The 57671-nt window shown below is 33.3% G+C and carries 66 protein-coding genes (2 of these 66 cut by a window edge); 17 read left to right on the plus strand and 49 right to left on the minus strand.

Going from position 1 to position 57671, the window contains the following annotated elements:
• The 36 genes from Q0891_RS14255 to rpsL all read right to left on the minus strand — a co-directional run.
• On the minus strand, positions 1-802 hold the 5' portion of the coding sequence (locus tag Q0891_RS14255) for a dimethylarginine dimethylaminohydrolase family protein (protein ID WP_299102647.1). 110 nt of this gene lie to the left of the window's left edge; the window shows 802 of its 912 coding nt (coding positions 1-802); its start codon is at positions 800-802; its stop codon lies off the left edge, out of view.
• A gap of 62 nt (positions 803-864) precedes the next feature.
• Entirely contained in the window at positions 865-2151 is a 1287-nt protein-coding gene (locus Q0891_RS14260; protein WP_299102648.1) for a citrate synthase, read from the minus strand.
• Between the two features lie 297 nt (positions 2152-2448).
• Positions 2449-3741 (minus strand): phosphopyruvate hydratase, encoded by a 1293-nt coding sequence (gene eno, locus Q0891_RS14265; RefSeq protein ID WP_299102649.1) that lies wholly within the window; start codon positions 3739-3741, stop codon positions 2449-2451.
• 153 nt (positions 3742-3894) lie between these two features.
• Entirely contained in the window at positions 3895-4998 is a 1104-nt protein-coding gene (gene carA / locus Q0891_RS14270) for a glutamine-hydrolyzing carbamoyl-phosphate synthase small subunit (RefSeq protein ID WP_299102650.1), read from the minus strand.
• A 264-nt stretch (positions 4999-5262) separates the two neighbouring features.
• Positions 5263-5736, minus strand: a complete 474-nt coding sequence (gene rplQ, locus Q0891_RS14275; RefSeq protein WP_299102651.1) for a 50S ribosomal protein L17 — start codon at positions 5734-5736, stop codon at positions 5263-5265.
• A 70-nt stretch (positions 5737-5806) separates the two neighbouring features.
• Positions 5807-6799 carry a DNA-directed RNA polymerase subunit alpha gene (locus tag Q0891_RS14280; RefSeq protein WP_299102652.1) on the minus strand — a complete coding sequence of 331 codons (993 nt, stop codon included), beginning with the start codon at positions 6797-6799 and terminating at the stop codon, positions 5807-5809.
• A gap of 94 nt (positions 6800-6893) precedes the next feature.
• A complete protein-coding gene (rpsD, locus tag Q0891_RS14285; protein ID WP_299102653.1) occupies positions 6894-7499 on the minus strand; it encodes a 30S ribosomal protein S4 in 606 nt (201 codons plus the stop codon).
• Positions 7500-7716: 217 nt separating this feature from the next.
• On the minus strand, positions 7717-8100 hold the full coding sequence (rpsK, locus tag Q0891_RS14290; protein ID WP_173281865.1) for a 30S ribosomal protein S11: 384 nt from the start codon (positions 8098-8100) through the stop codon (positions 7717-7719).
• A gap of 102 nt (positions 8101-8202) precedes the next feature.
• Entirely contained in the window at positions 8203-8577 is a 375-nt protein-coding gene (gene rpsM / locus Q0891_RS14295; protein WP_173281864.1) for a 30S ribosomal protein S13, read from the minus strand.
• 2 nt (positions 8578-8579) lie between these two features.
• Positions 8580-8696 carry a type B 50S ribosomal protein L36 gene (gene ykgO / locus Q0891_RS14300; RefSeq protein WP_008269159.1) on the minus strand — a complete coding sequence of 39 codons (117 nt, stop codon included), beginning with the start codon at positions 8694-8696 and terminating at the stop codon, positions 8580-8582.
• Between the two features lie 4 nt (positions 8697-8700).
• Positions 8701-8916 carry a translation initiation factor IF-1 gene (infA, locus tag Q0891_RS14305; RefSeq protein ID WP_007094967.1) on the minus strand — a complete coding sequence of 72 codons (216 nt, stop codon included), beginning with the start codon at positions 8914-8916 and terminating at the stop codon, positions 8701-8703.
• An 11-nt stretch (positions 8917-8927) separates the two neighbouring features.
• Complete coding sequence (secY, locus tag Q0891_RS14310) at positions 8928-10292, minus strand: preprotein translocase subunit SecY (RefSeq protein WP_299102654.1); 1365 nt, start codon at positions 10290-10292, stop codon at positions 8928-8930.
• 9 nt (positions 10293-10301) lie between these two features.
• The gene (gene rplO, locus Q0891_RS14315) at positions 10302-10754 is read right to left on the minus strand and encodes a 50S ribosomal protein L15 (RefSeq protein ID WP_299102655.1); all 453 of its coding nucleotides are present in this window, start codon (positions 10752-10754) and stop codon (positions 10302-10304) included.
• A 15-nt stretch (positions 10755-10769) separates the two neighbouring features.
• Entirely contained in the window at positions 10770-10949 is a 180-nt protein-coding gene (gene rpmD, locus Q0891_RS14320) for a 50S ribosomal protein L30 (protein ID WP_008269164.1), read from the minus strand.
• Between the two features lie 13 nt (positions 10950-10962).
• On the minus strand, positions 10963-11487 hold the full coding sequence (rpsE, locus tag Q0891_RS14325) for a 30S ribosomal protein S5 (RefSeq protein ID WP_173281861.1): 525 nt from the start codon (positions 11485-11487) through the stop codon (positions 10963-10965).
• Positions 11488-11493: 6 nt separating this feature from the next.
• On the minus strand, positions 11494-11850 hold the full coding sequence (gene rplR, locus Q0891_RS14330) for a 50S ribosomal protein L18 (protein ID WP_299102656.1): 357 nt from the start codon (positions 11848-11850) through the stop codon (positions 11494-11496).
• A 10-nt stretch (positions 11851-11860) separates the two neighbouring features.
• Positions 11861-12403, minus strand: coding sequence for a 50S ribosomal protein L6 (gene rplF / locus Q0891_RS14335; protein WP_299102657.1), 543 nt, complete (start codon positions 12401-12403; stop codon positions 11861-11863).
• 12 nt (positions 12404-12415) lie between these two features.
• Positions 12416-12814 (minus strand): 30S ribosomal protein S8, encoded by a 399-nt coding sequence (rpsH, locus tag Q0891_RS14340; RefSeq protein ID WP_299102658.1) that lies wholly within the window; start codon positions 12812-12814, stop codon positions 12416-12418.
• Between the two features lie 62 nt (positions 12815-12876).
• Positions 12877-13146 carry a 30S ribosomal protein S14 gene (gene rpsN / locus Q0891_RS14345; RefSeq protein WP_115818545.1) on the minus strand — a complete coding sequence of 90 codons (270 nt, stop codon included), beginning with the start codon at positions 13144-13146 and terminating at the stop codon, positions 12877-12879.
• 2 nt (positions 13147-13148) lie between these two features.
• Positions 13149-13700, minus strand: coding sequence for a 50S ribosomal protein L5 (rplE, locus tag Q0891_RS14350; RefSeq protein WP_299102659.1), 552 nt, complete (start codon positions 13698-13700; stop codon positions 13149-13151).
• Positions 13701-13702: 2 nt separating this feature from the next.
• Positions 13703-14014 (minus strand): 50S ribosomal protein L24, encoded by a 312-nt coding sequence (gene rplX / locus Q0891_RS14355; protein WP_299102660.1) that lies wholly within the window; start codon positions 14012-14014, stop codon positions 13703-13705.
• A 12-nt stretch (positions 14015-14026) separates the two neighbouring features.
• On the minus strand, positions 14027-14395 hold the full coding sequence (gene rplN / locus Q0891_RS14360) for a 50S ribosomal protein L14 (RefSeq protein ID WP_185790319.1): 369 nt from the start codon (positions 14393-14395) through the stop codon (positions 14027-14029).
• A gap of 2 nt (positions 14396-14397) precedes the next feature.
• Positions 14398-14655: a 30S ribosomal protein S17 gene (gene rpsQ, locus Q0891_RS14365; protein WP_092469501.1), complete on the minus strand. Its 258-nt coding sequence runs from the start codon at positions 14653-14655 to the stop codon at positions 14398-14400.
• A 17-nt stretch (positions 14656-14672) separates the two neighbouring features.
• Complete coding sequence (rpmC, locus tag Q0891_RS14370) at positions 14673-14864, minus strand: 50S ribosomal protein L29 (RefSeq protein ID WP_173281853.1); 192 nt, start codon at positions 14862-14864, stop codon at positions 14673-14675.
• A 12-nt stretch (positions 14865-14876) separates the two neighbouring features.
• Positions 14877-15296, minus strand: a complete 420-nt coding sequence (gene rplP / locus Q0891_RS14375; protein ID WP_008269176.1) for a 50S ribosomal protein L16 — start codon at positions 15294-15296, stop codon at positions 14877-14879.
• A 20-nt stretch (positions 15297-15316) separates the two neighbouring features.
• Positions 15317-16033, minus strand: coding sequence for a 30S ribosomal protein S3 (gene rpsC / locus Q0891_RS14380; protein WP_157364592.1), 717 nt, complete (start codon positions 16031-16033; stop codon positions 15317-15319).
• A 9-nt stretch (positions 16034-16042) separates the two neighbouring features.
• A complete protein-coding gene (gene rplV, locus Q0891_RS14385) occupies positions 16043-16450 on the minus strand; it encodes a 50S ribosomal protein L22 (RefSeq protein ID WP_299102661.1) in 408 nt (135 codons plus the stop codon).
• Between the two features lie 5 nt (positions 16451-16455).
• On the minus strand, positions 16456-16734 hold the full coding sequence (gene rpsS / locus Q0891_RS14390) for a 30S ribosomal protein S19 (protein ID WP_157364594.1): 279 nt from the start codon (positions 16732-16734) through the stop codon (positions 16456-16458).
• A gap of 10 nt (positions 16735-16744) precedes the next feature.
• The gene (rplB, locus tag Q0891_RS14395) at positions 16745-17572 is read right to left on the minus strand and encodes a 50S ribosomal protein L2 (protein ID WP_299102662.1); all 828 of its coding nucleotides are present in this window, start codon (positions 17570-17572) and stop codon (positions 16745-16747) included.
• Between the two features lie 12 nt (positions 17573-17584).
• The gene (gene rplW / locus Q0891_RS14400) at positions 17585-17875 is read right to left on the minus strand and encodes a 50S ribosomal protein L23 (protein WP_299102663.1); all 291 of its coding nucleotides are present in this window, start codon (positions 17873-17875) and stop codon (positions 17585-17587) included.
• A 5-nt stretch (positions 17876-17880) separates the two neighbouring features.
• A complete protein-coding gene (gene rplD / locus Q0891_RS14405) occupies positions 17881-18510 on the minus strand; it encodes a 50S ribosomal protein L4 (RefSeq protein WP_299102664.1) in 630 nt (209 codons plus the stop codon).
• Entirely contained in the window at positions 18510-19127 is a 618-nt protein-coding gene (gene rplC / locus Q0891_RS14410) for a 50S ribosomal protein L3 (protein ID WP_173281844.1), read from the minus strand. Before rplC ends, rplD begins: the two co-directional genes overlap by 1 nt.
• Positions 19128-19253: 126 nt before the next feature.
• Positions 19254-19559 (minus strand): 30S ribosomal protein S10, encoded by a 306-nt coding sequence (rpsJ, locus tag Q0891_RS14415; RefSeq protein ID WP_007650482.1) that lies wholly within the window; start codon positions 19557-19559, stop codon positions 19254-19256.
• 12 nt (positions 19560-19571) lie between these two features.
• Complete coding sequence (gene fusA, locus Q0891_RS14420; RefSeq protein ID WP_299102665.1) at positions 19572-21698, minus strand: elongation factor G; 2127 nt, start codon at positions 21696-21698, stop codon at positions 19572-19574.
• 3 nt (positions 21699-21701) lie between these two features.
• Complete coding sequence (rpsG, locus tag Q0891_RS14425; RefSeq protein WP_299102666.1) at positions 21702-22178, minus strand: 30S ribosomal protein S7; 477 nt, start codon at positions 22176-22178, stop codon at positions 21702-21704.
• Between the two features lie 22 nt (positions 22179-22200).
• Complete coding sequence (rpsL, locus tag Q0891_RS14430) at positions 22201-22575, minus strand: 30S ribosomal protein S12 (RefSeq protein WP_019386263.1); 375 nt, start codon at positions 22573-22575, stop codon at positions 22201-22203.
• Between the two features lie 249 nt (positions 22576-22824).
• On the opposite strand from rpsL, the gene Q0891_RS14435 reads away from it, so the two are divergent.
• The 4 genes from Q0891_RS14435 to Q0891_RS14450 all read left to right on the plus strand — a co-directional run bounded on the left by Q0891_RS14435 (position 22825) and on the right by Q0891_RS14450 (position 30006).
• The gene (locus tag Q0891_RS14435; protein ID WP_299102667.1) at positions 22825-24432 is read left to right on the plus strand and encodes a hypothetical protein; all 1608 of its coding nucleotides are present in this window, start codon (positions 22825-22827) and stop codon (positions 24430-24432) included.
• Positions 24433-24489: 57 nt separating this feature from the next.
• On the plus strand, positions 24490-25224 hold the full coding sequence (gene rlmB, locus Q0891_RS14440) for a 23S rRNA (guanosine(2251)-2'-O)-methyltransferase RlmB (protein ID WP_299102668.1): 735 nt from the start codon (positions 24490-24492) through the stop codon (positions 25222-25224).
• A 202-nt stretch (positions 25225-25426) separates the two neighbouring features.
• Positions 25427-28645: a SusC/RagA family TonB-linked outer membrane protein gene (locus Q0891_RS14445; RefSeq protein WP_299102669.1), complete on the plus strand. Its 3219-nt coding sequence runs from the start codon at positions 25427-25429 to the stop codon at positions 28643-28645.
• 5 nt (positions 28646-28650) lie between these two features.
• Positions 28651-30006 (plus strand): SusD/RagB family nutrient-binding outer membrane lipoprotein, encoded by a 1356-nt coding sequence (locus Q0891_RS14450; protein ID WP_299102671.1) that lies wholly within the window; start codon positions 28651-28653, stop codon positions 30004-30006.
• A 109-nt stretch (positions 30007-30115) separates the two neighbouring features.
• On the opposite strand, the gene Q0891_RS14455 is transcribed toward Q0891_RS14450, so the two are convergent.
• Complete coding sequence (locus Q0891_RS14455) at positions 30116-30874, minus strand: rhomboid family intramembrane serine protease (protein WP_299102673.1); 759 nt, start codon at positions 30872-30874, stop codon at positions 30116-30118.
• A 142-nt stretch (positions 30875-31016) separates the two neighbouring features.
• Here Q0891_RS14455 and Q0891_RS14460 point away from each other — a divergent pair, with 142 nt between their 5' ends.
• On the plus strand, positions 31017-32294 hold the full coding sequence (locus tag Q0891_RS14460) for a replication-associated recombination protein A (RefSeq protein ID WP_299102675.1): 1278 nt from the start codon (positions 31017-31019) through the stop codon (positions 32292-32294).
• A gap of 3 nt (positions 32295-32297) precedes the next feature.
• Here the strand turns inward: Q0891_RS14460 and Q0891_RS14465 are convergent, their stop codons facing one another.
• From Q0891_RS14465 to radC, 4 genes are all read right to left on the minus strand, one after another.
• Positions 32298-33116, minus strand: a complete 819-nt coding sequence (locus Q0891_RS14465; protein WP_299102677.1) for a hypothetical protein — start codon at positions 33114-33116, stop codon at positions 32298-32300.
• 10 nt (positions 33117-33126) lie between these two features.
• The gene (locus Q0891_RS14470; RefSeq protein ID WP_299102679.1) at positions 33127-33813 is read right to left on the minus strand and encodes a YjjG family noncanonical pyrimidine nucleotidase; all 687 of its coding nucleotides are present in this window, start codon (positions 33811-33813) and stop codon (positions 33127-33129) included.
• Positions 33810-35105: a polysaccharide deacetylase family protein gene (locus Q0891_RS14475; protein WP_299102681.1), complete on the minus strand. Its 1296-nt coding sequence runs from the start codon at positions 35103-35105 to the stop codon at positions 33810-33812. The genes Q0891_RS14470 and Q0891_RS14475 overlap by 4 nt, the downstream gene beginning before the upstream one ends.
• Before the next feature lie 97 nt (positions 35106-35202).
• On the minus strand, positions 35203-35901 hold the full coding sequence (gene radC, locus Q0891_RS14480) for a DNA repair protein RadC (RefSeq protein ID WP_299102682.1): 699 nt from the start codon (positions 35899-35901) through the stop codon (positions 35203-35205).
• 109 nt (positions 35902-36010) lie between these two features.
• Between radC and Q0891_RS14485 the strand changes: the two genes are divergently transcribed.
• The 4 genes from Q0891_RS14485 to Q0891_RS14500 are packed head-to-tail and all read left to right on the plus strand — an operon-like array spanning position 36011 to position 38832.
• Positions 36011-36604 (plus strand): FMN-binding negative transcriptional regulator, encoded by a 594-nt coding sequence (locus tag Q0891_RS14485; protein WP_299102684.1) that lies wholly within the window; start codon positions 36011-36013, stop codon positions 36602-36604.
• Entirely contained in the window at positions 36601-37023 is a 423-nt protein-coding gene (locus Q0891_RS14490; RefSeq protein ID WP_299102686.1) for a hypothetical protein, read from the plus strand. The genes Q0891_RS14485 and Q0891_RS14490 overlap by 4 nt, the downstream gene beginning before the upstream one ends.
• Before the next feature lie 43 nt (positions 37024-37066).
• Positions 37067-37954, plus strand: coding sequence for a dienelactone hydrolase family protein (locus Q0891_RS14495; protein ID WP_299102688.1), 888 nt, complete (start codon positions 37067-37069; stop codon positions 37952-37954).
• Positions 37955-37956: 2 nt separating this feature from the next.
• Complete coding sequence (locus Q0891_RS14500; RefSeq protein ID WP_299102690.1) at positions 37957-38832, plus strand: alpha/beta hydrolase; 876 nt, start codon at positions 37957-37959, stop codon at positions 38830-38832.
• Between the two features lie 13 nt (positions 38833-38845).
• Here Q0891_RS14500 and Q0891_RS14505 read toward each other — a convergent pair whose 3' ends face one another.
• Complete coding sequence (locus tag Q0891_RS14505) at positions 38846-39484, minus strand: hypothetical protein (RefSeq protein WP_299102692.1); 639 nt, start codon at positions 39482-39484, stop codon at positions 38846-38848.
• Between the two features lie 177 nt (positions 39485-39661).
• On the opposite strand from Q0891_RS14505, the gene Q0891_RS14510 reads away from it, so the two are divergent.
• From Q0891_RS14510 to Q0891_RS14540, 7 genes are all read left to right on the plus strand, one after another.
• Positions 39662-40606, plus strand: coding sequence for a tRNA-dihydrouridine synthase family protein (locus Q0891_RS14510; RefSeq protein WP_299102694.1), 945 nt, complete (start codon positions 39662-39664; stop codon positions 40604-40606).
• Positions 40607-40690: 84 nt separating this feature from the next.
• Positions 40691-41317, plus strand: coding sequence for a Crp/Fnr family transcriptional regulator (locus Q0891_RS14515; RefSeq protein ID WP_299102696.1), 627 nt, complete (start codon positions 40691-40693; stop codon positions 41315-41317).
• A 91-nt stretch (positions 41318-41408) separates the two neighbouring features.
• On the plus strand, positions 41409-41609 hold the full coding sequence (locus tag Q0891_RS14520; protein ID WP_299102698.1) for a DUF2892 domain-containing protein: 201 nt from the start codon (positions 41409-41411) through the stop codon (positions 41607-41609).
• A 147-nt stretch (positions 41610-41756) separates the two neighbouring features.
• Positions 41757-43958, plus strand: coding sequence for a radical SAM protein (locus Q0891_RS14525; protein WP_299102709.1), 2202 nt, complete (start codon positions 41757-41759; stop codon positions 43956-43958).
• A 96-nt stretch (positions 43959-44054) separates the two neighbouring features.
• Positions 44055-45896 carry a PLP-dependent transferase gene (locus Q0891_RS14530; protein ID WP_299102711.1) on the plus strand — a complete coding sequence of 614 codons (1842 nt, stop codon included), beginning with the start codon at positions 44055-44057 and terminating at the stop codon, positions 45894-45896.
• A gap of 31 nt (positions 45897-45927) precedes the next feature.
• A complete protein-coding gene (locus Q0891_RS14535) occupies positions 45928-46221 on the plus strand; it encodes a YciI family protein (RefSeq protein ID WP_299102712.1) in 294 nt (97 codons plus the stop codon).
• A 23-nt stretch (positions 46222-46244) separates the two neighbouring features.
• Positions 46245-46544 carry an immunity 53 family protein gene (locus Q0891_RS14540; RefSeq protein ID WP_299102714.1) on the plus strand — a complete coding sequence of 100 codons (300 nt, stop codon included), beginning with the start codon at positions 46245-46247 and terminating at the stop codon, positions 46542-46544.
• 9 nt (positions 46545-46553) lie between these two features.
• Here Q0891_RS14540 and Q0891_RS14545 read toward each other — a convergent pair whose 3' ends face one another.
• From Q0891_RS14545 to Q0891_RS14575, 7 genes are all read right to left on the minus strand, one after another.
• Positions 46554-48185, minus strand: a complete 1632-nt coding sequence (locus Q0891_RS14545; RefSeq protein ID WP_299102716.1) for a hypothetical protein — start codon at positions 48183-48185, stop codon at positions 46554-46556.
• A gap of 66 nt (positions 48186-48251) precedes the next feature.
• The gene (murC, locus tag Q0891_RS14550) at positions 48252-49604 is read right to left on the minus strand and encodes a Mur ligase family protein (RefSeq protein WP_299102718.1); all 1353 of its coding nucleotides are present in this window, start codon (positions 49602-49604) and stop codon (positions 48252-48254) included.
• A 30-nt stretch (positions 49605-49634) separates the two neighbouring features.
• Positions 49635-51041, minus strand: coding sequence for a TolC family protein (locus tag Q0891_RS14555; protein WP_299102731.1), 1407 nt, complete (start codon positions 51039-51041; stop codon positions 49635-49637).
• A complete protein-coding gene (locus tag Q0891_RS14560) occupies positions 51041-52390 on the minus strand; it encodes an HlyD family efflux transporter periplasmic adaptor subunit (RefSeq protein ID WP_299102733.1) in 1350 nt (449 codons plus the stop codon). Before Q0891_RS14560 ends, Q0891_RS14555 begins: the two co-directional genes overlap by 1 nt.
• Before the next feature lie 2 nt (positions 52391-52392).
• A complete protein-coding gene (locus Q0891_RS14565; protein WP_299102735.1) occupies positions 52393-54063 on the minus strand; it encodes a peptidase domain-containing ABC transporter in 1671 nt (556 codons plus the stop codon).
• A 5-nt stretch (positions 54064-54068) separates the two neighbouring features.
• A complete protein-coding gene (locus tag Q0891_RS14570) occupies positions 54069-54743 on the minus strand; it encodes a TetR/AcrR family transcriptional regulator (RefSeq protein WP_299102736.1) in 675 nt (224 codons plus the stop codon).
• A 115-nt stretch (positions 54744-54858) separates the two neighbouring features.
• On the minus strand, positions 54859-55812 hold the full coding sequence (locus Q0891_RS14575) for a hypothetical protein (protein ID WP_299102738.1): 954 nt from the start codon (positions 55810-55812) through the stop codon (positions 54859-54861).
• A gap of 150 nt (positions 55813-55962) precedes the next feature.
• Between Q0891_RS14575 and Q0891_RS14580 the strand changes: the two genes are divergently transcribed.
• Positions 55963-57671: the beginning of an MG2 domain-containing protein gene (locus Q0891_RS14580; protein WP_299102740.1), read on the plus strand. 4387 nt of this gene lie beyond the right edge of the window; the window shows 1709 of its 6096 coding nt (coding positions 1-1709); the start codon lies at positions 55963-55965; its stop codon lies beyond the right edge, outside the window.

Below are 57671 nucleotides of genomic sequence, written 5' to 3' on the forward strand. Positions count from 1 at the left end.
TTAATCTTGTAAAGTTCTTTTCAGAAATTATAACATCTTCAGAAATAGAAAACACATTACTATTCATATTATACATTTCTTCTTTTGTTATTTCGAAGACATTGTTTTTTCCAAAGAAATCTAAAAGCCATTCATATTCCTTTTCAACTAAGAAACCATTTTTATGAAGTATAGCTTTATCTGCTCCTATGGGTTGAAAGCAACAGTCTAAATGTAGCGCATTTTCTTTAGGATCTGTATTAGATTTCCTTAGTTCAAACGATTTTACGGTTTTATGCGGAAACAATTCTTGTATCGCTATTACAGCATCCATATTTGTCCTGGCAGTAATATATTCCGGATAATCATCTCCAGAATATGTTCCTATGAAAATATAATCATTCCAAGGCATTACATCACCTCCTTCAACATGACACTCTTCTGGTAATACTATGATATTGTCATCATCAATATGATCTAATACATGCTGAATTGCCTCGTACTCTCGCTCACGATCTGGTAAAATGTTAGCTTTGATTAATTTATCTTCAATAACAAAAGCAATATCTCTAGAAAATATCTGGTTATAATCTTTTATAACTTTTGGTCTGTAAACGTCAACATTATACTTTTTAAACACTTTAGCTACAGCCTCCATTTCCTTTACCATATCACTTTCTAAAGGATAAGTACCAGCTTTTATATGCTGAATAGATTTAGGGTCGTAAGCGTCCTCTATTGATGGAATTGGACCTACACTTTCTGCTGTACCAAGAATAACAGCTCTGAGGCGTGATGTTTCGTTTTGGATGTTCAATATCATAGGTCTAAAAATAAAAAAGCTTCATAATAAATATGAAGCTTTTATGATATATTTTTTATTAATTATCTCTTTTCAATCTCCTTAAACGGTCTAAACGTTTCTCCTATATAAAGTTGTCTAGGACGTCCTATAGGCTCCTTACGCATACGCATTTCTTTCCACTGCGCTATCCAACCTGGTAAACGACCTAAGGCAAACATTACAGTAAACATTTCTACAGGTATTCCCATTGCTCTATAAATAATACCAGAATAGAAATCTACATTTGGATATAATTTTCTATCTACAAAATAAGGATCTTCTAAAGCTTCTTTCTCTAAACCTTTTGCGATATCTAATATTGGATCTTCAACACCTAAATCTGATAATACTTCATCAGCAGCTACCTTAATTATCTTTGCTCTTGGGTCAAAGTTTTTATATACTCTGTGACCAAAGCCCATTAAACGGAAAGGATCACTTTTGTCCTTAGCTTTAGCCATGTATTTTTTAGTATCTCCTCCATCTTCCTTAATGGCTTCAAGCATTTCTAAAACAGCCTGATTTGCTCCACCATGCAATGGTCCCCAAAGTGCAGATATACCAGATGCTAATGACACAAATAATCCTGCATGAGAAGAACCGGTAATTCTTACTGTAGATGTTGAACAATTTTGCTCATGATCTGCATGTAAGATTAAAAGTTTATCTAAAGCATTAACAAGAATTGGATTCTGCTCGTATTCACTGTTTGGACTTTTGAACATCATCTTTAAAATATTCTCAACATAGCCTAAATTGTCATCTCCATACTCTAAAGGTAAACCTTGCTTTTTACGCATAGTCCAAGCTACAATAACCGGAAATTTCCCTAGAATAGTAACGATTGAATTATACATCGCTTGCTCAGAAGCTACGTCTACAGACGTTGGGTAAAATGCCGTTAAAGCACTAGTTAAAGAAGATAAAACACCCATTGGATGAGCAGACTTTGGAAAAGCATCTAAAATCTTTTTAAGGTCGTCATCTACAACAGAGTGAGATTTTATATCACTATGAAATTTGTCAAGTTCATCTTGATTTGGCAGCTCTCCAAATATTAATAAATATACTACCTCAAGAAAATCCGCTTTTTCTGCTAACTCTTCAATTGAGTAACCTCTATATCTTAATATTCCTTTTTCTCCGTCTAAAAATGTGATAGCACTCTCGCAACTACCAGTATTTTTATAACCAGGATCTAAAGTAATAGCTCCACCTGTTGCACTTCTTAAACTTTTAACATCAATAGCAACCTCGTTCTCGGTTCCAACTATTAAAGGGAAATCGTATTTCTCACCATTAATTTCTAATGTAGCTTTATCTGACATATCTTCTTTTCGGATTTTTATATATTATTAGAGTCGTAAATTTACGAAAACTCAAACGATTTCGAAAGTAGAATTAGAACCGTTTTAACATTTCAAAAATGTTTTGCGAATAGTTTAATTTTTTGATTGAAATTGAGAATAAATATTGAATTTTAGTGTTCATTTTTTATTTGAGTCCTCTGCATATGCCTTTAACTGAATTTAGATTGATACTTATATCGTTACCCTCTTAACCAAAAAAAACTGCAAAATAAGATTTGCAGGTTTTTTAAATTTAAAATTGAGTATTAAAAATGCTTACTTCAATTTAAAAGCATTAGCTCCAGGGAAATAAGCAACATCTCCTAATTCTTCTTCAATACGTAATAACTGGTTGTATTTAGCCATACGATCACTACGAGACGCTGAACCTGTTTTAATTTGTCCACAGTTTAATGCAACAGCTAAATCTGCAATTGTATTATCTTCCGTTTCACCTGATCGATGAGACATTACAGAAGTATAACCTGAATTATGTGCCATATTTACTGCAGCTATAGTTTCTGTTAAAGTACCGATTTGGTTAACTTTAATTAATATTGAATTTGCAATTCCATTTTCAATACCACGAGATAAACGCTCTACATTAGTTACATATAAATCATCACCTACTAATTGAACTTTATCTCCAATTTGTTCGGTAAGATCTTTCCAACCATCCCAATCATTCTCATCCATACCATCTTCTATAGAAATAATAGGATATTTAGCTGCTAAGTCTGCTAAATACTTAGCTTGCTCTTTACTTGTTCGAACTTCACCTTTATCACCTTCAAAAAGTGTGTAATCATATTTACCATCTTTATAAAATTCTGCTGCAGCACAATCTAAAGCGATCATTATATCTTCTCCAAATTTATAACCTGCTTTTTCAACAGCATTTTTAATAGTATCTAGAGCATCTTCTGTACCACCTGGTAAGTTTGGTGCAAAACCACCCTCATCACCTACCGCAGTACTTAAATCTCTATCGTGTAATACTTTTTTAAGATTATGGAAAATCTCAGTTCCCATTTGCATTGCATGTGTAAAGTTCTTAGCTTTTACAGGCATCACCATAAATTCTTGAAACGCAATAGGTGCATCACTATGAGAACCACCATTAATAATATTCATCATTGGTAATGGCAACGTATTTGCAGAAACACCTCCAACATATCTGTACAATGGCATTCCTAATTCGTTAGCTGCTGCCTTAGCAACTGCTAAAGAAACACCTAAAATTGCATTAGCTCCCAATTTAGATTTGTTAGGTGTACCGTCTAAATCTATCATCATTTGATCAATTGCATTTTGTTCAAATACGGAAACACCTAATAACTCTTGAGCAATTGTAGCGTTAACATTTTCTACAGCCTTTAAAACGCCTTTTCCCATGTAAGTGTCTCCACCATCTCTTAACTCAACCGCTTCATGCTCTCCTGTAGATGCTCCAGAAGGAACTGCTGCCCTTCCCATTACTCCATTTTCTGTAGTTACATCAACTTCTACAGTTGGATTACCTCTAGAGTCTAATATTTGTCTTGCGTGTACATTGATTATAATGCTCATTTTTCTATTATTTTTAATGTTGATTTCTTATCAAATTTACGAAATAATATAGCTTAAAACATAACAAAAATCATATTTCCATTTAATGTTTACTATAATGTTTTCGAAACTAAAAAAACGCAAAAAAAAATGGTTTTTTTTGCGTTTTTAATACTAGTTGTTCTTAATATTCTCAATAAATTGATCAAAGAGATACAATGAATCGTTAGGTCCAGGACTCGCCTCTGGATGATATTGTACCGAAAAACAGTTTTTGTCTTTAACTTTAATACCAGCAACAGTATTATCATTTAAATGAACATGAGTTATTTCTACGTTATCATTAGCTTCTGTTTCGTCTCTATTAATAGCAAAACCATGATTTTGAGATGTTATCTCTCCTTTACCCGTCATTAAGTTCTTCACAGGGTGATTAATACCTCTATGACCGTTATGCATCTTGTAAGTAGATATTCCGTTAGCCAAGGCTATGACTTGGTGCCCTAAACAAATGCCAAATAAAGGTTTGTTTTTTGCTATTATTTCTTTAGCCACTTCTTGAGCAGCCACTAATGGTTCTGGATCTCCAGGTCCATTAGATAAAAAATAACCATCCGGATTAAAAGCTTCTAACTCTTCAAACGTTGCGTTGTACGGAAATACCTTTACATAAGCGTCTCTACTCGTTAAATTTCTAAGAATGTTTTTCTTAATTCCTATATCTAAAGCAGCAATTTTATATTTAGCATTTTCATCTCCTACAAAGTAAGGTTCTTTAGTTGATACCTTAGATGCTAACTCTAAACCTTTCATAGAAGGTAAATCCGCTAGCTGTTTTTTTAAACCTTCTATGTTATCAACTTCAGTTGTAATAACGGCATTCATTGCACCATTATCTCTAATGTAACTCACCAACGCTCTCGTGTCAACATCTGCAATTGCTAAGGTATTATGTTTTTCAAAAAAATCTTGCAAAGATGCATCAGCTGCTGGTCTAGAATAATTGAAACTGAAATTTTTACAAATTAAACCTGCTATTTTAATATCTTCAGATTCTACTTCATCTGCTTTTGTACCATAGTTTCCTATATGAGCATTAGTGGTTACCATAAGCTGACCGTAATATGAAGGGTCTGTGAAAATTTCTTGATAACCAGTTGTACCAGTGTTAAAACACACTTCACCAAAAGCAGAACCTTCTTTACCAATAGATTTACCATGAAAAATTGTTCCGTCTGCTAAAAGAATAAGGGCTTTTTTTCTTTGTTTATATTTCATTGTTGTTGTGTTGAATCGTTTATTGCTATTAACTCAAAATTATATTTTATTCCTATTGGCTGACTGGCAACCTTCTTTTGCGTTAGCGATTGAACGGTTTGTTTGAGCTCCTCGCAGAGAGCGAGTAGTGAAAGCGCGACCGAATAAGTTTTCTTTTAAACTTGTTGGGTAACGCCCAAATCGTGACAATGCTTTGCAAAAATCCAAAAAAAAAGGATAAACTGAAACAGTCTATCCTTTATATTTATTAATGCTTATTAACATTTATTCTTCTTCGTTTGAAGCGTTAGTCTCCACTGGTGGAGTTGTAGTAGCTTTGCTACCACCTCTTCTACTTCTACGAGTCGTTTTCTTAGGTGCTTTACCAGCATTATAGATTTCGTTGTAATCAACTAATTCTATCATTGCCATATCAGCGTTATCACCTAATCTGTTTCCTAATTTAATGATACGTGTATATCCACCTGGACGATCACCAATTTTTGCTGCTACATCTCTGAATAATTCAGAAACTGCCTCTTTTTGTCTAAGTTTTGACATTACAATACGTCTGTTGTGTGTAGTATCTGTCTTAGATTTTGTTATCATTGGCTCTACAAACTGCTTTAAAGCTTTTGCTTTAGCTACCGTTGTATTAATACGCTTGTGCTCAATTAATGAACAAGCCATATTAGCTAACATTGCTTTTCTGTGTGCTGTTTGTCTACCTAAGTGGTTGAATTTTTTTCCGTGTCTCATGACCTTTGTTTTATCATCTTGCTACTATACTCTTTAGCGAGGAGCAAAATATGATTAGTATTAATTAATATTAGTCTTTGTCTAATTTATATTTGGTTAAATCCATTCCGAAATTTAATCCTTTTACATTTACTAGTTCTTCTAGCTCTGTTAAAGACTTCTTACCGAAGTTTCTGAATTTCATTAAATCATTTTTATTGAATGACACTAAGTCTCCTAAAGTATCAACTTCTGCTGCTTTTAAACAGTTAAGTGCACGTACAGAAAGATCCATATCAACTAATTTAGTTTTCAATAGTTGTCTCATGTGAAGTGACTCTTCATCATAAGTTTCGGTCTGTGCGATTTCATCAGCCTCTAAAGTGATACGCTCATCAGAGAATAACATGAAGTGGTGAATTAATATCTTAGCTGCTTCTGTTAAAGCATCTTTTGGGTTAATTGAACCGTCAGTTTGAATTTCGAAAACTAATTTTTCGTAATCCGTTTTTTGCTCTACACGGTAATTTTCAATTGCATACTTTACATTCTTAATTGGTGTGAAGATTGAATCTGTAAAGATAGTTCCGATTGGTGCTGAAGCTTTCTTATTTTCTTCTGCGGGTACGTAACCTCTTCCTTTTTCAATAGTCAATTCCATATTAATGTTTACTTTAGGATCTAAGTTACAGATTACTAAATCTGTATTTAATACTTGGAAACCTGAAATAAACTTCTGGAAATCACCAGCTGTAATTTGATTTTGTCCTGAGATAGAAATAGTAACTGTTTCGTTATCTATTTCATCGATTTGACGCTTAAAGTTAACTTGCTTTAAGTTCAAAATCATTTCAGTTACATCTTCAACTACACCAGAAATTGTAGAAAATTCATGATCTACACCTTCTATTCTTACTGAAGTGATTGCAAAACCTTCTAAAGAAGATAATAATACTCTTCTAAGAGCATTACCTACTGTTAATCCGTATCCTGGTTCTAATGGTCTGAATTCGAATTTACCTTCGAAGTCAGTAGAATCAATCATGATTACTTTGTCTGGTTTTTGAAAATTTAATATTGCCATAGTTTTCTTCGTTTTAATTGTGACTTGGTTGCGCGATTTATAAGTTTGAAGAAGTCAAATAAATCCTTTGGCCAAATACCAATATGATTAATTATTATTTAGAGTAAAGTTCAACGATAAATTGTTCGTTGATTTGTTCTGGGATTTGGATTCTCGCTGGTACAGTAACATATGTTCCTTCCATTGATCCTGTATTCCAAGTAATCCACTCAAAAACATTGCTAGAATTAGCTAATGAATTTTGAATAGCTTCTAAAGATTTTGATTTTTCTCTAACACCTACTACATCTCCAGCCTTTAGTTGGTAAGAAGGAATGTTTACCTTTTCACCGTTTACTGTGATATGTCTGTGCGAAACTAATTGTCTTGCACCACTTCTTGTTGGAGAAATACCCATTCTGTAAACAACATTATCTAAACGAGACTCACATAATTGAAGTAAAACTTCACCAGTAATACCTTTAGATGCAGTTGCTCTTTTGAACATGTTTCTGAATTGCTTTTCTAATATACCGTAAGTATATTTAGCTTTTTGCTTCTCCATTAATTGGATTGCATATTCAGATTTCTTTCCACGACGACGGTTATTTCCGTGTTGCCCTGGAGGGTAATTTCTTTTTTCGAAGGCTTTGTCATCTCCGAAGATCGCTTGTCCGAATTTACGGGCGATTTTAGTTTTAGGACCAGTATATCTTGCCATTTTAAATTTGTTTTGAGAGTGATTTTAGAATTAAGGTCTTAATCTTATCCTTCCATAACCGTTAACCTCTCGATTGATACTTGTATTAATTTTTTCAGTTTGCAAATTTATGCAAAATAAACTAATATCAATACATTTTCATGAATGATATTAGTTTACATATATTTTTTGAGAATAATTCTAACCCAAAAAGGTTAGAAACTGAAATTAATTCAGATTAAACTCTACGTCTTTTTGGAGGACGACAACCGTTATGTGGCATTGGAGTAACATCAATAATTTCTGATACTTCAATTCCTGCATTGTGTATAGATCTAATAGCAGATTCTCTACCATTTCCAGGACCTTTAACATATGCCTTTACTTTCTTTAATCCAGCTTCTTTAGCTACACCTGCAGCATCTTCTGCAGCTAATTGTGCAGCGTAAGGCGTGTTCTTTTTAGAACCTCTAAACCCCATTTTACCTGCTGATGACCAAGAAATAACGTCACCTTTTTTATTTGTTAAAGAAATAATGATGTTATTAAATGAAGCTGTTATGTGTGCTTCACCAATTGCATCAACTATAACTTTACGTTTTTTAGTACTTGCCTTTGCCATGTTTACTTTTAGTTTTTAGTATTAGTTTATAGTCGCTAGAATCCTAAACCGTTAAATTTCAAACAGATTCTTTCCAACGTCTAATAGACTAAAGACCATTTATTATTTAGTTACTTTCTTTTTGTTAGCAACCGTTTTTCTTCTACCTTTTCTTGTACGAGAGTTATTCTTAGTACGTTGTCCTCTTAAAGGAAGACCAACTCTATGACGAATACCTCTGTAACATCCAATATCCATTAATCGCTTAATGTTCATTTGAGTTTCAGAACGTAATTCACCTTCGATTTTAAAAGTTCCAACTGCGTCACGGATTGCTCCTATTTCGTCGTCAGACCAATCTTGTACTTTTGTGCTTTCGTCAACTTTAGCAGCAGCTAAAATTTCCTTTGCTCTACTTCTACCTACTCCGTAGATATAAGTTAAAGAGATCACTCCTCTTTTCTGTTTTGGTATGTCTACACCTGCAATTCTTGCCATAATTACCCTTGTCTTTGTTTGAATCTAGGATTCTTTTTGTTAATGACGTAAAGTCTACCTTTTCTGCGCACTAATTTACAGTCTGCGCTTCTTTTCTTTACTGATGCTCTAACTTTCATCGTATTAGTATCTATAAGTTATACGAGCCTTCGTTAAATCGTAAGGACTCATTTCTAATTTCACTTTATCACCTGGTAATAACTTAATATAATGCATACGCATTTTACCAGAGATATGTGCAGTCACTATATGACCATTTTCTAATTCTACACGAAACATAGCATTAGATAATGCTTCTATAATTGTTCCGTCTTGTTCTATTGCCGCTTGTTTTGCCATAATATTATATCTTATTGCGCAACCGCTTTTCTATTCTTACCCGTTTTCATTAAACCATCATAATGCTTATTTAATAAATAAGAATTAATCTGTTGCATGGTATCTATTGCTACACCAACCATAATTAATAATGATGTACCACCGAAAAACAATGCCCAACCTGCCTGAACTTTCAATAAATTCATTACAAATGCAGGGAAAATAGCTACCAAAGCTAAAAATATAGAACCTGGTAACGTAATCTGAGACATAATTTTATCTAAATACTCAGATGTTTCTGATCCTGGACGAATACCTGGTATAAAACCTCCGCTTCGTTTTAAATCATCAGCCATTTTATTTGTTGGTACCGTAATAGCGGTATAAAAGTATGTAAAAATGATTATTAAAATAGCAAACATTAGGTTATACCAAAACCCGAACATATCAGCAAAATTAGTTTGCATCCATAAACCAGCTGAAGTATCTTTTAACCAAGATGAGCTACCTATTAATCCTGGCACAAACATAATTGCTTGAGCAAATATAATCGGCATTACACCAGAAGCATTTAACTTCAATGGTAAAAACTGACGCGATCCAAATGCATTCTTTTCGTATCCACCAGATGCTGTTCTTCTTGCATATTGAACTGCAATTTTTCTAACCGCCATAACTAAGAATACTGAAGCTAATATGATTAAGAACCAAATTACCATTTCTATTAATATCATCATAAATCCTCCATTTCCACCTTCTAATCTAGAAGCTGCATTTTGAATAAATGACGCTGGTAATGTTGCTATAATACCTACCATAATTAATAATGAAATACCATTTCCTATTCCTTTATCAGTAATTTTTTCACCTAACCACATTGCGAATACACAACCTGTAACCAAAATAATAACTGAAGAAACATAAAATATACTTTCACTAAACCCTGGTACAAGCATAGCTCCCATTGAAGAAGAACCAGATAAGCCAGGAATACTAGCTAAATAACCTGGAGCCTGAACTAAACAGATTACTATTGTTAACCAACGTGTAATTTGTGTAATTTTCTTCTGGCCACTTGCCCCTTCTTTCTGAAGTTTTTGTAGATAAGGAATCGCAATACCCATTAACTGAACTACAATAGATGCAGAAATATAAGGCATAATACCTAAAGCAAATACAGATGCATTAGCAAATGCTCCACCTGTAAACGCATTTAGTAATCCTAAAAGACCACCTGTTGTTCCATCTTGTAAACCACCTAGCTCATCTATATTGATACCAGGTAATACAACCTGAGCACCAAAACGATATACCAACAACAAACCTAAGGTTAGGATAATCCTATCCTTAAGTTCTGTGATTTTCCAAACGTTTTTTAATGTTTCTATTATTTTCATCCTATAATCTTATAAAGTTACAGCTTCACCACCAGCAGCTTCAATAGCAGCTTTTGCCGTAGCAGTAAATTTATGAGCAGTTACCTTTAATTTTGTCTTCAATTCTCCTCTACCTAAGATTTTTACTAGCTCATTTTTACCAGCTAATCCCATAGATACTAAAGATTCAAAATCAACACTATCTTTAACTTTCTTTTCGTCTACTAACTTTTGTAATGTATCTAAATTTACACCTTGATATTCTACTCTGTTAATATTTGTAAAACCAAATTTAGGCACACGTCTTTGTAATGGCATTTGACCACCTTCAAATCCTAATTTCTTAGAATAACCTGAACGAGACTTTGCTCCTTTGTGACCACGTGTTGCAGTACCACCTTTACCAGAACCTTGTCCACGTCCAATACGCTTCCCTTGATTTTTTACTGAACCTTCTGCAGGTTTTAAATTACTTAAATCCATTGTTAAGTTATATTATTAAGCTTCCTCTACAGAAACTAAGTGTTCAACTTTCTTCACCATACCAAGGATGTTTGGTGTGGCATCGTGCTCTACTACTTGTCCAATCTTTTTTAAACCTAAAGCTAACAATGTCAACTTTTGTCTTTTAGTACGATTGATTGCACTTTTTACTTTCTTTACTTTAATCTTTGCCATCTTATCCTATCGATTATCCGTTAAATACTTTTTCAAGTGAAATTCCGCGTTCTTTAGCTACAGACTTTGCATCTCTTAATTGTAATAAAGCGTCAAAAGTAGCTTTTACAACATTATGAGGATTTGAAGATCCTTGAGACTTAGATAATACGTCATGTACACCAACTGCTTCAAGAACAACTCTTACCGCACCACCTGCAATTACACCTGTACCAGGAGCAGCAGGAATGATGTTAACTCTTGCACCACCAAATTTACCTTTTTGCTCGTGTGGTAATGTACCTTTGATGATAGGAATTCTTACTAAGTTTTTCTTAGCATCTTCAACTGCCTTTGCAATTGCTGTTGCCACATCCTTAGATTTACCTAATCCATGTCCTACAACATTTGTTTCGTCACCTACAACAACAATTGCAGAAAAACCAAATGCTCTACCACCTTTTGTTACTTTAGTTACACGTTGTACACCTACTAAGCGGTCTTTTAATTCTAATCCGCCTGGTTTTACAAGCTCTGCGTTTTTATATTTTTGATACATAATGTCTTAAAATTTAAGTCCTGCTTCTCTAGCACCTTCTGCTAATGATTTTACTCTTCCATGATATAAATAACCACCTCTATCAAAAGAAATAGTTTCAACACCAGCCTTCATAGCTTTTTCTGCGACAGACTTTCCTACTAAAGTAGCAATTTCTGATTTGTTTCCTTTAGACTTAGCTATATCTTTATCTCTTGAAGATGCAGCAGCTAAAGTGTTACCAGATACATCATCTACGACTTGAGCATAAATCTCTTTATTACTTCTAAAAACAGCTAATCTTGGTTTTGTTTCAGTACCAGATACTACCTTACGGATTCTGTTTTTAATTCTTAATCTTCTTTCGTTCTTTGTCAATGCCATAACTTAATTATTACGCTGATTTACCTGCTTTTCTTCTAATTTCTTCACCAACAAACTTGATACCTTTTCCTTTGTAAGGTTCTGGTTTTCTGAAGCCACGAATTTTAGCAGCAACTTGACCAACTAATTGTTTGTCAAAAGACGTTAATTTTACTATTGGATTTTTACCTTTTTCTGAAATTGTTTCAACTTTTACTTCTGGAGCAATATCTAAAACAATATTATGAGAAAATCCTACAGCTAAATCTAATTTTTGTCCTTGATTTGAAGCTCTATAACCTACACCAACTAACTCTAGTTCTTTGGTCCAACCTTTAGAAACACCTTCTATCATGTTAGCAATTAATGCTCTATAAAGACCATGTTTTGCTCTTAAATCTTTCTTATCAGAAGCACGCTCTAATGTAATAGTACCGTCTTCTTGTTTTATAGTAATATCTGAATACTCTTGAGATAATTCACCTAATTTACCTTTTGCAGTAATTACGTTATCTTTAATTTCAAGTGTTACACCTTCAGGAACTGTTATTGGGTTTTTACCTATTCTTGACATAATATCCTGTTTTTAGTATACGTAACATAAAACTTCACCACCAACATTTTCTCTTTGCGCTTGTTTACCTGTCATAACTCCATGAGAAGTAGAAACAATTGCAATACCTAATCCGTTAAGGATTCTTGGCATTTCGTTAGAAGAAGCATATTTACGTAAACCTGGTTTACTGATTCTTTGAATTTTTTTGATGACAGACTCTTTTGTCTCTTTACTGTACTTCAAAGCAATTTTGATAGTACCTTGTACTGTTGAGTCGTCAAACTTATAACTTAAGATAAATCCTTGATCGAATAAAATCTTAGTTATTTCTTTCTTTAAATTAGATGCAGGTATCTCAACCACTCTGTGGTTTGCTTTCACTGCATTTCTAACTCGCGTTAAATAATCCGCTATTGGATCTGTATACATATGTATTAATTTGCGGTAGCGGTTTTCGACACTATTGTCAAACCTGAAACCAATTTATAATTTTACCAACTTGCCTTTTTAACACCAGGAATTAATCCTTGGTTAGCCATCTCTCTAAACATTACACGAGAAATTCCGAATTGTCTCATATAACCTTTTGGTCTTCCTGTAAGTTTACAACGGTTGTGCTGACGTATTGGAGAAGCATTTTTTGGTAATTTCTGTAATGCTTCATAATCTCCAGCTTCTTTTAAAGCTTTACGTTTTTCTGCATATTTAGCTACCGTTTTAGAACGCTTAACCTCACGGGCTTTCATTGATTCTTTAGCCATAATTAATTCTTTTTAAAAGGTAATCCTAGTTCTGTTAATAAAGACTTCGCTTCCTTGTCTGTCTCTGCAGTGGTTACGAATGTTATATCCATTCCTGAAATTTTGTTAATTTTATCAATGTCAATTTCTGGAAAAATAATTTGTTCTACAACACCTAAGTTATAATTTCCACGTCCATCAAAGCCAGTTGCTTTAATACCGTTAAAATCTCTAACTCGTGGTAAAGCTGAAGTTACTAAACGATCTAAGAACTCATACATTTGCTCACCTCTTAAAGTTACCTTAGCACCAATTGGCATACCTTTACGTAACTTAAATGAAGCAACATCTTTCTTAGACATTGTATGTATAGCTTTCTGTCCAGATATTTTTGTAAGTTCTTCTACTGCGTGATCGATTAATTTCTTATCCGCAACAGCAGCACCAACACCTTTAGATATTACTATCTTAGTAAGTTTAGGTACTTGCATTACATTTTTATATCCAAATTCTTCGGTAAGAGCAGCAACAACTTTGTCCTTATACTCTTGTTTTAATCTTGCAACGTAAGCCATAATTAAATTACTTCATTAGATTTTTTAGAAAATCTCACTTTATTATCACCATCCATTTTAAATCCAACTCTAGTTGTTTCTCCTTTTGAAGTTAACAATGATAAGTTAGAAATATGTATAGATGCTTCCTTCTCTACAATTCCACCTTGAGGATTTTGTGCACTTGGTTTAGTATGTTTCTTTACCATGTTCACGCCTTCTACGATGGCTTTGTTTTTCTCTATTAATACTTTAAGTACTTTACCTTCTGAACCTTTGTGGTCTCCAGCAACAACTTTTACAGTATCTCCTGATTTTATTTTAAGCTTTGTCATTTTATTTATCAATTAAAGCACTTCTGGTGCCAATGATACAATTTTCATGAATTGTTTATCACGAAGTTCTCTAGCTACAGGACCAAAAACACGAGTTCCTCTCATTTCCCCTTGAGGATTTAAAAGTACACATGCATTGTCATCAAATCTAATATAAGATCCGTCAGGACGTCTTACTTCCTTAGCCGTACGCACAACAACTGCTGTAGAAACAGCACCTTTCTTGATACTTCCATTTGGTGTTGCATCTTTGACAGATACTACAATTTTATCTCCAACAGAAGCGTACCTTCTTTTAGTTCCTCCTAATACACGGATAGTTAAAACCTCCTTTGCACCAGTGTTATCAGCTACTTTTAATCTTGATTCTTGTTGTACCATAATTACTTCGCTCTTTCAATTATTTCTACTAATCTCCAACACTTAGACTTACTTAAAGGTCGTGTTTCCATGATCTTTACAGTATCGCCTTCGTTGCAGTCGTTTGTCTCATCGTGTGCGACATATTTCTTAGTCTTTAACACGAATTTTCCATACATAGGGTGTTTTACTTTCTTAACCTCTGCAACTACAATAGATTTCTCCATTTTGTTACTTGTTACGATCCCTATACGTTCTTTTCTTAAGTTTCTTTTTTCCATCTTTCAGCAGAATACAATTATTGTACGTCTCTTTTAGTTAATTCGGTTGCCACTCTAGCTACTGCACGACGAGCGACACGTAACTGAATTGGGTTGTCTAAAGGAGAAATAGTATGAGCCATTTTTAGGTCTGTATAACTCTTTTTAGTCTCACTAAGTTTCTCTTGTAACTCAGCTGTTGAAAGCTGTTTAATTTCTGATTGCTTCATAATATCTTTTTATTAAGCTTCGTAATCTCTAGCTATGATAAACTTAGTTTTTACCGGAAGTTTCTGTGCTGCTAAACGTAATGCTTCTTGAGCTACGTCTAATGGCACACCACTTATTTCAAATAACATACGTCCTGGTTTCACAACTGCTGCCCAATACTCAACACCACCTTTACCTTTACCCATACGTACTTCAAGAGGTTTCTTTGTAATAGGCTTGTCTGGAAATATTTTAATCCATAACGATCCTTCTCTCTTCATGTAACGAGTTGCTGCAATACGTGCTGCTTCTATTTGACGTGCAGTAATAAAAGTCGACTCTAGTGACTTAATACCGAAAGTACCATTTGATAACAAATGACCTCTTCCCGCATTTCCTTTCATACGTCCTTTTTGCTGCTTACGAAATTTTGTTCTTTTAGGCTGTAACATTTTTTCTTTTCTTTAAAAAATTACTTTCTACGACGAGATTGGTTCTTGTTTCCACCACGTCCACCTTTACCTTTTTGCTTAGATAAGCCAACTAATGGAGAAAGTTCTCTTTTACCATATACTTCGCCTTTCATTATCCAAACTTTGATGCCCAATCTACCATAAGTAGTATGTGCTTCTACAAGAGCGTAATCAATATCAGCTCTAAATGTAGATAAAGGAATACGTCCTTCTTTATAGTGTTCAGAACGTGCCATTTCAGCACCATTCAAACGACCACTAATCTGAATTTTAATTCCTTCTGCATTCATTCGCATGGCAGCTGCGATAGCCATCTTTATAGCACGTCTGTACGAAATTCTACTTTCAATTTGACGAGCTACACTTGCTGCTACTAAGTATGCATCTAGTTCAGGTCTTTTAATCTCAAAGATGTTCAATTGAACTTCTTTACCAGTAATTTTCTTAAGCTCTTCTTTTAACTTATCTACCTCTTGTCCACCTTTTCCGATAATAATACCAGGTCTAGCAGTAGTGATAGTAACGGTTACAAGTTTAAGCGTACGCTCAATAATTACTCTACTTACACTAGCTTTAGATAAACGCGCGTGAACGTATTTTCTAATCTTATCGTCTTCGGCAAGTTTATCACCATAATCGTTTCCTCCGTACCAGTTAGATTCCCATCCTCTGATAATTCCTAAGCGATTTCCGATTGGATTTGTCTTTTGTCCCATATCTCTATCTTAGCTTTGTGTTTTATTTATTGCATCTACTACCACAGTTACGTGGTTAGATCTCTTTCTAATTCTATGTGCTCTACCTTGTGGTGCTGGTCTTAAGCGCTTAAGCATTGCTCCACCATCAACTCTAATCTCTTTGATATAAAGTTTAGCTTCTTCAACATCAGCATCTTCGTTTTTAGCTTGCCAGTTAGCAATTGCAGACATAACAAGTTTCTCTAAACGACGAGACGCTTCTTTTTGGCTAAATCTAAGAATCTGAAGAGCTTTCTCTGCCTTTTCACCTCTTACTAAATCCGCAACTAAACGCATTTTTCTAGGTGACGTAGGACAGTTATTTAGCTTAGCAAAAGCAACCTGCTTTTTTTCAGCCTTAATAGCTTCCGCCATTTGTTTTTTACGACTTCCCATGATTCTTATTTTTTACCTTTATTCTTAGCACCTGCATGACCTCTAAAAGATCTTGTTGGTGAAAATTCTCCTAATTTGTGACCTACCATATTTTCAGTAACATATACTGGAACAAACTGACGACCATTATGAACTGCTATAGTCTGACCAACGAAATCTGGAGAAATCATTGATGCTCTTGACCAAGTCTTAATTACTGTCTTTTTGTTTGAAGCTACATTATCTGCAACTTTCTTTTCCAATTTATAGTGGATATAAGGTCCTTTTTTTAATGAACGTGCCATACTATCTTAATTATTTCTTTCTACGTTCTACAATATACTTATTACTCGACTTCGTCTTAGAACGTGTTCTAAATCCTTTAGCAGGAACACCGTTTCTATTTCTTGGATGTCCACCTGAAGATTTACCTTCACCACCACCCATTGGGTGATCTACTGGATTCATCACTACTGGTCTTACTCTTGGACGTCTACCTAACCATCTACTTCTACCTGCTTTACCAGATACTAATAATTGGTGGTCAGAGTTCGAAACAACTCCTATTGTAGCCATACAAGTGATTAAGATCATTCTAGTTTCACCAGACGGTAATTTAACTGTAGCAAACTTATCACCTCTTGCCATTAACTGAGCAAAAGCACCTGCACTACGAGCCATAACAGCTCCTTGTCCAGGACGTAACTCTATACAAGAAATAATTGTACCTAAAGGTATTTCACTTAAAGGCATTGCGTTTCCAATTTCTGGAGCGATACCTTTTTCACCAGACACTATATTTTGTCCTACTTGCAAACCATTTTGAGCGATAACATAACGTTTCTCACCATCTTGGTAATTAAGTAAAGCAATAAATGCTGTTCTGTTTGGATCGTATTCAATTGACTTAACTTCTGCAGGAATTCCTACTTTGTTACGTTTGAAATCGATAATACGATAACGTTTCTTGTGACCTCCACCTAATTGGCGCATGGTCATCTTTCCTTGACTGTTTCTACCACCAGATCTTTTTTTCGGAGCAAGCAAGCTTTTCTCCGGCTTATCAGTAGTTATGGCGTCAAATCCATTTACTACTCTAAATCGCTGAGCTGATGTGATCGGTTTTAATTTTCTTACTGACATTAATGTCTAAAATTACATGTTAGTGTATAAATCTATTACTTCACCTTCCGCCAGTTGTACAATTGCTTTTTTAACAGCATTTGTTTTACCATGTTGAATACCAGTCTTTGTATGACGTGTTCTTCTCTCTGGACGGACATTTATTGTACGAACCTTTTCAACAGAAACTCCATAAGCAGCCTCAACCGCCTTTTTGATTTCTACCTTGTTCGCCTTTGTCTTCACTTCAAATGCATAAGCATTTAACAACTCACTTTGCATGGTTGCTTTTTCTGTGATTATAGGTTTTATTAAGATACTCATCTGTTCTATTTACTTAAATTCGATTCAATTCCTTCTAATGCACTTTCAATAAGAATAACTTTATTAGCATTCATTATTTTATAAGTACTTAATTCTGAAGCAGTTACCACTTCTGAACCTTTAAAATTACGTGATGACAAATATACATTATTATTTGAGCCACCCAACACAATAAGAGATTTTTTGTTTTCAACCTCTAATGCCTTCAAAACATTGATAAAGTTTTTAGTTTTTGGAGCTTCAAAATTGAAGTCTTCCATAACTAAAATTGACTTATCATTTGCTTTAATACTTAATGCAGATTTACGTGCTAATCGCTTTAAATTTTTATTTAATTTAAAACCATAGTTTCTTGGTCTAGGACCAAACATACGTCCACCACCTTTAAATACACCAGATTTAATAGAACCTGCACGTGCTGTACCAGTTCCTTTTTGTTTTTTAATCTTACGTGTACTACCAGCAATCTCTGCTCTTTCTTTTGCCTTATGCGTTCCCTGTCTTTGATTTGCTAAGTATTGCTTAACATCTAAATAGACAGCATGATTATTAGGCTCTATAGCGAATACGTCTTTAGAAAGCTCTGCTTTCCTTCCCGTATCTTTTCCGTTTATATCTAAAACTGCTACCTTCATTACTTCTCAATGATTACATAAGAATTCTTGTGACCAGGAACACATCCTTTTACAACAAGTAAGTTCTTTTCAGCAACTACTTTATAAACTCTTAAATTTTGAACTTTTACTGTTTCACCACCCATTCTTCCGGCCATCTTCATTCCTTTGAATACTCTCGCAGGATAAGAAGCTGCACCAATAGAACCAGGAGCTCTTAAACGATTATGTTGACCATGCGTTGCTTGACCTACACCACCAAATCCGTGACGTTTAACAACACCTTGAAAACCTTTACCTTTAGAAGTACCTGCGATATCCACAAATTCTCCTTCAGTAAATTGCTCCACAGTGATTGCATCACCTAACTTGTACTCCTCACCAAAACCTTTGAATTCAACAACTTTGCGTTTTACAGAAGTACCCGCTTTTTTAGCATGACCTAAGTCTGCTTTAGTAGCGCTTTTTTCTGTCGCGTCATCGAAACCTAATTGAAGGGCTGAATAACCATCCACTTCTTCAGTTCTGACTTGGGTAACGATACATGGTCCAGCTTCGATTACTGTACATGGAATATTCTTTCCATTTTCATCGAAAATGCTGGTCATACCGATTTTTTTTCCAATTAACCCAGACATATTTATTATTTATTAATTATTACTATTTGTTATTCAAAACTCAAGGCTGAAAAATACGTTTCAGCCTTGAATTGTATTTTTTACCGTTTTTCCTTCGCTCGCAGCTTAGGACATGTTACTGTGTAATTACACTTTAATCTCAACTTCTACTCCACTTGGTAATTCAAGTTTCATTAAAGCATCAATTGTTTTAGAAGATGAAGAGTAAATATCTAATAATCTCTTATATGAGCTTAATTGAAATTGTTCTCTAGACTTCTTATTTACGTGTGGTGAACGTAATACAGTGAAAATTTTCTTGTGTGTTGGTAATGGGATTGGACCTGTTACTACTGCACCTGTACTCTTAACTGTTTTTACAATCTTATCAGCAGACTTATCAACTAAATTATGATCGTAAGACTTTAATTTTATTCTAATTTTTTGACTCATTTTCTTTTAGTTTTAAGCTTCTACGCCTTTAGCTGCTTTAATTACTTCTTCAGATATATTTGAAGGTGTTTGAGCATAGTGTGAAAATTCCATTGTTGATGTTGCACGACCAGAAGATAATGTTCTTAAAGTTGTTACATATCCAAACATTTCTGATAATGGTACAGTTGCTTTTACAGTTTTAGCACCATTTCTATCACCCATATCACTTACTTGACCTCTTCTTCTATTTAAATCACCAACTATATCACCCATGTTTTCTTCAGGTGTTATAACCTCAAGTTTCATGATAGGCTCCATAATCACGGCTTTAGCAGCTTTAGCTACATTCTTAAACCCTAATTTAGCAGCTAATTCGAAAGATAATTGATCTGAATCGACATCGTGATAAGATCCATCTTTTAATGTAATCTTCATTGCATCAACTTCGAAACCAGCTAACGGTCCATTTACCATCGCCATTTTGAATCCTTTTTCAATTGAAGGGATAAATTCCTTAGGAACGTTACCACCTTTAATTACAGACTCAAACTGAAGTCCTACTTGACCTTCGTCTGCAGGCTCAATTGTAAATACGATATCTGCGAATTTACCACGTCCACCAGATTGCTTTTTATAAACCTCTCTGTGATCTGCAGCAGCAGTAATAGCTTCTTTATATTCAACTTGTGGTTGACCTTGGTTAACCTCAACTTTAAATTCACGCTTTAAACGATCTACAATTACATCTAAGTGTAACTCTCCCATACCAGAAATAATAGTCTGACCAGAAGCTTCATCTGAACGTACTGTAAATGTAGGATCCTCCTCAGCTAATTTAGCCAAGCCCATTCCTAACTTATCAACATCTGCCTTAGTCTTAGGCTCTACCGCAATACCAATTACTGGATCAGGGAAGTCCATTGATTCTAAAACAATTGGATGTTTCTCAGCCGTTAAAGTATCTCCTGTTTTAATAGATTTAAATCCAACAGCAGCTCCAATATCACCAGCCTCAATAAAATCAATTGCATTTTGTTTATTAGCATGCATTTGGTAAATACGTGAAATACGTTCTTTTTTACCAGAACGATTGTTCAACACATAAGAACCAGCATCTAAACGACCAGAATATGCTCTAAAGAATGCTAAACGTCCTACGAAAGGATCTGTAGCAATTTTAAATGCTAAAGCAGCGAATGGCTCCTTTACGTCTGGTTTACGAATTTCTTCTTCTTCAGTATCTGGATTTACACCCACAATACCTTCTTTATCTGTAGGAGAAGGCAAATAACGACATACAGCATCTAATAAAAATTGTACACCTTTATTTTTAAATGCAGAACCACAAATCATTGGAATAATAGCCATATCCATCACAGCAGCTCTAAGTGCAGCATGCACTTCATCTTCTGTAATAGAATCTTCATCTTCCATGAACTTCTCTAATAAGTTCTCATCGTAGCTTGCTACTTCTTCAATTAATAAAGCTCTATATTTTTTAGCTTCAGCTTTAAGCTCTTCTGGTATTTCAATAACATCAAAAGTAGACCCTTGAGTTTCGTCATGCCATACAATAGCTCTGTTCTTAACTAAATCTATGATACCTTTAAAGTCCATCTCATCACCAATGTTTAAAACAATTGGCACTGCGTTAGACTTCAACATATCTTTTACCTGCTGACAAACACCTAAAAAGTTAGATCCTTGACGGTCCATTTTATTAACGAAACCAATACGAGGTACTTTATAATTATCAGCTAATCTCCAGTTAGTTTCAGATTGTGGCTCAACACCATCAACTGCACTAAACAAGAAAACTAACCCATCTAATACACGCAATGAACGATTTACCTCTACAGTAAAATCTACGTGACCAGGAGTATCAATAATATTAAAATGGTATCCTTTTGTCTCAGGTGTTGGTTCACCATTTTCAATAGGGAATTTCCATTCACAAGTTGTAGCAGCAGAAGTAATTGTAATACCTCTTTCTTGCTCTTGCTCCATCCAGTCCATAGTAGCAGCACCATCATGTACTTCACCAATTTTATGTGAAACACCTGTATAGTAAAGAATACGTTCTGTAGTAGTAGTTTTTCCAGCATCAATATGTGCTGCAATACCTATATTTCTAGTAAATTTTAAATCTCTTGCCATTTCTTAAAATCTAAAGTGAGAGAATGCTTTGTTAGCTTCTGCCATCTTGTGAGTATCCATTCTTTTCTTAACAGCAGCACCTTCTTCTTTAGCAGCAGCTAATACTTCTGATGCTAAACGTTGTGCCATAGATTTTTCGTTTCTTTTACGTGAAAAGCTAATTAACCATTTCATCGCAGTTGAAACCTTACGGTCTGGACGAATTTGCATTGGAATCTGAAATGTAGCACCACCAACACGACGACTACGTACTTCTACGTGAGGCATTACGTTAGATAAAGCTTCCTTCCAAATTTCTAAAGCTGTTTTTTCGTCATCATTTTTTTTCTCTTCAACAATATCAATTGCATCATAGAATACTTTAAAAGCCACAGACTTCTTACCGTCCCACATCATCATGTTAACAAAACGTGTTACTAACTGATCATTAAATTTAGGATCTGGTAAAAGCGGTCTCTTTTTTGCTGCTCTTTTTCTCATGTCTTCTTCTTAAAGTTTTAAATTACTTCTTAGGGCGTTTTGCACCATACTTAGATCTACGTTGTGTTCTTCCTGATACACCTGCTGTATCTAAAGCACCACGAACAATGTGATATCTAACTCCTGGCAAATCTTTTACCCTTCCACCTCTAACCAATACTATCGAGTGCTCTTGTAAATTGTGACCTTCTCCACCGATGTATGCATTTACTTCGTTTCCGTTTGTTAAACGAACCCTTGCCACCTTACGCATTGCTGAGTTAGGTTTTTTAGGTGTCGTTGTATAAACACGAGTACATACACCACGTCTCTGAGGACACGAATCTAAAGCAGCCGATTTACTCTTCTTGGTTATTTTGGCTCTTCCTTTTCGTACTAATTGTGAAATTGTTGGCATATATTTCTATATAAAATTTTATTAACCCTCACTTTTGAGGGCTGCAAAGGTAGGAATTAATATCTATTTTTCAAACAGTTGCGAATTAATTTTTAAAAGAATTATAAACTTTACGTTTCTACGTATATTTTATATTCTATTTTTACGTTACTATGTGTGTTATTATATTTAGTATTGATGACCTTTTACAAACGATTTTTTTTAATAATTTTTCTCGTGATTTTTTCAAATCACTGTGCTGGTCAATCAATGAAATTGATAATTTTAGGAGAGAATAACGAAAAAACAAAGGTAATTGACTCTTTGGGTTACAGAAAAAACTTCAAAAATTACACTAATTTAAATCTTGAAGTAAAAAAAATTCAACACGATTTAACGCAACATGGATTTATTGATTCATCTATTGATGCTATAACAAAGAAGAATGACTCTGTTTATCAGGCCACATTATACTTGGGTAATAAGATTAAGAACATAAGAATACGTATTCACCCCAACCTAACAAAACAACTCCCTAATTTGAGCAACAGTAAAGAGCATGTTGATCTCAGCATACTTAATCTTCAAACTTACCTTAAGAACTTAAATTCTCTTATTGCGGAAGAAGGCGATCCTTTTGCAACAGTACAATTGATTAATATCACTAAATTTAATTTACAATTAATAACAGCTGACCTCAAGATTGTATCAAATAAAAAACGACGTATAGATAAAATTGTCATTAAAGGCTACGATAATTTCCCAAAGTCATATGTGAAACATTTTCTAAAATTAAAAACGGAAAAATTATTCAACCTCAATACCATTAAAAACAAAATTGAACTTTTAAACGACTTAAGATTCGCATCAAAAATTAAAGATCCTGAAGTCTTATTTACTAAAGATTCCACTACCTTATATATATATGTAGAAAAAACTAAAACAAATAACTTTGATGGATTTTTAGGATTTGGAACAAATGAAGACACCAACAGGTTAGAATTTGACGGCTATTTAGATCTTAGATTAGTAAATAATCTCAACTACGGCGAAACTTTAAACCTACTTTACAAAAGTGACGAAATAGATCAGCAGACATTTAAGGTAGATGCTGACCTTCCTTATATATTTTCTACGCCTATTGGTCTTCAGGTTGGGCTCAATATTTTCAGGAAGGATTCAACTTTTTTAAACGCCAATCAATACGCTAAAATAAATTACAAAATTAACAGTCAACACAGTATAGGTATAGGAATCACATCTACAAACTCCACCAATCTTCAAGATGATGACACTAATACACTCAATGACTACACCTCCAATTATTACACATTACAATACAACTATATAAAACCTCAAACGAGTGACCCTCTATTCCCAATTAAATTTTGGTTTAATTTTTCTTCTGGCTTTGGAGATAGAAAAACTGATTTAAATACTGAAAAACAAACTGCATTCAATTTAGAAACCTACAAGATTTTCAATCTTAACAGAACTAATAGCATTTATGCAAAAATTAGTGGCGCAACCTTAACCTCTAATAACTATCTTGATAACGAATTATTCCGTTTTGGTGGCATTAATTCAATTAGAGGTTTTGAAGAAAATAGTTTGGTTGCAAATTTATATGGTGTGCTGAGCACGGAATACAGGTACCGATTAAGCTCTAATATCTATGTTAATTCTGTGTTTGATGCCGCCTATTTTGAAAACAAGATTAGTAACACAAAAGAGAAACTGTTTGGGTTTGGACTCGGATTTGGATTGTTGACCAATACAGGATTATTTCGTTTTAATTATTCTAGCGGTAAAACAGAAAATAGAGCATTTAAATTATCGGACTCTAAAGTTCATGTGAGTTTAACTGCAACTTTTTAATTCTGTTTCAATACATTTGCACCTTATACCCATTTAATTTTAGGATATTTTATATACATGAAAGACGAAACCACAATTTTTGGTATTAGAGCGATTATTGAAGCCATAAAATCAGGAAAAACCATTGACAAAGTTTTTATGCAAAAGGGTTTGCAAGGAGAACTTTTTAAAGAGTTAGAAAATATAATACGTGCTGAGGGTATCAACTCATCTTATGTGCCTGTAGAAAAATTAAACCGTTTAACTCGAGGTAATCACCAAGGAGCCGTGGCTCAAATTTCACCGATTGCATTTCATGATATTGATGAGATGGTAATGGGTGTTTTAGAATCTAAAAAAACACCTTTGTTTTTATTATTAGATCAACTTAGTGATGTTAGGAATTTTGGAGCCATTGTAAGAACTGCAGAATGTACTGGTGTAGACGGAATAATTATACAGAAGAAAGGTGGAGCGCCAATAAATGGGGACACTATAAAAACCAGTGCTGGTGCAATTTTTAAAATTCCTATTTGTAAAGTAGACCACATAAAAGATGCTGTATTTCATATGCAGTCTTCAGGAATAAAAGTTATAGCCGCAACTGAGAAAGCAAAAAATTATTTGTTTGATGTATCTTTTAAAGAACCGTGTGCAATTATTATGGGATCTGAAGGAAGAGGAATTAATCCTTCTGTTTTAAAAGTGGTTGACAACCAAGCTAAACTCCCTATTTTAGGTGATATTGAATCTCTAAATGTGTCAGTAGCTTGTGGTGCATTCTTATATGAAGCTGTGAGACAGCGACAATAATCCATGCAATTCATTCTATTTTATTCAAATTGAATGCGTTAATATATTATAGGGAATCAATAAATTTAAAACGTTTATTGATTTTTTTTTAATTTATTACCATATAAATTAACAAAACACTAGCTCAATTGTTAAAAAAAGCAAAACAAACTATTGCGAAAACAATATATTTTCTGCATTTTTGTTAAAATTTTAACAATTTATGAAATCACAACTAAAAACAATTTTAACGCTTTTCATGGCGTTTGTGGTGCAACTCACGTTTGCACAAGAAAAAACAGTTTCTGGTACTGTAACAGAAGATTCGGGAATGCCACTTTCTGGAGCTAGTGTTATAGTCAAGGGGACTTCAACCGGAGTCGTAACAGACTTTGATGGTAAGTATTCTATTGATGTAGATACTGGTAGTACATTAATTTTTAGTTACATAGGTTTCGTCACCAAAGAAATGGTAGTAGGCGATTCTAATGTAATAGATGTACAACTGGTTGAAGATGCTTCTGAACTCTCGGAAGTTGTAATTGTAGCACAAGGAATCCAAGCTAAACCAAGAGAATTAGCCTACTCAGTTCAATCTGTAGGTTCAGATGCGATTAACAAATCAAAAGAAACAAATTTAGTTTCTGGGTTAAACGCAAAAGCAGCTGGTGTTCAGGTTACAACGTCTTCAGGATCAGTAGGAGCATCTGCTAACATTAGAATTAGAGGTAATACTTCTATTACAAGATCTAATTCACCTCTATTTATTGTAGATGGAGTTCCTATTGACAACTCTTCATTTACAGAAGATGCTACTCAATCTAATAACAACTCTAGTACAGGTGGTTCTGATTTTTCTAACAGAGCCATTGACATCAACTCTGCTGATATAGAATCAGTTAACATACTAAAAGGTGTTGCAGCTCAAACATTGTACGGATTACGTGCCGCAAATGGAGTAGTTATCATTACAACGAAAAAAGGAAAATCAGGAAAAACAAGAGTTACATTATCTAACTCCGTAGGATTCTCGCAATACAATCAAGGTCCAGATTTACAACGCAAATATGCACAAGGTGGTGTTGTTGGTGGTGTTCAGATTTGGAGAGGCCCTGAAACATTTGAAGGAGATTCTTGGGGACCAAATATTTCTACCTTAGAATATGACGGTGATTCAGCTTACCCATTTGATAGAGGCGGAAGTTTAGTAGCTGCTGGTTCAGGGAATGGAATCGCTGCAAGATCTTATGATCATTACGATTTTTTCAAAACTGGAGAAATATATGACACAAATCTTTCTGCTAGTGGTGGAAATGAAAAAGTGAGATATCGTGCTTCTATTGGAAAATTAACTCAAAAAGGTATTTCACCAAATGAAGATTTCAACAGAAAAACATTTAGAGTTGACGTAGATGCGCAAATGTCTGAAAAATTAAAGCTTGAAGCTTCTGCTCAATATACTAATTCAGGTGGAAACAGAGTACAAAGAGGATCTAACATCTCAGGTATTATGTTAGGTTTATTAAGAACTGCACCAACTTTTGATAATGGAAATGGTCTTACTGGCCAAGAAGCAGCTGATAGCGCTTCTTCTTACTTTTATGATATTGAAGGATCAGAATTACCTGGTCACAGAAGTTATAGAGATGGAATCTATAACAACCCTTATTTTACAGTCGCTAGAAACATTAACCAAGATGACGTTAACCGTATCATTGGAAGAATGGGTCTATCGTATGACTTAAATGATTGGATTAACATTAAAGGTGCTGCATCTGTTGACCGTTATACCGATGTTAGAAAAATTGGTTTTGATGTTTTAGATGCAAGTTACGGTAATGGTAGAATGATTAACGATAACATTTCTAACCAAGATGTAAACTGGAACATGCTTGTAAGTGGTAGAAAGGACTTAAGTGACAAGATGAATTTAACATTTAACCTTGGGTATGACGGTTACTATACTAAATCTAATCGTAGAAGTGTAATTGGTGATGGAATGACTATTCCTGGTTATTTTAACTTAATTAATGTTGAAACAACACAGGCACAAGAAAGCACATCTGCCAAAAAATTAATTGGTACTTTCGCTACTACTACAATTGGTTACGATGACATTTTATTCATTACACCATCGTTTAGAAATGACTGGTCTTCAACTTTACCTGAAGGTAATAACACTTTCCAATCTTATTCTATTGGTGCTAGTTTTATCTTTAATGAATTACTTTTTGAAAATAGTGATGCTGTGGATTACAGTAAATTAAGGTTATCGTACGGTAAAACTGGTAACGATGCACCAATTTACGCTACAACAACAAACTTTTCTGGGTATTCTGCTTCAGGAGATGGATTCATTCAAAGTGTAGCGTTTCCAGCATATGATCAAGTTTCGTTTGAAAGATCTTCAAGAGCTGGTAATCCTGATTTAACACCAGAAATTACTACTGAATTTGAAATTGGATTAGAATTTAAAATGTTTTCAAACCGTTTAAATTTTGATATAGCATACTATAATAAAGAAACTAAAGATCAAATCATACCTGTTGATGTTGCTCCTTCTTCTGGATTTATTGATCGTTTTGACAATGTTGGATTAATATCGAATACGGGTGTTGAAATTTCTTTAGGAGGTACACCAGTACAAACAGATGATTTTTCTTGGGACATAAGCATGAACTGGACAACATATGAAAACGTAGTTGAAGAACTTACTGAAGGTGTAGAATTTATTACATTAAATGGATTTACAAGTACATCTTCTGTTGCAATTGTTGGTGAATCTTATGGTTCTATTTACGGTTCTAGATTTTTAAGAAACGATTCTGGTGAAGTATTGATTGACGATAATGGTTACCCATTACAAGATCCTACAGATGGTGTTGTTGGTGATCCTATCCCAGACTGGGTAGCTGGTATTAGTAATACTTTCACTTATAAAGACTTAAGCTTATCAGTACTTTTTGATATTAGACAAGGTGGTGATGTTTGGTGTGGTACATGTGGTATACTAGATTACTTTGGTACATCTGCTGCTACTTTAGTAAGAGAGGAATCATTAGTATTTAATGGTGTTGTACAGTCAACTGGACAACAAAATGCGCAATCAGTTCCTTATTATGATAACACGGTAAGTGAAAATAATAATGTTTGGAGACGTTACGGATTTGGTGGTTTATCAGAATCTAACGTATACGATGCTTCTTGGGTACGTTTAAGAGAAATCACTTTAGCTTACCAAGTGCCTAGTAAATATTTAGAAGGTATGTTTATTGATGGAATTAGTATTGCAGCCTATGGTAGAAACTTATGGTTAAATACTGATTATCCAGGAATTGATCCAGAAACAAATTTAACTGGAGATAGTAATGGTCTAGGTTTGGATTATTTTAACCAACCTAATACTAAGAGTTATGGATTTGATATAAAATTTAATTTTTAATAAAGATGAAAAAGATAAAAATAATATTAATTGGGATTCTTTCTATGGGATTAATCTCATGTGAAATAACAGACACAAATGTGGATCCTGATAATCCGTCTGCAGACGTAGTAAATGCAGGTGCGATTTATCCAGGAATGATAACTCAAACTCACAGAAACATTGTTGCTTTAAACGGTAGAATTGCAGGAATTGTAATGCAACAGTTTGATGGTTTAGATGCACAGCAGATTGCATACGGACAATATAACATTGGAGAAAGTGATATTGACAACAGTTGGGGCTTTGGTCTCTATGGTGCAGGTTCAATGACAGATTGTTTTGTAATTACTCAAAATAATACTGGTGAAGTAAGTGCTTTAGCAAAGTTATATATGGCAGCGAATTTAGGAATGACAACAAGTACTTGGGGAGATATCCCTTACAGTGATGCATTTTTAGGTGATGAAGGAAATGTTACGCCATCATATGACTCCCAAAGCAGTATATATGCTGATATTCAAACATTATTAACTGAATCGATTAATGAAGGTGTTGCTAGTGGTGTTGGTGAATTTTTCGGAGCTGGTGGAAGCGCAGATTGGGAAGGAACTGCTCACGCCTTAAAAGCTAGATATTATTTGCATTTAACTTCAGTTGATCCAACTGCTGCTCAAAATGCTTTAAGTGAAGCACAAATGGCATTTACTAGTACAGCAGATCAACCTGATTTTGTTTACAGTTTACCTGCTCAAAATGCTAACCCACTATATTTATTTGATAACGACAGACCTAGTACAATGGGATTCGGTGCAACTTTAAATACAATGATGACAAGTGATCCTAGATTAGCTTTATATACTACAGACGGAGAAACTTTTGCATCAGATGATTTATTCTGGGGAAAGGCAACATCGCCAACGCCTTTAATTTCTTATTGGGAAGTTAAGTTCATTGAAGCTGAAGCTATTGTAAGAACTAGTGGTGCAGATCTTGATGCCTTAACAGCATTGCAAGAAGCTGTTAGATCTAACATGTTATATGTAGGTGTATCTACAACTGATGCAGATCTTTATGTAAATACATTAACTTTAACTGGTACTTCTGAAGATAAAATTGAAACTATCATAACTGAAAAGTATAAGTCTTTATACGGAAATGGACCATTAGAAGCATGGGCTGATTATAGAAGAACAGGTTATCCTGATTTAACTCCTAATCCAGATGCTGTTCCTAGTTTTAATCCATCAGGAGTAATTCCAAGAAGATTCTTATATCCTATTACGGAAAGAACAACTAATAGTGCAAACTATGATGCTGCAATTTCATCTCAAGGCGGTCATTTGCTAGATGATGATATGTGGGTTTTTCCATCTAACTAAACTAAGTAGTATCTATTATTTAGAGGTTAGTCTAAAAAAAGGAGGTTATCGTAAGATAATCTCCTTTTGTTTTTTTTATATCTTAGGTTAAACTTTTTTAATCCTTCCGTCATTCATTATCATCCTTTTTAAAAATATATCTAATTTTTAATTCTTTCGTGCCCTCAGAATTATCTTCAATTTCAAGATCATTTTCAATTTCCGGCTTCAATTCAATAAAATTACCATTCTCATCAAAGTGTTTCATAAATGGATCATCATCTTCATTATAATGAGGTTCTTCCCATTTGTAACGTTCTGGCTTTGCTATTTGTTTTCTAAAAATTAAGGCAAATAATAAACCCGTTATTAACCCAGACAAATGGCCTTCCCAAGACATGCCTGCTTTTATCGGAAACACATACCAAATCATACTTCCGTATAAAAATATAACCAATAAGGATAATGCAATTAATCTGTAATGCTTGGCAAAAATGCCTTTAAAAAATATAAAACTAACCAAAACATAAACTAAACCACTTGCTCCGATATGGTTACCGTGATTAGCAATTAACCAAGTTAATGCTCCTGATAAGAGAATGCCGAAGCCAATGACTTTCCATGCTATTTTATTATAAAAATAAAATAACGACAAACTAAGTACAAAAAGTGGCACTGAGTTATTATAAATATGGTTAATATCACCATGCAAAAATGGGCTTGTTACTATACCAAATAAACCTTCAAGCTCTTGTGGTCTAATACCAAAATTATTTATGCTTCCATCAATTCTAACCTGATACCAAAATACTAGCCAAACAGCAAATAGTATTATCAACGGGTAAACAATGATGCTATTAGAATATTTAAATTGTTGGTTGTTGCTCATGTTAAATTTCTATTTCAATTTTATATCCAAAATGGAAATGTCTGCAAAATTGGCAGAGCAAAAAGATAAAACCATTTGCTTATAATGTGGAATTAACGAATTAATTGAATTCATAACAAAAGCATTTTGTAATTTTGAAACCATGAATACACCTTTAGCAGAACGTCTTAGACCAAACACATTAGATGACTACCTAAGTCAACAGCATTTAGTTGGCAAAGATGGTATGTTATACCAGCAAATTAAAAGTGGCGTTATTCCATCTATGATATTTTGGGGACCTCCTGGAATTGGAAAAACTACATTGGCTAATATAATTGCCAATGAATCTGAACGTCCATTTTTTAAACTAAGCGCCATTAATTCTGGAGTAAAAGATATTCGGGAGGTTATTGACAAAGCGAAGAAAAGCGGTGGCTTGTTCACAGCTAAAAATCCTATTTTATTTATTGATGAAATTCATAGGTTTAGTAAATCTCAACAAGATTCACTTTTAGAGGCTGTAGAAAAAGGATGGGTTACACTTATTGGCGCAACTACTGAAAACCCAAGTTTTGAGGTTATCTCTGCACTTCTATCAAGATGTCAAGTTTATACGTTGAATGCTTTTAGCAAAGCAGATTTAGAAGCTCTTTTACAACGTGCTTTAAAGCAAGACACAAAACTTTCTAAATTAAACATTGAATTAAAAGAAACAGAAGCCTTATTGAGGATCTCTGGTGGTGATGCCCGAAAGTTATTGAACATTTTTGAGTTATTAATTGCTTCATTTGAAGACAATAATATTATTATCACTAATGAACTAGTGACCAAACAAGTGCAGAACAAAGCTGCACGATATGACAAAACTGGTGAACAACATTACGACATTATTTCTGCATTTATTAAATCTATTCGTGGTAGTGATCCTAATGCTGCAGTTTATTATTTAGCAAGAATGATTGAAGGCGGAGAAGATGTTAAGTTTATAGCGCGACGATTGCTAATTCTCGCTAGTGAAGATATTGGTAACGCCAACCCAACTGCGCTAGTAATTGCTAATAATACATTTCAAGCTGTTTCTGTAATAGGTCATCCTGAATCTCGTATTATATTAAGTCAGTGTGCAACATATTTAGCGAGTTCTGCTAAAAGTAATGCTGCTTATGAAGCCATTAATAGAGCTCAACAATTAGTGAAAGAAACTGGCGATTTATCGGTGCCGTTAGCCATGAGAAATGCGCCAACAAAACTAATGAAAGAATTGGGATATGGCGATGATTACAAGTACTCTCACAGTTACGAGAACAATTTTGCTGCTCAAGAATTTTTACCTAGTGAAATTGCAAACACCCAATTGTATAGTCCAGGAAATAATGCACGTGAGCAAGCACAGCGAAATTATTTAAAACAACTGTGGAAAGAAAAATATGGTTACTAAGTTTTAGAATTTAATATTGATAGACTCTTGCTCTTTTAGCTCACCATTATTTTCAGAATAGTACCAAAATCCATCTTGCTTAAATACAATTGCACTTTTTCCTTTTACTAGATAGACATTCTCTGCAGCTGTATTAAATAGAATCATCACTACTCTGGGCTCAGAGTTTACCAATTGGAACCCATTAGAAATCTCCTGTGCATAGTATTTTTCATTTTTAAAAGTAGTTGATATATTTGAAACCACTGCCTTCTCTTCCTTTTTATTTTCAGGTTTGAAGGTGCCTTCTAAAGTAGGTTCTTTTTTTTCTAATTCAAGATCTTTCGTCTTAGCAACCACTACTTTAGTTTCTGTCATCACAACTTCCGCTTCTTTATCTTTCTCATCTCCTGAATACTTATATTCTATATTTTGAAATGTTTCAAAAGCATTTCTTAATGCCTCAACGTAGGCTTTATCATATGTTTTTAAGCGCGATTCACCAACTTTTGAAGTCATTACCACAGCATCATAACAATCCTTGAGTGTCATTTCTAACTTTGTTTTAAACATTCCACTCTTAGTATTAGACAATTCTACTTTTAGTCCATTACATAATTCACTTTTTAAATTCTCCGGAATTTCATCAGTAAAATAAACTTGATATCCATGCTTATTAAATAAAAATTTAGTCAATGAATTTAATTGATACTGATCATCTGACTTTGAAAATTCATATTTTTTTGGAACAATGATATACTTGTAATTATTGATGTCTTTTTGAGCTATTCCATATACACTGATGAGAATAAACGATAGCGTAAAAATTAGTTTCTTGAACATAGTATGTCTTTTATAAATGATTTATTAATGCTTTTAATTCTGTAACGCTTTTAAAGTTCCCTGAGTTACTAAGGTTTTTATAATCAAAATGTATGGTATCCATTCCTATATTATGTGCACCTTCAATATCGGCTTCCAGACTATCACCAATCATTATACTTTCTGATGGTTTCGCTTGAGCTAACTCTAATGCAAAATTAAAAATTTTTGGATTAGGTTTTTTTACACCTACCATTTCAGAATCAGTAATGGTTTTAAAGTATTGTTTTATATTTGAGGTTGCCATTTTCTTTTCTTGAGCTTCATGGAATCCATTGGTAATAATATGGAGTACATACTTTTCCTTTAAATAATTTAGAGTCTCAAAAGTGCCTTCAAATAGATGATTAAACGAAGACAAGTGATCAATATAGGCATCAGACAAGAGATTGATTAAATCATCTTCAACAGACATATTAACACCATCAAAAGCTTCTTTCAACCTTCCATATCGCAATGCTGACTTGGTTACTTTTTCTTCTCGATAAAGTTTCCAAAATTTCAAATTTATAGGTTCATAGACTGATAAAAAATCTTTGGTATCAATTTCAATTTTATTCAGTTTAAAAATTTTATCAAAAGTTAAACCAGAATTTTTATCAAAATCCCAAAGTGTATGATCTAAATCAAAAAAGACATGTTTTATTCTATTTTTCATTCGGCTGAATCTAATACTAAATTGAATAATGACCTAAAACCTTTCCAACGTTCTAAATCGCTAAAAGCATAGTTGTGAAATATGGGAACAAAAGTACCATTTACTGCTTTTATTTCGTTAATAATTTTTTGTAAATGTTCCGTTTTATCTAATTTTGAATTGTACTTCAATAAGCTAAAATCTAAACATTGGTAAGGGTTGATTCTCAATGGTGTTTGCACTTCGTAATCTAAATCGTAAAATTGAAAAGGTGTACATGTACCTGCCCTAAAACCCAAAGTGTTAATATAGCCCATGGTAAAATCTTCGTTAATTTCTAACTCTACCAAGTTACGGTACGATGTAGGTAAATTTAATTTAGAAAACGAGTGACGTACGGCCTTCAAACCGTTATGGGTTATGGCTTCCATTTTAAGTTTTTCTTTTTTCATAACTTCTACATCATCAAGAGCAAAATAAGATGCCTTTATACCAACATCACAGTAATCTGCAACCGATTTTATTAATGAAACAAATTGCTTTTTGTTAGTATTTATATTTTTGTCATATGTAGAATATTCGCCTATTAAAAACAGAACAATGAATTTAAATTTATATTGCTTTTGTTTTCTAATGATCCACTTAAAGGTATCGTAAGGATCGCGTTTAAAACCCATTAAAACGGAATATCTAAGATACAATTGCTTTAATTTAAAACGTCTTAAATCGTTTAAGGTACCACCAATGGTACGCAACAATCCTTTGTTTTTAAAATAATATGCCACTGGTACATCAATTACTGGTTTTACTTGATATGTACGATTTGGAAACTTATAATCTGGAAATCGTTCCTTCAAAACTTCCTTTAATTTATATGCCCAAATATCAATGACTGGTTGATGCAGAAAATTAGATTTATAAGCTACACTTTCCGTAGCTAAAAAGCGACCGTAATCATCTTTTACGTGCGGTAAATATTCTTCGTATCTACTTAATAAATAAAACGAAGCGGCAAAAATATCAAATGGTAAATCACTGCGCTCTCCTGTGGCAAAAAAACCTTTTGTATTGCCCCATTGTTGTGAGTTAACTTCAATATCAGACAAGCCAGTCTCAAACAATAATTCATTGCTCCTAATAAACAACTCATTACTTAGTGGTTGTTTAGCATAAGACATTTTAAGACTATCATGTGCTATAAAGTCTTCTACTTTAGATGTAAACCGCACTTCAATTCCTAAGATACGTTTACAAATATGCTTAAACGTATAGGTAACTCTCGGTGTAATTTTATGTGTATAAACTAATAGCATATGGCTTTGCGAATTCCAAAAAGATAAAAATAACAAATTCCAAAGTTGAAATAACTAATTTGGTTGGTTATGTTTTCGTTTAATAAAAACAGACGTTCTAAAGAATACTTTCATCTGCAAAACTATAGTAGGCGCTCTCAGTAATAATTAAATGATCTAATACAGAAATATCTAAACTTTGCGATGCCAATTTTAATTTGCTGGTAATATCCTTATCTGCTTTACTTGGTATCAGCGTCCCAGAGGGATGGTTATGTGCAAGGATTAGTGCCACTGCTCCTACTTCAAGTGCATTTTTAAGTACTAATCTTACATCTACTAAAGTACCTGTAATACCTCCTTTACTTAGTTGATTTTTTTTAATGACTTTATTAGAGTTATTGAGATATAGAATCCAGAATTCTTCATGTGGTAATTCGCCAATAATGGGTTGCATAACATTAAATACCGAACGGCTTGAGGTAATTTTATCTAATTGAAGTGCCTCTTCTAACCGTCTTCGCTTTCCTAATTCTAAAGCTGCAGCAATAGTTATGGCTTTAGCTTCGCCAATACCCTTAAATTCCATTAACTGAGCAAGTGATAATTTCCCTAAAGCATTTAGATTATTATCTACGCTAGCAAATATCCGTTTACAAAGAGCCACAGCACTTTCATCTCTATTACCAGACCCAATTAAAATAGCAATCAACTCTGCATCACTTAGAGTTGCTTTTCCTTTGTCTCTTAGCTTTTCCCTTGGCTGATCATCTAGCGACCAATTTTTAATTGAAAATGAATTTGGATTCCCTGCCATGCTTTAAAGATAAAAAATTGTAAATTTCAAGTATCATTATTTTCAATAATATTACAAACTTTATAATGACATAAATCAATATCTTGAAACAATATCAGGATAATAGCAAATGAACTATCCACCAAAACACCATCAAGACGACAGCCGTGATCATTTAATAGAGGTTATAAAAAACTATCCTTTAGCCACTGTTATTTCAGTTAAGGAAAACCAACCGTTTATAACACATTTACCTTTAATTTATGATAATGAAACACTCATTGGCCATATAGATATTTATAATCCTCAGGCACAATTATTGAAAGATAATAAAGACATTACTATTATTTTTGGAGGTCCAGAATGTTATATCTCTCCTAGTATTTTTTCTACTACTCAATTACCGACATGGAACTATATTAAAGTACATATAAAAGGAAAAGTTGAAGCTATAGAAGACAAAATGGCTTTAAAAAAATCGTTAATCACAATGACAGAATTTTTAGAAGCGCCCGAACACAACTATGTTTTAGAATCTGAAAATCCTAGATTAGACAAAAATTTAAAATACATAGAAATGTTTAAAATTTCCATTACCGATTGGGAAGGAAAATTCAAACTTTCTCAAGATAAAAAACCAAAAGACAAAGAAACGGCCAAAGCAGAATTAATTAAAGCAAACCAAGAGAGTATTAAACAATTTCTAGATCGTGTTTTTAAATGAAGATCATCCTAATAATACATTTAGTTGCTACGATATTCATGACTGGGTTATGCTGGTTTGTACAAATTGTACACTACCCACTTTTTAGAGCTATTGAAAGAAACGAATTCCCTAGTTATGAACGTAAAAATGTTATTACAGGCTTTATTACAGTTCCTGTTATGGTTATTGAGTTAATTACAGGTCTCATTCTATTGTATCATTTTCAAGATAACTTACACTTATTAAATATGGTATTATTAACCTTTATTTGGTTAAGCACTTTCATTTTTCAAGTTCCTATCCATTTAAAATTAATGCAAGAAGGTTCCCCTGAATTAATCACGAAAGTGATTAAAACAAATTGGATAAGGACATTAAATTGGACAGCAAGAACACTTTTGCTTGGGTATCTAATTTGGACATTAATCGTTTTTTGACAGGCCAATAAAAAATCTTATATTAATAGAAAAAAATAGCATTATGAAAGACTTAAAAAAAGAAGATATAAAGCAAGAAGTTTTTGATCTATATGATGATTACGCACACAATAAATTGAACAGAAGGCAATTTGTAGAAAAGCTATCGTTATACGCTGTCGGTGGAGTTACGCTTTCTTCGCTAATGAATTTTATGTCTCCAGACTATATAAATACGTTATTAGTAAAACCAGATGACCCTACCTTAGATTCTGATTTTATTACCTACGATTCTCCTAAAGGAGGCGGAACTATTAAAGGACTACTATCTCAACCAAAGGATAACAAAACAAAATTACCAGGTGTTATTGTTGTACATGAAAACAGAGGATTAAACCCATATATTGAAGATGTTGGCAGACGTACCGCAAAAGAAGGTTTTATTTCATTAGCACCAGATGCCTTATCTCCACTTGGTGGATATCCTGGAAATGATGATGATGGTAGAGCGATGCAAAAAAAGAGAAACCAGCAAGAAATGCTTGAAGATTTTATCGCAGCATATAACTACTTAAAAAACCACGAAAACTGTGATGGTAACGTTGGTGTAGTTGGGTTTTGTTTTGGTGGTTGGATTTCTAATATGATGGCTGTCCGTATACCAGATTTAGCAGCGGCAGTCCCTTATTATGGTAGACAGCCCGAAGCAGAGGACGCTGCAAAAGTCACAGCTCCACTTTTACTTCAATATGGCGAATTAGACACTAGAGTAAATGCTGGTTGGCCAGCTTACGAAGCCATTTTAAAAGAAAACAAAATTGAACACACAGCTTATATTTACCCTAATGTTAATCATGGCTTTCATAATAACACAACACCAAGGTATGATAAGGAAGCGGCAACATTATCTTGGCAAAGAACCATTGCATTTTTTAAAAAACATTTAAAATAAACATGAAGTTCCATGCATTGATTACCAGTTTTATTTTAGCATTTTGCTGTATAATTTCTGCGCAAGAAAAAGAATATAAACCAGTAAAATTCCCTAAAGGTTACACCTCTCAACTTGATGTAGTTTACAAAACCGTTAATGAATGGGAAGGTCGCATAGACTTGTACACTGAGCAAAATGCAAAAGAGTCAACACCAATTTTACTAAATATTCATGGTGGTGGTTGGAATCATGGCGAAAAAGAATCTCAATCTGGTTTTGGTTCCTTTTTTAAAAATGGATATGCCGTCGCTAATGTAGAATATCGATTAGTAGATGTTGCTCCTGCACCTGCAGCGATTGAGGACGTGAGATGTGCATTAATCTATATCTACAATAATGCGAAAGAATTAAATATAGACACTAATAAAATAGTCATAATGGGTGGATCTGCTGGAGGACACTTGGCACTTATGGCAGGACTACTTGGCAACAATTCAATCTACGATGAAGATTGCACATACAAAGGCGAAATAAAGATAGCAGCTATTATAAACAAATATGGTGTTACCGATTTAGTACCACTTGCAAAATGGAAGTCTGCCAAACGATGGTTGGGAAAGAACTATCTCGATGCAGAGTTCACACAATCCGTGTCTCCATTGTATTATGTTACCGAAGACAGTCCTCCAATATTTATTGTGCATGGCGATGCAGATCCCATTGTTCCTTATTCACAATCCGTGAAACTTTATGAAGCTTTAGTTAACAACAACGTCGTTACAGAATTTTTATCCATTCCGAATGGTAAACATGGTAAATTTAAAAACGAAGATAAAAAACTATTTAGAACAAAAATGTGGCAATTTCTTAAAGAACTCAACTTATCCAATTTCTAAGTCAAACCCATATTTATTGAACCACATAAGACACCAAACGTCTTTTTATTTTTGGTACTTCTTCACTCATCAGAGAAGATGTATCATAAACTAAACCGATACCATCGACATAAAAAAAGTGATCTAAAGCATTAGCTTGTTCGCCATTTGATTGTATGGCATAGCGTTGAGAATATGTACTTTCAAACGTAACTGCTTCTACTGTAATTTCGTTATCTACAGCAACTAATTGATCGTAAATTGTCGCAAAACCGAGTTCTGCGCTTGTTCTGGCAGAGAAATCATTATTGGCATATTTAACTTTTCCGGTTTCCCAAATCAGATAACCTACAGAATCTCTTAATAATTCAAAATGTTCACCATTAGGATTACAAAATGCTATGCCGTTTTCATTGCCTGTAGTTAATTGTCTAAATTTATAATACGTATTTCCGTTAACTAACTCTGTACCAACTATACTCACAGAATCTATGACGTTTATCTCATCATATTCTTGGGTGCTATTATTATACTTGTAGTTTTTATAGACCCATTGATTACCAACGGTAAGTGCGTAAAAATTAGAATCAGGATTTTGGAAATTCTCATCAGTATCAGTAGCACAAGACGATACTAAAAAGGCGAAAACAAAGGCATAAACAATTCGTTTCATAACTTTAGTGATTGATTATTGGTTGAAACGTAGAACTGCTTTATGCGCGATTGGTTAAGGATTGTTACTTTTACCAACGTAAAAAAATTAAATTTATTATTACGGCATCAAGATTTGACTTTCTGAAATAATTCAACGACATTCGTTTCTTAACTTCCATAAAAATCAGCACCTAAAATGTCAATTACACTTTTATCATCGCCATTACAAGGGTTTACTGATTTTAGATTCAGAAATGCATTTAACCACTATTTTGGCGGCATTGACACTTATTATGCACCATATATAAGATTCAACAAAAAGTTAATTATAAAGAACTCTTATCAACGCGATTTAAAAATAGAACACAACACAGAACTCGAGGTTATTCCGCAAATAATGACTAATAATGCAGATGAGTTTCTGTTTGTGGTAGACTACATTCAAGAATTGGGTTATAAAGAATTGAACTGGAATTTAGGTTGTCCTTACCCAATGGTCACTAACCGAGGAATGGGTTCCGGTTTAATTTGTGATCCTGAAAAAATTAATCACATTTTAGATCGTGTGCATTCTGAAACAGATATTTTAGTATCCATGAAAATGCGAATGGGTTATGACAACCCTGAAGAAATCTTACATGCCTTTCCTATTCTAGATGCTTATCCATTAAAGAATATTGCTATACATGCTCGCATTGGTAAACAACTTTATAAAGGCGGTGTTAATTTAGATGCTTTTCAAAAATGTATAGAAAGCACCAAACACAAATTGTACTATAATGGCGATATTACTTCTGTTGCTAAATTAAAAGCGATGCAAACTAGATTTCCTAGTATAGATCATTTTATGATTGGCAGAGGACTCATAGCAGATCCGTTTTTACCAAGTATGATCAAAAATGACACTACAGAACATCCTAAAAACCGATGGGATATCTTTAGAGAGTTTCATGACACTATTTACCATCAATACGATGAAGCCTTATCAGGACCAACACCAATAAAAATGAAAATGCAAGGCTTCTGGGAATACTTTGCGCAGTCGTTTTCTAATCCACAAAAGACGTTTAAGAAAATTAAAAAAGCGAATAATCCAAGAGCTTACCAACAAGCTGTTGCTGAGATTTTAAAGAATGGATAAGCGTATAGTCTTTAAAAATTTAGCTATATTTCTTCCGTATATTAATTATAAAACGGTCGCATTCGAATTCAAATAATAAAAAAAATGGAATTTGATAAAAACATCTTATCCTTTTTAAAGCCTAAATTAATAGAGGAATTAAATGATAAATCTTTACTAAAAGAATTTCCAAAAGGCACTGAAATTTTAAGAGAAGCACAATACGTAAAAGTGTTGCCTATTGTACTCAATGGCCTTGTTAAGGTTTACTCTAGATTTGACGAAAAAGAGCTACAACTCTATTACATAGAGCCTGCTCAAAGTTGTGTAATGACATTCTATGCTGCTCTTAAAAATACGCCGAGCAAAGTATGTGCTACAACAGAAGAAGATTCAAAAATATTACTAGTACCTGTTGAATATCTACCTATTTGGCTTAAAGAATATCCAGATTTCAATGAACTCTTTTTCAATCAGTTTAATTTACGCTATTCCGAATTATTAGATACCATTGGTCATTTACTCTTAGATAAAATGGACAAAAGACTGTATGACCACATTAAAAAGAAAACGGAACTAACGAATAGTAATTCTATTAAAATGAGTCATAGTCAACTAGCAAACGAACTCGGCACTGCAAGAGAAGTTATTACTCGAGTTTTAAAAAAGCTTGAAACTGACGAAAAAGTGGTTCAAAATTCTGGCGAAATAAAAATTATCAACGACTGGTGACTACAGTCACTGCACAGCTTAAAAATGCCCATTACTTTTGTCTTGCAATGATGCAACAACATTTAAAATTTACATAAGATGAAAAAAAAACATGGGTAACACTGACAAAATCATAAGATTTGTAATTGCTATAATAGTAGGTATATTATTCTTTACAGGAACAATTTCAGGAACATTAGGTATTTTATTATTAGTATTAGCAGGTGTTTTTGTTTTAACTAGTCTAGTTAGTTTTTGTCCGCTGTATACTATATTTGGTATACGTACTTGTCCTATTGACAAAAAAGACTAAAACACTATTATAACTTTATTTAGTTGGTGTAAAACGGAATTAATACATCGAGAATCGGTGTTAACTTTTACAGTTCTCGATGCTATTATTTCAATATACTGAATATTTTTAGGTCTATATTTGTAGCAACATTTTTAAACCGAAATATTGAAAGACCTTTTACTCATAACGCCTCCATTTACTCAACTCAACACACCATATCCTGGCACAGCGTATCTAAAAGGGTTTTTAAACACAAAAGGAATTGAGTCTTTTCAAATGGATTTGGGTATAGAGGTAATTTTAGAATTATTTTCTAAATCTACGTTTCAGGACTTATTTAATCTTGCTTTTGAGAATGACCGTATTCAATCTGAAAACTGTCAACGTATTTATGCACTGAAGGAAATTTATTTAAAATCTTTAGATGACATTATTTTATTTCTTCAAGGGAAAAACCAAACCTATGCTAGGCAAATTTGTAGTGACGGATTTTTACCACAAGCCTCTCGTTTTGACCAATTAGACGACATGGATTTTGCGTTTGGCTCTATGGGAATGCAAGATAAAGCCAAGCATTTAGCTACCTTGTATATTGAAGATTTGTCCGATTTTATTGTAGAATGTATTGATCCAGATTTTGGTTTTAGTCGTTACGCAGAACGTTTGGGCCAAAGCGCCAATTCTTTCAATGCGCTTTATACGCAATTACAAGATGATGCCACATATATTGATCAAGTTACTTTAGAAATTTTAGATCGTCAGATTAAAGAAACGCAACCAAAACTAATCTGTTTTTCGGTGCCTTTTCCTGGTAATTTATATAGTGCTTTTCGTTGCGCACTGTACATAAAAACAAATTATCCTGACATTAAAATTGCAATGGGTGGTGGTTTCCCTAATACCGAATTACGTTCTGTCAAAGATGTTAGAGTTTTTGAGTTTTTTGATTTTATTACCTTAGATGATGGTGAATTACCAATTGAATTGCTCTATAAAAACATTTGTCAATCAGAGTCAAAGCAAAGCGTCTCAGAACAAGAATTTAAACGCACCTATTTACTATTAGATGACGTTGTTACTTACAAAAATAACAGCACATCACCAGATTATAAACAAGCCGAAGTTGGTACACCAGATTATTCAGACTTGTTGTTAGACCAATATATTTCTGTCATAGAAATTGCCAACCCAATGCACAGCTTATGGAGTGATGGCAGATGGAACAAACTAACCATGGCTCATGGTTGTTATTGGGGAAAATGTACGTTTTGCGATATTTCTTTAGATTATATTAAAATTTACGAACCCGTCGCTGCTAGCCTTTTGGTCGACCGAATGGAAACACTAATTGCACAAACAGGAGAAACCGGATTTCATTTTGTAGATGAAGCTGCACCTCCTTCTTTAATGAAAGCTTTAGCGCTCGAAATTATAAAACGAGACCTCAGCGTTACATGGTGGACAAATATTAGGTTTGAAAAAAACTTTACACAAGACCTCTGTCTTTTACTAAAAGCTTCTGGCTGCATTGCCGTTTCTGGTGGTTTAGAAGTAGCTTCTGATCGTTTATTAAAATTAATAGACAAAGGTGTAACTGTTACACAAGTAGCACAAGTTACGCGCAATTTTACGGAAGCCAATATTATGGTACATTCGTATTTAATGTATGGGTATCCCACACAAACTACGCAAGAAACAGTAGATAGTTTAGAAATGGTTCGCCAGCTTTTTGAAAACGGAATTTTGCAATCTGGTTTTTGGCACCAATTTGCCTTAACAGCGCATAGTCCTATAGGTTTGCATCCTGAAGATTATGGGATTACTCCAAATTATAAAACCATAAGTTTTGCTAATAATGATGTGGACTTTTCAGATTCTACAGGGATAGATCATTCGCAATTTAGTTATGGTTTAAAGAAATCTCTGTTTAATTTTATGCATGGTATTGGCTTTGATTTACCATTACATGATTGGTTTGATTTCACAGTACCTGAAACTACAATTTCTCCAGATTTCATCTATAACTGTTTAGCAGAAGAAGTAGAACCTACTATTAAGCCAAGTGCTAAAATCACGTGGTTAGGTGGTTTACCTTTAATTTCTGAATTTTCTAAATCAAAAAAAGGAAAAATCATAAACTATTTAGAATTTACGTTTCATGATGCTGTAGAAAGCTATCAAATTACTCTCGAAAAACAAAAAGGACTTTGGCTTTTAGATACTTTAGCAGGCCTTACACCGCAACAGCAACCTCAAACATTTAAACAGTTAAAAACCAATTTTGAAAATCAATTTGAAAATTTTGAATTGTTTTGGTATTCTAAACCTGTGGATATACTGCGTGGTTTTGGACTTTTGGTATTATAAATATTTATATTAATCTTAGTCTAAACAAACACCATGTAAGGCTTTCATCAAAAACCCAACTAACGTATCTTTGCATCCCATTAATTAGTGGAAATTATGAAAGCACCAAAGCTATTAGATTACATAAAAGCCGTATTAAAAAATATGCCAAACGATTGGTTAAATTTAACTACGCATCGTTTAGATATTTACAATGAAAGTTTAGCTAAAACTCAATTTTTAGATGAGTTTGAAGCACTATATGCTAACGGTAATTCTGAAAAATCAGCACTCTACGATTTACCAACAGCATACGATTATATTAGATTAGGTCATCCATTATCTTCTGTATTAGAATGGACAATCGCAAAACAATATAGCTTAGAATCGGAAAGCGTAATTAGTTTTTCATCACAAACAGTTCCTGTTTTATCTGTATTAAGAGCTAATCTATTCGCGAATAAAAACACTCAAATTATATATACTAATGCATTGCCAACATCTTTTAATGCAGACCTCATAAAACGTATTTACGGTTATAATTTTGAACTTGTAAAAGTGGAACGATTAGAAGATGTTTCAGACTACGATGGAAGCACTATTTTTATTTCGGAACACAACGAAATTGATGCCCTTCAACTTAATCCTAATGTCGATTTCTATGTAAATCTTTATCAAGAATTAGGTAGCATTTTAATTGTTAATGGAGAGAAAAACAATAATTACATTTCAGATATTCAGCATGTAAGACGTCGAGAAACCATTGCTATGACGCCTTCTGATGCTCTGTTAGCTTTAAAAGCGCTTACTGAGCAAACGTCTTTCAAAGTAAAACAAACTAATTCTGAAGACAAAGCGAGTGTTTTAAGCGAGATCAACACCATTACAAATTCGGCAACACAAGCTGTTGTTGGTTCTAGTGGTTTATCTATTCAGTATGCTATAATGATGGGTTTAATTCATACGGCATTAGAGAATCACAAAGGCAAAACGATTAAATTTATTGTACCAACCAATTGTTATGGTGGTACTAATGACCAAGCCAGACGAGTTGCCGCATGTTTAGACCATGTAGATGTTGTTGATTTAGAAGTTGATGGCGATAATGATATGGTTAAAAGTATTGATGCCGTTTTAGCTAAAGTAGCAGCAGAAGATGCTATTCCATACATCATTGCAGAAATCCCAACCAATCCACGTGTTGAAGTTCCGGATTTGGAAGCGCTTAAAGACGTGCTAAGTAAAGTACGTAAAACTGCAAGTGGAGAAACAGCTATAGATCCTGTTTTTATATTAGACCAAACATTTTGTCCTAATTTTCACTTTTTAGGTGAAAACGATACGCTTTCTGTGGTCAGAACAATTTCTTATGTGAGTGGTTCTAAATTTCCGAGTGGCGGAAAATGTACGGCTGGTTATTGTGTTGCTAACAAAAAAGCCGAAGACCTAATGGCCAACATAGGTTTACATTTAGACCTTTGCGATAATGAAGCCACTGCACTACAGTATGAGTTATTAGCAAAGCAAATGCCATCGATGAATCAAAGAATTGCAGATGCTTACACCAATACAAGAGCTTTTGTTAATTTTATACATGACAACTTACCAGATGCCAAAATCAATTTTGTTTCAGAAGAATTAGCTTCACAAGGATTTACACCATCTGTGTTTTCACTAGACTTGCCAACTAAAGGCGACACACCTGAAGAAAAGGAAACATACAAAAGAGCACTAAATCATAAATTAATTGATTTAATGATTACTAAAATTCCTGATGAGAGTAAATATTGTGTGAGTTACGGCCAACTAAAAGGTGTGTATTGGACGATACCTGCAACCTCAACACAGGGCACAACTAAAGAAGGAGACAAAGATTATATTGCCAGAGTAGCACTTTCTCCTGATATGGATTTAGAACTTCATAAAAGTGTGTTTTTAGAATTTGTACAAGAGATTTAAATTTACAATATATCAAACCTGAAACTGACCTATGTTTATCATTAATATAACTTACAAAACCGAATTGACCGTTATTGATCAATTTATAGATGCACATATAAAGTTTTTGAACAAACATTACGAATTAGGACACTTTATAGCTTCTGGTCGCAAAGAACCGAGAACAGGAGGTGTTATATTATCTCCTATGACAAGTACATCTAAATTGGAGAATATAATCTTAGAAGATCCTTTTAAAATTAATGAATTGGCAGATTATGAACTCATAGAATTTATACCAAGTAAAACATCGGAAGCACTTAATTTTTTGAAGCAAGATTGTTAACCTTATTTAAAGCTTAATACAGAATGGAAATTTTAGAATGGATACAAGATTGGTTTCAATCTAATTGTGATGGAGACTGGGAGCATGGAGATGCAATTCAGATTACCACCTTAGACAATCCAGGTTGGGATGTTGAAATAGATATCTCAAAAACTTCAATTGCAAATCTTGAAATAAAATGGGTTCTTAATGAAAATGGTAAACAAGATTGGTATGGTGTAAAAATTCAAAACCAACGTTTTAGAGCTGCAGGTGACGCGAGTAAATTAATTTATCTCCTCAATTTATTTAGAGAAATGATTGAGAAGATTGAGAATGAGTAGTTGATTATATTAAAAACCTAGAAAACGAAAGAACCTTTTAAAAAAACCATCTTTCTTGCCATCTGTTGATTCTACTTCAGATTCTTCTATTATTTCCTGCTTAGTATCTTGTTGAAATTCTATAATAAATACACCAAAATTGTCTAATGTTTTGTGAGGATTACCATTATTTAGCGTCATTGGAAACGAGATTTTTGAAGAACTTTCAGTAGTTCCCATTTTTAAAATGGCATTAAAATTCTCAATATCTCGCATCTTATATGTTACCCCTTCTTTTATATTATAATTAGAAAAATCTACCACAACATCTTCTTCCTTTTTATTAAACACTACAACCCTATAGGTATTAGGTTTATACTCATTTTGCGTGATATCTAAAACAGGATCTAAATCAAATGCTTTAAAACTCATCCATTGACTATTGGCATCCAAATTAATTTTAGATTGCCAGCTTTTCAGCGTATATGCTTCTGTTTTAGAGCGTCTAAACGCACTTCCTTTTTTAGTGAAATACAAATTATTATTGAAATTCCATTGCTCAGGACTAAGACTAAAAAGATGTATATAACCAGAATAGATCTTATTATTAGTAAAGGTTAATGATTTGGCGTATGCAATTCTCATCGCATTATTTCGACCTAAAATAGTATTATTATCAACCAATACATTTTCTACTGGTGCGCCTTTATGAAAACCTATAGTTAGCGAGGCAGCATCTCCATTTATTACATTAGATTTAAAATCAGTATTGTGATATAATATATTGTTTTTTACCACAATATTTTTCGCAATATTAACACCATCTCTATCGTCAGTAGCTACAATAATATTATCTACAGTTCTATAATTTGAAGGTAGACCACTATTAAAGATTACATTATTGTCTAAAGTAACATTCTTTACCCAATCGGTTTTTGCATGTTTAGTAGCAGACCAAACTTCCACACCTTTGTAATAATTATTAAAAATAATATTGTCCTTTAGTACTCTGGTTTCTGTATCACTATTATTCTGAACATAAACCCCCTCACCTGCTCCTTTTCCTTCTGGTGTTAGTGTGCCATTATTAAAAACATAGCAATTTGCAATTAACGTACCTCCTGTATTTTTCCAAGTACCAAAACCAAGACCTGGATTGTTATAAATCATTAAATTAATGAACTTACAATTTTCCCCTATAAGATGGTTAATACCTGCTACTCCAGCTTTAAGACCATCGTTTTCATCTATTTGCCTCGAAAACTCCCCTAACCAAGTTATTTCAAAATTCTGAAATATAACACGCTTACTTCTTACTTTTAAGGTTTGTTGTTCCGTAGATTCTACGTTTCCATTTAAAACAACTTTATCTGTGTTAAAAGCACTTACTGTGATGTATTGGTTTTCTATTGTAGAATTTAAAGTACAAGAATAACGACCATTATAAATACCTTCATGTAACCAAATAGTATCATTTCCATTAACAATTTCAGAAGACTGACCTAAAGCCGTTTGTAAATCCCAAGGGTTTTGTAAACTTCCATTTCCTAGATGAGATCCTGGTGTTTCCGTGTGATCCTTTGGAAAAACATGAAATTCTTGTTGTGCAATTACAACTAAAAACCCAAAACTAAATGCTAATGATAATAATAATTTCTTCATGGTTTTAATTTTGCAATTACTATACCAATGTAAAAAAGAAGTGTTTGGCAGAATAAGTATATAGTATTAAAACAATTTATTTACTTCATCAAAATCTAATCCACCATAATTACCAGAACTCATTAATAGCAGTGATTTGTTATCAAAATTCTGAGAGAATAAAAAGTCTTTAAATTCCTCCGGATTCGTGTAAATAATTAAATCATCACGCTCAAAAGCATTTGCAATTTGGTCTTTAGTAACCTCATCTAACTTTTTAATTTCAACAGCATGTGGTGAATAAAATACGACTGCCACATCTGCTGCATCTAGAGCACCTTTATATTCTTTAAGAAATTCTGCATTTAAGCTACTATAGGTATGCAACTCTAAACAAGCCACCAACGTTCTATCGCTATATTGTTCTTTAACGGCTTTTGTGGTTGCTTCCACTTTACTAGGCGAATGGGCAAAATCCTTGTAAGCTACACTTGATTTAGATTCTGCAATTTTCTCTAATCGCTTGCTTGCACCTTTAAAAGTAGAAATAGCTTCGTAGAAATCTTCTTCATCAATTCCCATGTGTTGGCAAATCCATTTGGCACCAGCTAAATTGTTTAGGTTATGTGCACCAAAAACTTCAATTGGCATTGGTCCTTCTGGTGTTTCTAGTAACGTTTCTCCATTTTCAACTGTATATTCTGGAGTAGCATAAGCAATTTTTCTAATTTGATTTTCTGAGGCCTCAACAACGCGTTTCACTTCTAAATCTTCTTCATTATAATTAATGCTTCCACCTGTAACAATTGAATCTACAAAAATGCTAAACTGCTCTACATAGTTGTCATACGTCGGAAACACATTAATATGATCCCAAGCAATACCGCTTAACAACGCAATATTAGGTTTGTATAGATGAAATTTTGGTCGTCTGTCTATTGGTGAACTTAAATACTCATCGCCTTCTAAAACAATAAAATCATTATGTTCCGTAAGTTTTACCATGACGTCAAAACCTTCAAGCTGTGCACCTACCATATAATCTACATACTTATCATGGTAATGCAAAACGTGCAGTATCATTGATGTAATTGTTGTTTTCCCATGACTTCCTCCAATAACTACACGAGTTTTGTGTTTGGATTGTTCATATAAAAATTCTGGATAGCTGTAAATTTTCAAACCCAATTCTTGGGCTTTTAGCAATTCAGGATTATCAGCTTTAGCATGCATACCTAAAACAATCGCATCTAAATTAGACGTAATTTTTTCGGGATACCAACCAAAGGTTTCTGGTAATAATCCTTTGGCTTCTAATCGTGATTTTGAAGGGTTAAAAATTTCATCATCACTGCCTGTGACGTTATAACTTTTATTGTGAAGTGCTAAGGCTAAATTGTGCATTGCTGCACCACCAATTGCTATAAAATGTACGTTCATTGTATAATTTGTATACCGTAAAAATACTATTTATAATTCAGGATTTACAGCCAAACTATTAAACAATTTTGCCTTTGTAGAAAAATATTTATTCTGAATTTGAAACGCTTTTAATTGACCATCGATTAATTTGGATTCACGCGAATTAACCAAAAACAATGAACTTTCACCTAGGTCAAATTTGCGCTCTTCTGCTGTTAGCATAAGTTGATAATCAGATACCATTTCTGTTGTGATTTCATTTTGAATCGTATAAGACTGCAATTCTTTTTTCAGAGCATTTATTTTATTTTGAAGATTTACCTTAGTTGCACTTATTTCAAATTCTGTATCTTGAATTTTGATTTTTGCTAATTTTAAATCGCCACGTTCTTTCCTTAAAAACAAAGGGAAACTTACATTTAGTCCTCCTTTATATTCTGCAGTATTGAAAGTTCTAGCCACATCTGGATTTTCCGTAATAAAATTATAATCTACGCCAATTTTTGGTAAAAGCTTATTAGACTTTAATCTTTTATCTACCTGTAAACTTTCAAGTTTATAATCTAAAGACATCATTTTTGGATGTGAATTTAGAAACACTTCATCATTCTCTAATTTATTGATGCTAAATGTAGCATCTATAATCGCTTCGGAATTTACATCTGGAATTACATTTGGCTGTAATTCTACAGGAATATTATTCTCTAACCATAAATAATTAGACAATTCTAACGTTGCATTCATTAAAGCTACTTTTGCCTGTTCTAAGCCTAACTTTCTATTGTTAACCGCAATTCTCGCTTCAGTGACATCAATGCTTGCATTTTCTCCAACTTCTACGCCTTTTTTAATTCCTAAATAACGTTGTTCTGCATTACTAAGAATATTTTCAAAAAGCTTTAGTTCATTGTAAGCTTGCAACCATTTAAAATAAACGAGTGATGCATCGTACAAAATGTTATTAACGTAAATATCACGATCTAAAATGGCTTGCTCCTTATATAATTTAGATTGTTTTAGAGATGCCATTCTATTATTGATTAAAAAGCCTTGTCCCAATTGTACAGAAACACCTGCACTGTACAAACCATCTTCTGGCACAAATGCTTCAGGATTTAGATAATCTCCAGAGTTTTCATCAAATGTAGCTTTCAATTCAACACCATACCATGTTGGTATTTTAAAAGTTCCGTTAAGCTTATCATAATAGGTTGTGTTTTTAAATTGCTTTTTAGCATAATCTACTTCTAACTTAGGATCGAATGCTCCACGAGATTTTAGAAGCTTTGCTAAACTTTCATCTATAACTAATTCTGCTTGTTTTACAACAGGATGAAACTTCTTAACATAACCCAAATACTCATCAAAACGCAACACATTTTGCTGCTCTATAGTTTGAGAGCATGCCATGGCATTAGCACCAAATAATACTATAAAAAGTAAAAATTGTTTCATTATTTCTCTTTAGATTTTGCAGTAGCTTCTGGTTGATAATAATTTGGTGGAAATCCATTTAACTGTCTCCATAACTCAAACCAAATAGGCACATCTTCTAAGAGTGCCATCGTGCGCGCACCAGAGCCTGCTCTTATAGCATCTGGCCATTTTTGGTCTTCTTCATCTGGTGCTAAGAGTACTCTAAATTTTCCGTTAGAGCTTATGAAATTTTCAACGGCCACCACTTTTGCGCCATAAGTTCCGTAAGACACATTTGGCCATCCACTAAATACAATTGCTGGCCATCCATCAAACTGTACACGCACTTTTTCGCCAATATGTAGTAATGGTAAATCTATTGGCTCTACAAATGTTTCTACTGCTAAATCTACTTGTGCTGGCATAATACCAACTAAAGCTTCGCCTTCCTTAAAGGTTTGGCCTACACCTCCTCTAATGGCTTTATTTATGTAACCATCGTATGGTGCTTTAATAAATCTTAAATCGTTTCTCATCTGGTAATTAGAATATTCATTATCTAATTTAGAGACTTGCGCTTCTGTATCAAACTGACTAGACTGCGCTGTAAATTTATCACTTTGAGCTTTTGAAATTTTATCGGCATAGGTTGCATTTACTCTAGAAATTTCTACCTGTGCATTAATCACTTGATTTTTACTTGCTAATAACTTATTCTCTTGAGAAATTAACTTTGCTTCCGTTTCTTGAAGTTTTAATCTAGCATCTTCAACATCTTTTGTGGCTTTAAACCCTTCTTGCTCTAAAGTTTCGGTTCTGTTGTATTTTGATTGCGCAATTCTAATATTTGTTTTGGCTGCTTCAAAATCAATACTGTCACTTTTTACTTTTAATTTAGACTGAAGATATTTGTTTTTAGCTTGTTCTAATTTTAAATTTCGTTCGTTATCCAAAGCAGCAATTTGTCTATCTAATGCTTTTACTTTTTCACTGTAAGAACCAACAGACTGCGCTTTTGCATCGCGTTGTTGTGCTGTACGCTCTACCAAATTAGGATCAAAATACTCACTTTTTATTTCTGATATTTGCATTATGGTATCTCCTTTTGAAACAAAATTTCCTTCGCGTACAAACCATTTTTCAATTCTTCCTGGAATTGGCGACTGAATGGTTTGAGGTCTTTGATCTGGAGTTAAAGTTGTTACTTGCCCACTACTCGTTATATTTTGAGTCCAAGGCAAAAACAAGATAATAATCCCGAAAATTGCAAAAGCACCCAAAAAGCGATTAAAATAACTGAAATATTTAGCGTGAAAAACACGCTTACCTGATTTAGACGTTGTAATGTCTACAGATTTATTTAACTGATTATGAGATATATTTAGCATGGTTATACGTTTTTTATGGAAGCTCTTCCTTTATCTAGTAAAATGTGCTCGTTACATTTCTCTTTCCAGTTCTTACTAGTGCTTACTACTATTAATGCCCAAGGTCGACTCTTATCTGTTAAATAATTAATGATACTTTTCATTTCAACTTGGTTAAATCGGTCTAATGGATCTTCAAGAATTAATACTTTAGGCTCTTTTATAATGGCTCTTGCCAATATTAGTTTTTTAGCTACTGTAAAAGACAATTCATTTCCTTCTGCATTTATTACTGTTCTCAATCCTTTTGGTTGATCTCTTATAAAAGTGGTTAATCCTACTTTATCTAATACATGATGTATTTTTTCATCTGATATAGTTGAGTTTCCAAAGGTTAAATTCTCTTTAATTGTACCTTCAAAAGTTGATTCTTGTGACAACGACATGCCTAAATGCGACCTGTAATAATTAGTCATTATATGATTTAGAGAAGTATTATTGACGTAAACATTCCCAGAAGTTGGCTGATTTATTCCTAAAATAATTCGGAATAATGTAGATTTTCCTGAGCCACTTTCTCCACTAACTAATATTCTACTTTTCTTATTAATCTTTAAAGATATATTCTCTAGTATTGGCTTTTCTCTATCTGGTACTTCATATGACACATTGTCTAATTCAATCTCCATACCTTCATCAAAAATAGGCTTATCTCCATGTTGACTTTCAATATCCTTATCTACGATTTGACCAATTTTCTCAATTGATGTTAAAACGTCATAAAAAGATTCTAAACCTAATATTAGCTTTTCTACAGATGCTATAACGAGTAGAATAATAATTTCTGCAGCAACAAATTGCCCAATATTCATTTCTTGATTTAAAACGAGTAATCCACCTATAAGTAATAATCCTGCAGTGACGATAACCTTAAACCCAATCATCTGCACAAACTGAATAACAAGTATTCTAAAATGACTTTCTCTGGCTTTTAAATAATCTTCAACCAAATCATCATTTTTATTAATCGCTAAACTCGTTTTACCAGATAATTTAAAGCTAATAACGGTTCTTGCCACTTCTTGTATCCAATGCGCTACTTTATACTTATGCTTAGATTCTAACAAGCTTGTATCCATTCCTTTTTGAGCGGTAAACTTAAATACCACATAGATTAGCAAAAGCAATAAGAAACCAAAAGCAATAAAAAACGGATGATAAAATGATAATAGTATCAGCGCAAAAATAATCTGTAATACTGCTGCAGGAATATCAACTAAAATCTTTGCTAATCCCTTTTGAATATTTAATGTATCAAAGAAACGATTGGCTAATTCTGGCGGATAATGATTTCGAATTTCGTTCATTTTAATCTTTGGAAAACGATACGTAAATTCAAAAGATGCTCTGGTAAATATACGTTGTTGAATGGTTTCAATAATTCGCATTTGCATCAACTGAAGTATACCAACAAAAGCGACACCCAAAGTTACTAATACTACTAAAACAATCCAAGACGTACTTACTTGTGCACCTTGAATTAAGTTAATAATAGCTTGTATTCCTAAGGGTAATGTCAGTGCCAAAATTCCAGAAAAAATGGCATAATATATAACCTGCAGCAAGTCTCTTCTTTCTAATTTTAGCAAACCTACAAGTCGTTGCCAAGGAGACATAATTTCTTTAGTATTCATAGTGTTTACTTACTAATTGCATTAAAAGTTAGTTCTTTAAAAAACTCGGTTGGAGAAACTTGATCGTTACAATCTGTAATAGACTTAAAGTGATCTTTTAAAAAATGCTGATGTAAAGCACCTTCTAAAATGGTACTCGCTAAGCTTGTTGGAAACTTGTAATCTGGATTAATAGTATTTATAATATCACTAATTCGTGTTACCAATCGTTTGTAAACCACAAAATAGCCTTCCATATTTTCACTATCTACCTCTTTGGTTAGATACGATTTTGAATATTCATTGACAATAATTCTATTCAGTACAATCTCATTAATGTGCGTAAATGTATCGTCTTGTTCTATTGACTTTGTTACAATTTCTATAGCTCTTAATAATTGCTCTGTTTTATCTGGCATGTTAAATGTAGAAAACACCATTTGATACTCTACCCAAGCCCAATACCATGAGGTTAAATATAACAATAGCTTATGTTTACTTTCAAAATAACGGTAAACTGAGCTCTCGTTAGAACCTATTTTTACACCTAATTTTTTAAACGTAAAATTGTCGAAACCAATCTCATCAATTAGCAAAATACTATGCTCTATGATGCGCTTTCCTAAATTAGAAGATTCTGGGTCTTTTATATAAATTTTATCTGGAACAGCTATTTTTAAATTTGAAAGTAAACTTTTCATATAAAATAATTTACTTGCAAATATAATAGTATTACTATTAATTTTGAGTTTTTAACAATTAATTAGCATCTTATATTTAAGACGACGAACCAAAAACAATACTATAATATGATTTTTACAGCTTAGAAATTGCTGTTTTCTCTTCTTGAAACACCTCAATATCTGGCAAACCTGAAATTGCCTTATCAATCCAAATTAATGCTTCATCTTTATTCTCTCTATGCTTATAGATTTGTGCCAAGCGATAATAAGCCCATTCTTTTGGCACACCATCTTTTGCTGAGTGATTTTCGATATAGGCTTTTAGCATAGTTTCGCCTTTATCTAACTGAATATTATAATCTGCACACACTTTACCTATTTGGTAATGCATAGCGTTTCGTTGGTGTTTGTCCTTTGCTTCTTCTATATTACCAATCGCTTTTTCGGGTTGTTCTTGGCCTTCATAGAAATTGGTTAACTTCTCGTAACACGTTTCAGAACCACCAATTTCTATCGCAAGTTTATAATTTTTTTCGGCCAATTCTGGCTCATCATCATATTCATAAACATATCCTTTTGCTAAGTAGCCATCTACTTTAGATAATTCTTCTAATTGCTTCGCATACATCAAAGCTTTTGAAAAACTTCCACCAACAATACCTGGCAGCGACACATACAATTCTACCAATGCCCAACGCGTTTCTATATGGTTTGGGTCTAATTGTGCAGCTTTTAAAAATGCTTTTTTAACATCTCCTATAATGCCTAGGGCCTCAATTTTACTTACACTCAAAGCTTTCATTCCCAAAGCACCTCCATACTTATAATGGTAATTTGCATTCTCTGGGCGTTTCTGTTTTAATTTTTGGTATTGAACAATAGCTTCATCCCATTTTTTCTGATAACCATAAGCATCACCTAGAAGTTCTATAGCTTCTAAATCACTAGGATTGGATGCTATAAATGTTGTCATTTCCTTTTGCGCCTTTACATATTCTTTTTTCCCAATGTAGGCTTCTGCATTCTCAATAGAAGTTTGAGAATAACAAAATGATGATAGTAATAAAATAAATAGAAATTTAGACATAGATGTTCAAAACATTTTAGCAAATATATAATTTAATAACGCTTGGTTTCCTCAACAAATTGTTAACTTCACTCAACGAAATGAGACTTATACTCATTACTACTGTTTTTGGAATACATTTTGAATGTATTTTGTTGAAAATTAATAACCATGAAACATTATTTCACAATACTCATGCTCATCTGTTTTGCTTCTTTTTCTAATGCTCAAAATGACTTTGAAAGTCAATGGGAAGCCGTAGCTAAACTTGAAAATGAAGGTCTTACAAAAAGCGCTTCTGATAGCGTTGAAAAAATTTATGAGAAAGCTAAAAAAGCAGATAACAAACAGCAAAGCATCAAAGCACTCTTACATATAAGCAAATACATGCTAACGCTTGAAGAAGATGCACAACTCAACATTGTTAAACGTTTTAAATCTGAAATTGAAGCCACATCAGACCTAGCTGCAAAACACATTATGGAGAATATGTTAGCAACTATGTACTGGCAGTATTATCAGCAAAACCGTAGGAAATTTTATAACAGAAGTAAAACGTCTGAAAAAGTTAGTGATGATTTTAGAGCTTGGGATTTAGAAACAATTTTTAAAGAAATTCATACCTACTATCAATACTCATTAGAGAATGGCATTTTACTTCAATTAGAGTCCTTAAATAAATACAGCACTTTAATACATCAACAAGACAACTCTATAGATTACAGACCAACACTATATGATTTATTGAGTCATAATGCACTAAGCTTTTATAAATCTGATGAAAACAGCATTACACAACCAGCTTACAAATTCACAATAAGTGATGAAGACTTTATTGCGGATAGTGAAACTTTTATTAATGCTAATTTATCCTCTAAAGACACGTTATCGTTACAACGAAATGCATTAAAAATCTATCAGAATTTAATCAAATTCCATAGAAAAGATAAAACAACCAAGGCCTTTGTGGATATCGATATTAAGCGCCTTAATTTTGTGAAAAAACATGCCGTTTTTTCTAATATAGACGAATTACTTCTAAAAACTTTAAAGTCTAAGTCTGAAGAATTAAAATCTTCAGAATTATCTGCATTATATGATTATGAAATTGCTATAGTTTATAAAAATCAAGGTTATTTATACTCTAGTGATAATGACAACATTGATATTAACACTACGCAACGTTGGAAGTTGAAAGATGCTATTGACATCTGTAATTCGGTAATTTCAAAATATCCTAAAAGTATAGGAGCGCAAAAATGCGAAGTTTTAATAGAGCAAATTAAATTGTCTAGTTTACAATTATACGCAGAAGAATTTACAAGTATTTCGTCGTCATCAAAAACCTTAGTTACTTATAAAAATCTAGAGCATTTAAAATTTGAAATTTATAAAGTTTCTCAAAACCAGCTTAAACGCTACAACTCGTCATATAGAGCAGACAAAAAGAAAGCGTTTTTTAATAAACTAAAAATTTATGAAACATTTAGTACAGCTTTAAAAACGGAAGGTGACTATCAAGAACATAATACAGAAATTGTTTTACCAAAATTAGGCAATGGTTTATATCTCATAAAAGTTACCACAAAGGCAGATGATAATGTATTCGCGGTAACCCAAGTTCAAATTACCAATATAGCGTTAGTAGTAAGTGACGATAATGACATAGAGCTTTATCAAGTTATAGACAGAAGTAACGGTAAGCCTTTTGAAAATGCAAAAGTAGAATTAACATATTCTGACAACAGAAGCAACAAACATTATACTAAAAATTACACTACAGATAGATTTGGAAAATTTAAGTTTAATAAAGATGACAAATACTATCGTGACGTAGAAATTAAAGTCAATGCAAAAGATGACACAGGTTATTTTGGTGC

It is taken from the genome of uncultured Winogradskyella sp. (genome assembly GCF_947498005.1).
In the GTDB taxonomy this organism is placed as follows: domain Bacteria; phylum Bacteroidota; class Bacteroidia; order Flavobacteriales; family Flavobacteriaceae; genus Winogradskyella.

Excerpts from the sequence above, each read along its gene's own strand:
- Q0891_RS14260 (WP_299102648.1), bottom strand. The coding sequence starts at position 2,151 with ATGTCAGATAAAGCTACATTAGAAATTAATGGTGAGAAATACGATTTC.
- eno (WP_299102649.1), bottom strand. The coding sequence starts at position 3,741 with ATGAGCATTATAATCAATGTACACGCAAGACAAATATTAGACTCTAGA.
- carA (WP_299102650.1), bottom strand. The coding sequence starts at position 4,998 with ATGAAATATAAACAAAGAAAAAAAGCCCTTATTCTTTTAGCAGACGGA.
- rplQ (WP_299102651.1), bottom strand. The coding sequence starts at position 5,736 with ATGAGACACGGAAAAAAATTCAACCACTTAGGTAGACAAACAGCACAC.
- Q0891_RS14280 (WP_299102652.1), bottom strand. The coding sequence starts at position 6,799 with ATGGCAATATTAAATTTTCAAAAACCAGACAAAGTAATCATGATTGAT.
- rpsD (WP_299102653.1), bottom strand. The coding sequence starts at position 7,499 with ATGGCAAGATATACTGGTCCTAAAACTAAAATCGCCCGTAAATTCGGA.
- rpsK (WP_173281865.1), bottom strand. The coding sequence starts at position 8,100 with ATGGCAAAGGCAAGTACTAAAAAACGTAAAGTTATAGTTGATGCAATT.
- rpsM (WP_173281864.1), bottom strand. The coding sequence starts at position 8,577 with ATGGCAAGAATTGCAGGTGTAGACATACCAAAACAGAAAAGAGGAGTG.
- ykgO (WP_008269159.1), bottom strand. The coding sequence starts at position 8,696 with ATGAAAGTTAGAGCATCAGTAAAGAAAAGAAGCGCAGACTGTAAATTA.
- infA (WP_007094967.1), bottom strand. The coding sequence starts at position 8,916 with ATGGCAAAACAAGCGGCAATAGAACAAGACGGAACAATTATAGAAGCA.
- secY (WP_299102654.1), bottom strand. The coding sequence starts at position 10,292 with ATGAAAATAATAGAAACATTAAAAAACGTTTGGAAAATCACAGAACTT.
- rplO (WP_299102655.1), bottom strand. The coding sequence starts at position 10,754 with ATGGATTTAAGTAATTTAAAACCTGCAGAAGGTTCAGTAAAAAATCAA.
- rpmD (WP_008269164.1), bottom strand. The coding sequence starts at position 10,949 with ATGGCAAAGATTAAAGTAAAGAAAGTAAAAAGTGCAATCAATCGTACT.
- rpsE (WP_173281861.1), bottom strand. The coding sequence starts at position 11,487 with ATGTATCAAAAATATAAAAACGCAGAGCTTGTAAAACCAGGCGGATTA.
- rplR (WP_299102656.1), bottom strand. The coding sequence starts at position 11,850 with ATGGCATTGACAAAGAACGAAAGAAGATTAAGAATTAAAAACAGAATC.
- rplF (WP_299102657.1), bottom strand. The coding sequence starts at position 12,403 with ATGTCAAGAATAGGTAAAAACCCAATAACAGTTCCTGAAGGTGTAACA.
- rpsH (WP_299102658.1), bottom strand. The coding sequence starts at position 12,814 with ATGTATACAGATCCAATAGCGGATTATTTAACGCGAGTTAGAAATGCA.
- rpsN (WP_115818545.1), bottom strand. The coding sequence starts at position 13,146 with ATGGCTAAAGAATCAATGAAAGCCCGTGAGGTTAAGCGTTCTAAAACG.
- rplE (WP_299102659.1), bottom strand. The coding sequence starts at position 13,700 with ATGGCTTACGTTGCAAGATTAAAACAAGAGTATAAGGACAAAGTTGTT.
- rplX (WP_299102660.1), bottom strand. The coding sequence starts at position 14,014 with ATGACAAAGCTTAAAATAAAATCAGGAGATACTGTAAAAGTTGTTGCT.
- rplN (WP_185790319.1), bottom strand. The coding sequence starts at position 14,395 with ATGGTACAACAAGAATCAAGATTAAAAGTAGCTGATAACACTGGTGCA.
- rpsQ (WP_092469501.1), bottom strand. The coding sequence starts at position 14,655 with ATGGAAAAAAGAAACTTAAGAAAAGAACGTATAGGGATCGTAACAAGT.
- rpmC (WP_173281853.1), bottom strand. The coding sequence starts at position 14,864 with ATGAAGCAATCAGAAATTAAACAGCTTTCAACAGCTGAGTTACAAGAG.
- rplP (WP_008269176.1), bottom strand. The coding sequence starts at position 15,296 with ATGTTACAGCCTAAAAGAACAAAATTTCGTAAGCAGCAAAAAGGACGT.
- rpsC (WP_157364592.1), bottom strand. The coding sequence starts at position 16,033 with ATGGGACAAAAGACAAATCCAATCGGAAATCGCTTAGGAATTATCAGA.
- rplV (WP_299102661.1), bottom strand. The coding sequence starts at position 16,450 with ATGGGAAGTCGTAAAAAACAAATGGCGGAAGCTATTAAGGCTGAAAAA.
- rpsS (WP_157364594.1), bottom strand. The coding sequence starts at position 16,734 with ATGGCACGTTCATTAAAAAAAGGACCTTATATCCACTATAAATTGGAA.
- rplB (WP_299102662.1), bottom strand. The coding sequence starts at position 17,572 with ATGTCAGTAAGAAAATTAAAACCGATCACATCAGCTCAGCGATTTAGA.
- rplW (WP_299102663.1), bottom strand. The coding sequence starts at position 17,875 with ATGAGTATCTTAATAAAACCTATAATCACAGAAAAAGCAACCATGCAA.
- rplD (WP_299102664.1), bottom strand. The coding sequence starts at position 18,510 with ATGAAGGTAGCAGTTTTAGATATAAACGGAAAAGATACGGGAAGGAAA.
- rplC (WP_173281844.1), bottom strand. The coding sequence starts at position 19,127 with ATGTCTGGGTTAATTGGAAAAAAAATCGGTATGACCAGCATTTTCGAT.
- rpsJ (WP_007650482.1), bottom strand. The coding sequence starts at position 19,559 with ATGAGTCAAAAAATTAGAATAAAATTAAAGTCTTACGATCATAATTTA.
- fusA (WP_299102665.1), bottom strand. The coding sequence starts at position 21,698 with ATGGCAAGAGATTTAAAATTTACTAGAAATATAGGTATTGCAGCACAT.
- rpsG (WP_299102666.1), bottom strand. The coding sequence starts at position 22,178 with ATGAGAAAAAGAGCAGCAAAAAAGAGACCGCTTTTACCAGATCCTAAA.
- rpsL (WP_019386263.1), bottom strand. The coding sequence starts at position 22,575 with ATGCCAACAATTTCACAATTAGTACGAAAAGGAAGAGCCAAAATAACC.
- Q0891_RS14435 (WP_299102667.1), top strand. The coding sequence starts at position 22,825 with ATGAAATTGATAATTTTAGGAGAGAATAACGAAAAAACAAAGGTAATT.
- rlmB (WP_299102668.1), top strand. The coding sequence starts at position 24,490 with ATGAAAGACGAAACCACAATTTTTGGTATTAGAGCGATTATTGAAGCC.
- Q0891_RS14445 (WP_299102669.1), top strand. The coding sequence starts at position 25,427 with ATGAAATCACAACTAAAAACAATTTTAACGCTTTTCATGGCGTTTGTG.
- Q0891_RS14450 (WP_299102671.1), top strand. The coding sequence starts at position 28,651 with ATGAAAAAGATAAAAATAATATTAATTGGGATTCTTTCTATGGGATTA.
- Q0891_RS14455 (WP_299102673.1), bottom strand. The coding sequence starts at position 30,874 with ATGAGCAACAACCAACAATTTAAATATTCTAATAGCATCATTGTTTAC.
- Q0891_RS14460 (WP_299102675.1), top strand. The coding sequence starts at position 31,017 with ATGAATACACCTTTAGCAGAACGTCTTAGACCAAACACATTAGATGAC.
- Q0891_RS14465 (WP_299102677.1), bottom strand. The coding sequence starts at position 33,116 with ATGTTCAAGAAACTAATTTTTACGCTATCGTTTATTCTCATCAGTGTA.
- Q0891_RS14470 (WP_299102679.1), bottom strand. The coding sequence starts at position 33,813 with ATGAAAAATAGAATAAAACATGTCTTTTTTGATTTAGATCATACACTT.
- Q0891_RS14475 (WP_299102681.1), bottom strand. The coding sequence starts at position 35,105 with ATGCTATTAGTTTATACACATAAAATTACACCGAGAGTTACCTATACG.
- radC (WP_299102682.1), bottom strand. The coding sequence starts at position 35,901 with ATGGCAGGGAATCCAAATTCATTTTCAATTAAAAATTGGTCGCTAGAT.
- Q0891_RS14485 (WP_299102684.1), top strand. The coding sequence starts at position 36,011 with ATGAACTATCCACCAAAACACCATCAAGACGACAGCCGTGATCATTTA.
- Q0891_RS14490 (WP_299102686.1), top strand. The coding sequence starts at position 36,601 with ATGAAGATCATCCTAATAATACATTTAGTTGCTACGATATTCATGACT.
- Q0891_RS14495 (WP_299102688.1), top strand. The coding sequence starts at position 37,067 with ATGAAAGACTTAAAAAAAGAAGATATAAAGCAAGAAGTTTTTGATCTA.
- Q0891_RS14500 (WP_299102690.1), top strand. The coding sequence starts at position 37,957 with ATGAAGTTCCATGCATTGATTACCAGTTTTATTTTAGCATTTTGCTGT.
- Q0891_RS14505 (WP_299102692.1), bottom strand. The coding sequence starts at position 39,484 with ATGAAACGAATTGTTTATGCCTTTGTTTTCGCCTTTTTAGTATCGTCT.
- Q0891_RS14510 (WP_299102694.1), top strand. The coding sequence starts at position 39,662 with ATGTCAATTACACTTTTATCATCGCCATTACAAGGGTTTACTGATTTT.
- Q0891_RS14515 (WP_299102696.1), top strand. The coding sequence starts at position 40,691 with ATGGAATTTGATAAAAACATCTTATCCTTTTTAAAGCCTAAATTAATA.
- Q0891_RS14520 (WP_299102698.1), top strand. The coding sequence starts at position 41,409 with ATGGGTAACACTGACAAAATCATAAGATTTGTAATTGCTATAATAGTA.
- Q0891_RS14530 (WP_299102711.1), top strand. The coding sequence starts at position 44,055 with ATGAAAGCACCAAAGCTATTAGATTACATAAAAGCCGTATTAAAAAAT.
- Q0891_RS14535 (WP_299102712.1), top strand. The coding sequence starts at position 45,928 with ATGTTTATCATTAATATAACTTACAAAACCGAATTGACCGTTATTGAT.
- Q0891_RS14540 (WP_299102714.1), top strand. The coding sequence starts at position 46,245 with ATGGAAATTTTAGAATGGATACAAGATTGGTTTCAATCTAATTGTGAT.
- Q0891_RS14545 (WP_299102716.1), bottom strand. The coding sequence starts at position 48,185 with ATGAAGAAATTATTATTATCATTAGCATTTAGTTTTGGGTTTTTAGTT.
- murC (WP_299102718.1), bottom strand. The coding sequence starts at position 49,604 with ATGAACGTACATTTTATAGCAATTGGTGGTGCAGCAATGCACAATTTA.
- Q0891_RS14555 (WP_299102731.1), bottom strand. The coding sequence starts at position 51,041 with ATGAAACAATTTTTACTTTTTATAGTATTATTTGGTGCTAATGCCATG.
- Q0891_RS14560 (WP_299102733.1), bottom strand. The coding sequence starts at position 52,390 with ATGCTAAATATATCTCATAATCAGTTAAATAAATCTGTAGACATTACA.
- Q0891_RS14565 (WP_299102735.1), bottom strand. The coding sequence starts at position 54,063 with ATGAATACTAAAGAAATTATGTCTCCTTGGCAACGACTTGTAGGTTTG.
- Q0891_RS14570 (WP_299102736.1), bottom strand. The coding sequence starts at position 54,743 with ATGAAAAGTTTACTTTCAAATTTAAAAATAGCTGTTCCAGATAAAATT.
- Q0891_RS14575 (WP_299102738.1), bottom strand. The coding sequence starts at position 55,812 with ATGTCTAAATTTCTATTTATTTTATTACTATCATCATTTTGTTATTCT.